Source organism: Pedobacter sp. PLR, from assembly GCF_026239675.1.
Lineage (GTDB): Bacteria > Bacteroidota > Bacteroidia > Sphingobacteriales > Sphingobacteriaceae > Pedobacter.
This window is the reverse complement of record NZ_JAPIVQ010000008.1, coordinates 173,015-230,685: the sequence shown is the minus strand read 5'-3', so window position 1 is coordinate 230,685 and position 57,671 is coordinate 173,015. Positions and strand designations below refer to the sequence as shown.

Here is a 57,671-nt window from a genome sequence, read left to right as displayed (position 1 = left end):
CCCGGGTAGAAGTACTTTTCCTATACACGCTTTCCGTAATCGGGATTCTCCTGCCATTTTTTCCTTTACGGGAGCCGGTCACCACGCTGGAGCGGATCATCGGCATATCATTACAATGAATGGAGATGAAAAGATCTGCTTTTGCATTGTTGGCAATCGATATGCGCTCATAAAGTGGTACAAAAACGTCAGTCGAACGCGTGTAAATCACTTTTACGTCTTTCATATTGGCTTCAATTGCTGCGCCAAGACGTAAGGCCGTTTTTAAAGCAACATCTTTTTCAGTCGAATAAGCCCCTCTGGTAGAGCCATCTTTCCCCCCGTGACCAGCGTCTAATACGATGGTTTTTATTTTATATTCTTGTGCAAGTCCCTGATAACTAGTGGTAGTAGCTATTATCATGGAAATAAATACGATCAAAATTGCATTTGGTCTAAGCAATGGCATATTTTTCATTAATTTTGAACGTTTTGGATTAAACATCAATGCAAAAATAACATTCACACACGAATTTGAAACTTTTAACCGACATCATTTTTACTAAACGCCTTGTTTTATTGACATTTGTTGGTATTCTGACATTTGTATCACCCGTTTTTTCCAGCCCTCAGCAAGTTACTCCGGTTAAGGGGAACTCCAAAAAGGTGCCGGTACCAGCAGATACAAAAAGTACAGCAATACCTGCCGATATCAAAAACGGCCCGATAAGTAGCGACAAAAAAAGCGCGCCGGTGAATGCTGCGCCACAGGATACGACCAAGACCAGCGATAAGCTCGAGTATTCTGCAAAAGATTCTACAAAGGTTAATAAGAAAGATGGTACCGTTTATCTATATGGCAGGGCAAGGGTAATCTACCAGGGCCTGGAACTCGATGCCGATTACATTACTTATAACGACAAGACGAAAACTATATTCGCCAGTGGCGTGAAAAACAGCAAGGGGAAGTATGTGGGCAGACCGATCTTTAAGATGCCCGGACAAGGAAACTCCATTGCCGATTCCCTGCGATACAATACGGAAACCGGTGCCGGAAAAATCTATGGTGTTTTTTCTGAACAGGAGGGTGGATTCTTCTCCGGTGGTGTTGCAAAAAAACAACCGGATGATGAGATTCACAGTAAGGGACAGATTTATAGTACCTGTAATTTACCACATCCTCACTTTGGACTCCACATTACCAAAGGTATCGTTACCGAAAAACAAATCATCACCGGACCTGTATATTTAGAAATAGAAGATATTCCTTTACCATTGGGATTACCATTTGCCTTTTTTCCAAAGCCGAATAAAAAGTCATCAGGAATCATTTTACCATCTCCGGGTGAGGATTATACCCGTGGGTTTTTCCTGAGAGAAGGGGGTTATTACATTGGCTTTAATGATTATTGGGATGCCAAATTATTAGGAACCATCTATACCCGTGGTTCTCACCAGCTCGACCTGAGTTCCAATTATACCAAAAGGTATAAGTACAATGGTAATGTCGCTTTATCATATGGGAGTAACCGTTATGGTATTGAAGGGACGCCGGAATACCAGCCTGTAAAAGATTATAGTATACGTTGGTCTCATAGCCAGAATGCCAATGCAAATCCCGGGAGTACCTTTTCTGCAAGTGTAGATATCAGAAGTCAGGGATATAACAAGAATACTGCAGTTGGGGGCTATTATGACCCGACACAGTTATCCCGGAATAATCTGGGCTCTTCCATATCCTATACCAAAATGCTGGCGGGTGGTTTGTTTAATCTTTCCATGGCAGCCAGAGTTGACCAGGATATTTCCCTGGGTGTAACCACCTTGCTGTTACCGGATGTGAATTTAGGGATGACCCGAAATCTGTATCCTTTCGCTTCTAAAAATAGCGTGGGCGATCCAAAGTGGTATGAAAAGATTTCTGTGGGTTACAGCATGCAAAGTTCTAACTCCGTTACTGCGGGCGATAGTGTATTGTTTGAAAGAAGTACCCTGAATAAATTCAGAAATGGGGTTCAGCATAATATTCCGATTGCCATGAACTTTAACGTGCTGGAGTATTTCAACTTTAATACCAGTATCAATTATACCGAACGCTGGCATTTCCAGTCGATCAGAAAAGAGTTTATGAAAGCTACCGGTGGTGGTGAGGATTTAGTGAAGATAGATACTATCCCGGGCTTTAACCGATATGGCACCTATACGGTAGGTGGTGGTGTGACTACTAAAATCTATTCTACTGCACAATTTACCAACTTAGGCAAGCTAAAAGCCATCAGACATGTGATGACGCCTAGTGTGAGTTTTGGCTATACACCAAATTTTGCAGATCCTAAATATGGAAACTATTTACCGGCATTGTATGGAGGGAATTTAGAGGATCCTGTGAGAGATAAGGAAGGTAATAAAGTATATTATGCTAAACAGGAAGGTATGTTATATGGCCCTCCGGGAACGGGAAGTTCTGCCAACATCAGTTTCGGGATCCAGAATAATGTGGAAGCAAAGGTTTTAGTGCCTAATGACACCACCGGAAAAGGGGAAAAGAAAATACCGCTGATCAATAACTTATCCATTACCTCATCGTATAACCTATTAGCAAAGAGTTTTAAACTGTCTAATTTCAATGTTTCTGGAAGTACGCCTTTTTCTGATAAGTTTCAGGTGAATTATCAGGCGGTGTTGAATCCTTATGTTGTTGGAGATACGACCATTAATGGCCTGCCCGAAAAAGTTTTGTTGGATACCTATAGCTGGCAAAGGGGGAGATTACCACGCGTAACTTCCTTTGGTTTCTCTTTTGATTACAGTTTAAACCCGGAAGCCCTAAAGCGTAGAAATGATACGGAGCAGGATCGTAAGATGGATGCCATTCAAAAAGGACTAACTCCGGAACAATCGGAAGCCCTGGCAAAAGTAAGCAGAGACCCTAACGCCTTTGTCGACTTTAACATTCCTTGGAACTTTGCTTTCAGATATAGTTTTGACTACAGTACTGATGCTGTGGGTAGAAACAGAAGAATCACCAATAGTTTGTCTTTTAACGGAGACGCGAACATCACCCCAAAATGGAAGGTGACTTTTGACTCCGGATGGAACTTTGAGACCAACAGTTTCGCGATTACCAGATTTGGTATTTACCGCGACCTGCATTGCTGGGACATGAGTTTCAGTTGGATTCCTTTCGGAACACAACAAATGTATTCTGTAGATATTAAGGTGAAAGCTTCGGTATTACAGGATCTGAAACTGAGCAAAAGAAAGAACTACTACACAAGATATTAAACCCCTTAATATGCTGGCAGAAATTATTACCATAGGCGATGAAATCCTTATCGGTCAGATTGTGGATACGAATTCCGCCTGGATGGCGAAACAGCTAAACCAGATTGGGATGAAAGTGAAACAGATCACTTCCGTTTCCGATGATGCCGACCATATCATGGAGGCACTCCGACTGGCAGAAAGCAGAGCCGATGTGATCCTGATGACCGGCGGATTAGGTCCGACGAAAGACGATATCACCAAAGTTACCCTCGCTAAATATTTCAATATGGGTTTCCGCAGAGATGAAGAAACGCTGAACCATGTGTCGGAGATCTTTGCCCGCGTTAACCGCCCAATGATTGAGCTCAACAGAAAACAGGCTGATGTTCCGGACGGTTGTACCGTGATTAAGAATAAAAACGGCACAGCGCCATGCATGTGGTTTGAGGAGCATGGAAAGATCTTTGTATCGATGCCCGGTGTTCCTTTCGAAATGATGTACCTGATGGATGATGAAATCCTGCCAAGGCTTAAAGCGGCTTTTAAACTGCCCGTTATTCACCATAAAACCATCCTGACTTCCGGCATCGGGGAATCCTTCCTCGCCATGGAAATTGAAGATATAGAAAACAGCTTACCTGATAGCATTAAACTGGCCTACCTCCCTAAACTGGGACAGGTGCGCCTGCGCTTAAGTACAACCGGCGAAGAAGAAGCTCCGCTCAAAGCAGCAGTAGATTTTTATGCACAACAGATCATCGCCAGAATAAAAACACACCTGGTTGCCGAGGAAGATATCTCGCTGGAAAAAGCCATTCTGAATTTTATGGAGCAAAGGAAACTGACGCTTTCCACCGCAGAAAGTTGTACCGGCGGCTATATTGCCCACCTGATCACCCAGCATCCCGGATGCTCTTCAGTTTATGAAGGTGGTGCGGTTACTTATTCCTACGACCTAAAAATGTCGCTTCTCGGTGTTAAAGCTGAAACCCTGGCTAAATATGGCGCGGTTAGTGAAGAAACGGTAAAAGAGATGGCTGTAGGTGCAATTAAAAATTTTAAAACAGACTACGCAGTAGCCGTGAGTGGCATCGCTGGTCCGGATGGCGGAATGCCGGATAAACCGGTTGGAACTGTCTGGATTGCAGTAGCTCATGCCAAAGGTGTGGTGTCTAAAGTTTTCAGCTTCGGCAGCAAAAGAACACAGAATATTGAGCGTTCAGCAGCAGCTGCGCTATCAATGATTTTGAATGAACTCAGGCAACATGAGGATTAAGTGTCCGAAATACTTTACTTTTGTACCTGTTACCAATTAGAAAATAAAAAATGGCTCAATACGAATTATTGTTACCTAAAATGGGGGAGAGCGTTGCAGAAGCAACCATTATCAAATGGCTTAAACAACCAGGAGATATGATAGAATTGGATGATACGATTTTAGAAATAGCTACGGATAAGGTGGATTCTGAAGTTCCATCACCAATTGCCGGTAAGTTAATTAAGCAGTTATTTAAGGAAGATGAGGTAGTTCAGGTAGGTGCGGTAATTGCAATTATTGAAACAGATGCGAATGCAGCAGCTACACCAGTAGCAGAAGCAAGCGTTGTCGAAACTGCAGTACCACAAGAACAAGCTGATGCCGTTTTAGCACAAATTCCAGGTACAGAACAGTTGGTGTCAAATGAGAACACCGGGGAAGCTGCTACAGCGAGCTCAGATCGTTTTTATTCTCCATTGGTGAAGAACATCGCCGCTCAGGAAAATATTGAACTGAGTGAGCTGGATCGCATTACAGGAACAGGAGCAGAAGGCCGCTTAACAAAAGACGATCTTTTAAACTATATACAACAAAAAACAGGTGGTACAGCGAAAGTTGCTGCTACTACTTCGGCAGCAGCCACAACACCTGCTCCGGCAACTGCAACACCAGCGGCAGCGCCGGTAAACGGGAACCAGTCAGCTACAAAATCAGCTCCTGCAGTTAGCGTTAGTGGTGGTGATGAAATCATTGAAATGGACAGGATGCGCAGACTAATTGCTGATCACATGGTGATGAGCGTGCAGACTGCACCACACGTAACTTCTTTCGTAGAAGCCGATGTAACCAATATGGTGATGTGGCGCGAAAAAGTGAAACGTAACTTTGAGAAACGTGAAAATGAAAAGATCACTTTTACGCCGATCTTCATTGAAGCGGTAACTAAAGCCATCAAGGATTTCCCGATGATCAATGTATCCATCAACGGCACACAGATCATCAAGAAAAGAGACATTAACATCGGTATGGCAGCAGCATTGCCAAGTGGCAACCTGATTGTTCCGGTGATCAGGAATGCAGACCAGATGAACCTGCTTGGTTTAACCAAATCGGTAAATGACCTTGCAGTCCGTGCACGTACGTCTAAATTGAAACCAGACGAAACACAAGGTGGTACATTCACCCTGACCAACGTAGGATCTTTTGGAAACGTAATGGGAACACCAATTATCAACCAGCCTCAGGTAGCTATTTTAGCGGTAGGTGCCATTAAAAAGAAACCAGCAGTATTGGAAACAGAATATGGTGATGTGATTGCAATCCGTCACATGATGTTCCTTTCCCTGTCTTACGACCATAGGGTAGTAGATGGTTCATTAGGTGGATCTTTTGTACGCCGCGTGGCAGATTACCTGGAAAACTGGGACGTTAACAGAGAGATCTGATTAGAAAAATTAACAGCTGGTTCTACAATATTTATTTTGGAACCAGCGCATAAAAATGTGAATCAATGAAAAAGGCCCCGAAATTTCGGGGCCTTTTTGCAATCAAAACAAAAACTAATACTAGTTAAAAAACACTTCCTCTTCGGTCACAGTCTGCACCTGTTGTTCCGTGTAAGTATACCTTCCGGTATGGGCAATAAATATGTCTTTTTGCTCTAGTAAACTGCGGTTTTCCAATAGTGTTTTCAGGCTGATGCTACCGATTACATATTTGTAATCCTGACGTGCAAAGCGCTCCACAATATTTTCTACCTTCAATTGAGCTAAAGTATCTTCATTTGAATAACGCAGGTACACTTCAATGTTCACGTTATCGGTATGGATCAAACCATTTTGCTGATGGAATTTTTTATACTCATAACGGTAATCATATCTTAATGCAGCGATGTCGGAAAGTACAGCAGCACCTGTTGGGTGACCACCAGCGCCTTTACCGAAAAAGAACTGCTTATCAGCGAAAGCTGCCTGAACAGTTACGCCATTGTATTCATTTTCTACGTTGAAAAGGAAATCATCAGATTTCACAAACTTCGGCAATACATACGTTACCACTTGTTTGGTGCTGATTTTACGTGCTGTAGGAACCAGTTTTATCTTGAAGTTTTTCTCTTTTGCATATCTGATATCATCGTCATTCAGGTTTTGAATACCAATATTCAGAATGTCTTCAGGACGGATGAACAAACCATAAGCATGTGCTGTAGCGATGGCCAGTTTGAATTTCGGATCGTAACCACCCACATCCATAATCGGATCAGTTTCTGCGAAACCAAGGTCCTGCGCCTGCTTTAAGGCCACACCATATTCCATGTTTTCATTGAAAATCTTAGAAAGAATGTAGTTAGAAGAACCGTTAAAGATTCCACTGATGCCATGTAGCAATTCATTGTTGTAGTATTCTTCCAGGTTTCTGATGATTGGAATACTTCCACATACTGCAGCTTCATAAAGTAAAGATACACCATGTTTTGCCTGCAATTCTACCAGTTCAGCAAGGTGATTGGCAATCATTTTTTTATTGGCGGAAACCACATTTTTACCGCTGATCAATGCGCGTTTGGTAATGGTATACGCTGCATCTGCATCATCAATCAATTCTACAATGGTATTGATTTCTTCGTTATTCAGGATTTCGTCGTGATCGGTAGTGAAAAGCTGCGCGTCTAAACTGCGTTTCTTTTCCGGATTTTTGATGGCGATTTTAATGATCTCCAGGTTCAGATCCTGACCACGAATGATATCGTGTAATCCCTGACCTACCACCCCAAATCCAAATAAACCAATTTTAAGTTTCTTGCTCATCTATCTAAGTACTATGCTGTTTTATGTAATTTAATTATTTTCTTGTTTGTGCTTTCTTTAAGGAAGTTCCCGATCACATTGGTCAGGACATCCGTTTCAATCAGGAAACCATCATGACCATAAGCAGATTTTACACTGAAAAATTCTGCGTCAGGAATGTGTTTGCTCAGGAACAGTTGTTCAGAAATCGGGAATAACACATCGTTTTCTATCCCGATTACTAAGGTATTGGCTTTAATAGAAGCTAATGCTTCAGTAATACTGCCTCTGTTTCTACCTACATTGTGGCTGTCCATCGCTTTGCTCAGGTACCAGTAACTATACGCGTTGAAGCGGTTACAAAGCTTTTCGCCCTGATAGTTTTGGTAAGAGGAAGCGCGGAAGGAGCCGGTTTTTTCATTTACGCTCTCCAGTTGAGTAGCAGTATAGGCATCGTAACTGCGGTAAGACAATAAAGCGATGCTACGGGCAGTTTTTAATCCTTTTAATCCGCCGTCAGGTTTATTTGCGTAAAAACTTCTGTCGGAGCTGATGGCCAAACGCTGACTTTCATTGAAAGCAATGCCCCATGGGGAATGTACTGCGTTAGTGGCTACGAGAATCAGGTTTTGTATGGCTGAGCTATCTTTAATAGCCCATTCTACGGCCTGCTGGCCACCTAATGATCCGCCAATAAGTACTTTGATCTCTTCAATACCCAGGTGTGCAGCCAGTAAACGGTGTGCAGCCACCATATCCCGGATGGTTACTTCCGGGAAGGCCAGGTAATAAGGCAATCCGGTGGTTGGGTTTACACTTAGCGGACTGGTGCTGCCATAATGGGAGCTCAGTACATTGGCGCAAATGATGAAATGTTCTTCAGGATTAAACAGGTCATTGTTTCCAAACAGACCTTTCCACCAATCCAATACGTCTGCATTGGCTGTCAATGCATGACAGGCCCAGATCACATTGTCTTTTTTGGCGTTTAATTTTCCATACGTCTGGTAAGCAAGCTCGACTTTGCGCAATTTCTTGCCGCTTTCAAGCTTGAAAACTTTTGTGTGGGTATATGTGGAGGTAGTACTCATTGTTATGCTTTGGTAGTAAGGTTATTATTTAGCGGAGATGATGGCAAATGCCTGCTCAAAATCTGCTTTGATATCGTCAATATGCTCGATGCCTACTGAAACGCGCAACAGGTTTGGTGTAACACCTGCACTGATTTGTTCTGCTTCGCTCAATTGTTGGTGTGTGGTTGCAGCAGGCTGGATGATCAGCGTTTTTGCATCACCTACATTGGCTACATGGCTCACTAATTTCAGGGAATCAACCAATGTTGTAGCCTGAGTTTTTTCTCCATGAAGTTCAAAAGAAAGTACCGCACCGAAACCATTTTGCAGGTATTTCTTCGCGTTAGCATGGTAAGGGCTGCTTTCCAAACCCGGGTAGTTCACCTTTTTCACGGCTTCATGGTTTTCTAACCAGGTGGCTAATGCCAGCGCATTGTCTACATGGCGTTGCACACGAAGGGAAAGTGTTTCTAATCCCTGGATCAACAGGAAGGAGTTGAAAGGGGAGATGGCCGGACCGAAATCCCTGAGACCTTCTACACGGGCACGGATGGCGAATTGTATGTTGCCAAATGGGCCACCGATGCCAAAAACATCGTTAAATACCAGTCCGTTGTAACCTTCCGAAGGCTCAGTAAACTGTTTAAATTTACCATTACCCCAGTTGTAATTTCCGCCGTCAACGATCACACCACCAATGCTGGTACCATGTCCGCCGATCCATTTTGTAGCCGACTGAACTACAACATGCGCTCCATGTTCCAATGGACGGAACAAATAACCTGCTGCACCGAAAGTATTGTCTACAATTAATGGCAGACCATGTTTGTTGGCAATGGCCGATATTTTTTCAAAGTCAGCAATGCTGAAAGAGGGATTACCAATACTCTCTAAATAGATTGCTTTAGTATTCGCGTCAATTTTTGCTTCGAAATCTGAGGCATCATCACCATTGGCGAATTTCACTTCAATACCTAAACGTTTGAAAGCGACTTTGAACTGGTTGTAAGAACCACCATATAAATGTGAGGAAGACACAAAGTTATCTCCGGCTTCCAGGATATTGTTTAACGCGATGAATTGTGCTGCCATTCCGGAACCTACGGCTACCGCTGCTACACCGCCTTCTAATGCCGCCACACGTTTCTCGAAAACGTCTGTGGTTGGGTTCATGATGCGGGTGTATATGTTACCGAATTCTTTTAAAGCGAACAGGTTTGCACCATGTTCAGAATTTTTGAATCCATAAGAAGTAGTCTGGTATAAAGGTACTGCTCTTGAGCCTGTTGTAGGATCAATTTCCTGGCCTGCGTGTATCTGAAGTGTTTCGAATTTATGGTTGGTTGACATGTGGCTTCTTTTTAAAAGGTTGGTAAGTAAGGTTTTAGGTTTTCCATTTCCTGAGTTTGAATTAGGATTGGATATAGGCGTATAGCGTACCTCTATGGAGGCCTTCCGGATGGATCAAGAATGCAAAAGGAAGATTTTTGAATTTATCGCATGCAACAGCACATACAAATTGTACGCTGCTTACTACAATAATTAAAATAACCTGGTGTTTTGTTAACTGTTTTCATTGTCTTAATTTATCTCTCCAGAACGCACCATGCGAACCGGTCAGGAATTGGCACCTTCTCCATTTTGGGAGGGTTGCCAGTGGGTCAAAGAGCCTGTCTCTCGCCACTTCTTTATAAATCAAAACCAGCTTTAAGGAGGTGATGACTTGAATAGCTTTCGCTAAGAATAATTCAAATGTAAAGCTAAGTCACAAAATAACCAAAATATAATTCTGATTATTTTGTAATTAGCTGATTGTTAGTGCAATAAAATGATGTTATTACACTGCTGAGGTATGGTGATTTTAGGTTTTTAACCCAAAGCCTGCTTAAAATCTTCGATTAGATCATCGATGTGTTCTAGTCCAACAGAGATCCGAATTAAATTTTGTGGGGTCCTGGTGTCCGGACCTTCTACCGAGGCGCGGTGCTCAATCAGGCTTTCTACGCCACCCAGGCTGGTTGCCTGTGCGAACAATCTGACTGTGTTCACTACCCTGCGGGCTTCTCCGGCACCGCCATGTACCAATATAGATAACATTCCACCGAAGCCGCTCATTTGTTGTTTTGCGATTTCATGTTGCGGGTGTGCAGGTAATCCGGGATAAAATACAGCTTCCACTTTAGGGTGTTTTTCCAGGTAAAGAGCCAGTGCCATGCCGTTTTCGCAATGACCCCGCATGCGGTAAGGCAGGGTTTTGATGCTTCTCAATAGTAAAAAGCAATCGAATGGGGAAGGTACTGCGCCACCAATCTGTTGTATGTTTCTAACTTTTTCCCAGAAAGGAGTCATTTTAGCGGTGATTAATGCACCACCCAGCACATCACTATGTCCGCCGATATATTTGGTAGAAGAATGCATCACGATATCTGCACCCAGTGCAATCGGGTTTTGTAAACAAGGGGAAGCAAAGGTGCTGTCGCAAGCCAGTAACAGGTTATGCTTTTTAGCAATTGCAGAAATAGCAACCAGGTCTGTGATCTTCAATAAAGGGTTAGATGGTGTTTCCACCCAGATCATCACCGTGTTTTCTTTTATATAGGCAGAAATTCCTGCAACATCCGTCAGGTCAATAAAGTCTATGGTTAAGGTATCTGCAAAGATCGATTGTAGTTGTTTTTTGAAACCCCAGTACATGTCGTCAGGAGCGATGATATGGCTGCCGGGAGCTAAGGCCTGAAAAAGGGACATCCCTGCTGTATTTCCTGAAGAAAACGCACAGGCATCTACACCATTTTCAAGATCAGTCAAAACTTTCTCTAAAGCAGAGCGGTTCGGGTTGCTGACACGGCTGTACATATGTCCGCCAGAATAGCCACCATCTTCATCTCTGAAAAAGGTTGTGGACAAATTAATAGGCGGTGTGACATCGCCGGTAGTGGATTTATACAAATTTCCGGAATGTATAGCTAAAGTTTCTGGTTTCATTTTCAGTAGGATAAATAGTTAATCAGGGATCTGAATCCCACAAAGCTAAAGGTAAAAATTATTCTGTTGAAGTTTTGGCAAGATTTATGTAATTGAAAGGTCATTGCGGAGTTATATGGTAAAAAGTACATTTTTGTCAGCTGGCTCCAAAAAGACTAAAATAAAATTAAACAAATAAAAAAACAGATTGATATGAAAAGAATATTCCTGATCGCAGCCATTTTATGCAGTTCATTAATGGTATTGCAAAGTTGCTCTCCAAAAGGAGGAGCTGGTACCGAAGTTGTTAAGAGAGGTGATGTGACTGGTACATGGGTATTGAATGATATCACGTACGAAGGTATTCCTGAGGCTTCTGTAAAAACATTATTTGGCGAAGCTGCCCCAAGCTGTTTTGTTGGCGGTACCTGGAGATTAACAAATAGCGGTAACGGAAATTACAGTATCCCTGGTGGTGGCAATTGCGCAGCAAAAGTACAGTCTATTTACTGGTCTGCAAGTGTACCTGATCAGACTTTCCAGTTTAAGAAAATATACGAAGGTGATAAAGCTAAAAACGTAACTGAAGGTTACCGTTTAGTGCTTTCTACTTCATCAAAAGAATCATTGGTGATCAAATCACCAGTTGAATATGGTAATTCAACAGCTTATATTGTGTTGCACTTCACGAAAGCAGTAAAATAAATTTTTGGTTAAATTTGGTTTAGGTTGAAGGGACTCGTGGTTGGGTCCCTTTTTTGTGCTTAAAAAACCCTAATTTTGCGGCATTAAGGGAATACTATGATGTCAGACCTGATTATACTCTGTATAGTCTCTTTTTTTGCCGGTTTTATAGATGCGATTGTTGGTGGAGGTGGATTGTTGCAAACGCCTGCAATCATGATCGTGTTGCCACAATATTCGGTGGCCACTCTTTTTGGAACCACAAAAATCCCTTCTCTTTCCGGAACTGCATTCGCGGCATGGAAGTACTCACAAAATGTAAAACTGAACTGGCCATTACTCATTTATATTGCACTGGCGGCATTTATAGGGGCGGTATTGGGCGCACACAGCATCACGCTGATCGACAATACCATCGTTAAGCCCATTGTTTTTGCTATTCTCATCATAGTTGCAGTCTATACTTATTTCAATAAAAAGTTCGGGGTTCATCAGGAAAAGGAGCATACGGTAATGCAGCAGGTGCTGATCGGGCTGTTGTTCGGTTTTATCATCGGCTTTTATGATGGTTTAATTGGTCCGGGGACAGGCACCTTTTTTATCCTTGCGTTCATCGCTTTAATGGGTTACGATTTTCTGCATGCCAGTGCCAGCGCAAAGCTGATCAATATGGCGACCAATATCGCAGCCATCTGCTATTTTGGAAGTACCGGGCATATCCTTTATGAGTTTGCCATTCCGATGGCTTTTTGTAATGTGGGCGGCTCTTTTCTGGGAACTAAACTTGCCCTGTTGAAAGGGAATAAATTTATACGCATCTTTTTTTTACTAGTGGTTTTCGGGACGATCCTGAGGTTTGCTTATGATATTTTTATCAAAGCATAATTGTTGTTTTATGGTCTTGAGGAGTGTTGTCTTTTCCAGACCCAATTGATATTGAATGAAGAAGAATAAAATATTTGTATTTGCGATTTTGATTTTTGGCTTATTGATCGCTGTTTTCGCCTTTGGCTTGTCTACTATTAAGACCGATGTTGCCGTAAGAAGGCCGGTTAATTTTCCTGCAATCGTTCAGCAAGGACCTGCTTTAACGGTAGAAGGGGTTACCCTTGGGCAAAAGTTATTTGATGATGCTTTGCTTTCAAAAAACGGAAAAGTAGCCTGTGCTTCCTGTCACAATCAAACGGACGGTTATGCCAGTAAGGGGATTAAAATCAATCCAGGGGTAAATGAAAACATCCATGGGACAAAAAATACACCTGCTTTAATGAATCTGCAATGGAAGACTTCGTTTTTCAGGGACGGCAGGGAATCGCATTTGCGCAATACGGCGATCAACGCTTTAACCAGTCCGGCAGAAATGGGGGAGACTATGGATAATGTGGTGAAAAAATTGAATAATTCGCCGATATATAAGCATTATTTTAAGTCGGTTTTAGGGGTAGATACGATTCAGGAGCGCGATGTAACAGGGGTGATCGAGCAATATTTATTGTCGCTGGTATCCGCAAATTCACGTTACGATAAGCTGGTCGTTAAACAGGAAAATACGTTTACGCCAGCAGAACTGGATGGATTGAGGCTTTTTAAGGAAAAATGTGCGACTTGTCATTCCGGAGATTTGTTTACAGACGAGTCTTTAAGAAATATCGGTACGGCTACCGCAAATGATCCGGTGAAAAAGTTTAAAGTGCCTTCTTTAAGAAATATCGCGGTAACAGCTCCTTATTTTCATGATGGCCGTTTCGGTACTCTGGAAGAGGTGATGCAACATTATGCTACCGGTGTACATTCCGAAAAGGAGTTAGATCCTTTGATGCAAACCAATGGGAAAGCAGGGATTCCGTTAACGGATCCGGAGCAGAAGAAAGTAATTGCCTTTTTGAAGACATTAACTGACGATGCTTTTATCAATAAGATGACGCTACAATAATAAGCCGAAAAATCTGTTAACGTTGGTATTTCCAATTTCTTGATTTTCCTTCGGCAATCCATTCCAAAGCTGTGGTCAATCTTTTATGTCTGGTATTTTCGCTTTTAGCTTCAGTAATCCATTCCAGGTATTCTTTTTTTTGAGAATAACTGAACTGCTCAAAATGTTTTTGTGCATCAGGTGCTGCAGCTAAGCTATTGCTGAAATATTCAGGGATATGTAATTCGGTTTTGGGGGCTAATGGTTTTTTATCCATTTTGATGCCTTCCTTGTTGAGGATGACCGCATTTTGGATGTACGTCATGAAAATGTTTTTATCAGGTAGACCGGCGATGCTGGTGATTCTTCCTAGTTGTCCCATGGCTTGTTCCTTATCTACTCTAAGGATGTTTTTGGGGTCAGGAAGTAACGTGCTTTTCCAAAAGCCGAAAGAACAATGGTTTTTGAAAGCAGCCATACTGCAGACCGTTCCTTTATAGTCGAAATGTGGGAAGCTCCATTTCATGGTTTCTGAAATCTCCGGACAAGCTTCATGGACCAATGCCCTGATGTGTTTTAAAATGGGTTGTGCGAATTCTGCAGCCTGATCAATATAAGTATCAATTCTAGGGTCGTATTTTTCCATGGCTCATTCATTAAAAGGATGATCTAAAATAATAAAAAATAAATTAGCGAAACTGTTCGCGCTGTTTTTTTAATAATGTGCTCTTTTACATAATGCTGACAGCTAAAAACTGTTTAAAAAACGGGTATATGATGATTTTATACTACTTTTGTTCATGATGAGGCCATTCTTTGTATGCGCCTGTCTTTTTACATTTGTACCATTATCTCATTATACATGGATGCTAATTCAAAGCTGGCTTTAGTGCTTAACGACAATGATTTGTCTGCCGAACTTAAAGCAATAGCAAATAAAGTACAGAATCAGGAAAGAATCACCTTCGATGAAGGCGTATATCTTTATGAACATGCCGAACTAGGTTATCTGGGTGTTTTGGCCAACTATATCAGGGAGCAAAAACACGGCGATAAAACCTATTTCAACCGCAATTTTCATATTGAGCCGACCAATGTTTGTGTGTACGACTGCAAATTTTGTTCTTATTCCCGTTTGATCAAACAACGTGAAGAAGGATGGGAAATGAGCGTAGACGGAATGATGGATGTGCTTAAGAAATATGATAATGAGCCGGTTACGGAGGTTCATGTGACTGGTGGAGTAGTTCCAAAGCAAAATCTGGAATTTTACAGCGATTTCTTTAGAAAGGCAAAAGCACACCGTCCAGACTTACATATTAAAGCATTAACTCCGGTAGAGTATTTTTATATCTTCAAAAAGGCGAAATTAACCCATTATGAAGGCATGAAGTATTTGCAGGAAGCCGGTCTGGATTCTATGCCAGGCGGTGGTGCAGAGATTTTCCATCCGGAAGTAAGAGAGAAAATTGCACACGATAAATGTAATGCAGAACAGTGGCTGGATATTCATGAGCAAGCGCATAAGCTGGGCATGAAAACCAATGCAACTATGCTTTACGGACATATAGAGAAATTCTGGCATCGGGTTGACCATATGGAACGCCTGCGTCAGCAACAAGATAAATCAGGAGGTTTCCAGGCCTTTATTCCATTGAAATTCAGAAATCAGAACAACCAGATGGACCACGTGCCTGAGGTTTCTGTGATTGAAGATTTAAGGAATTATGCCATTGCAAGGATTTACCTGGATAATTTTGACCATATCAAAGCCTACTGGGCGATGATTAGCCGTCAGACCGCACAACTTTCCCTGAACTTTGGAGTGGATGATATTGATGGAACCTTAGATGATACCACCAAAATTTACTCTATGGCAGGTGCAGAAGAGCAGCATCCGGCAATGAATACGGAAGAATTAGTGAACCTGATCAAACAGGTGAACCGTAAACCGATAGAAAGAGATACCCTTTATAATGTGGTAACAGATTATACAGACGTTGTATTTGAAGGAGAAGTGAAACCACAGTATTATAAATTGCCGGTCATCAATTAATGGAGAAAGAACTATACATCATCAGACATGGTGAAACCGATTTAAATAAACAGGGAATTGTACAGGGTAGAGGGATCAACAGTGATCTTAATGATACCGGAAGGGCACAGGCAGCGGCATTTTATGCCGTGTATAAAGACGTCCCTTTTGATAAAATCTATACTTCTTCATTAAAGCGTACGCATCAAACCGTTAAAGGTTTTATCGATGCTGGCTTGCCATGGGAACAGTTGTCTGGTTTGGATGAGCTGGCCTGGGGTATATGGGAAGGAAAAACCAATGATGAACACGCCATTGCTGCTTTTAAAGGCATGATGGAAAAGTGGCAGTCCGGTGATTTCGACAGTCATTTTGAAGGCGGTGAGAGCCCGAATCAAGTGAAAATCCGACTTGAAGAAGCGCTAGAGGTTATTCTAAAGGCTCCAAACGAGAAAAAGGTGTTGATCTGTATGCACGGAAGGGCGATGAGATTATTCCTTTGCCTGCTTACCGGCAGATCATTAAATGAGATGACAGATTTCCCGCATCAGAATACGACGCTCTATAAAGTCGACTTGAACGATGGTCAGTTTACGATCATGGAGTTCAATAATACGGATCATTTAAAATTATTTCCAATTGAGTAAGATTAAGATTTCCGCAGTTTCTTATACCAATACCAAGCCTTTTATGTATGGTATTGAGCATTCAGAGCTGATGGATAAAATAGATTTAAGTTTAGATATTCCTACGGATTGTGCCGCTAAATTAATTAACAACCAGGTGGATATTGGCCTGATTCCCGTTGCGGCAATCCCTCAGGTGCCCAATGCGAATATTGTGGCCGATTATTGTATCGGCTCTGTAGGTGCGGTGAATTCCGTATTTGTGTTTAGCAGTGTTCCTTTCTCTGAGATTAAAACGGTAAAGCTGGATAGTCATTCCCGCACGTCCAATAATCTGGCTAAGGTATTGCTGAAGTTCCATTGGAAACAAGAAGTGGATTTTACCACCGATCCGGAGGCGCAAACTGATGCCATGGTTTTAATTGGCGACCGTACTTTCGGTAAAAAATCCAATTATGCTTATGCCTATGATATGGGTGAAGAATGGATGAAATTTACGGGTTTACCTTTTGTTTACGCGGCATGGGTTGCCAATAAAACGATTCCTGAAGCATTTATCGCGGAATTCAATCAGGCACTTGCTTTTGGCCTTTCCCATCGTGGAGAGTTGCTAAAGGAGTTGCCGGAAATTGCAGATTTTGATATGGAAGATTACCTGTGTCATAAACTGGATTTTGAGTTGACCGATAAAAAACGCGAAGCATTGAACTTGTTCTTATCCTATATAGAACAATTGTAAAATTTATAGTTTTCAACAAAGCCTAAAGGTTCGCTATTCAGGTGCTATCTTTACGGTTTTGTAAATAAGATACATTTTGGCTAAAGACAAGACTAAAGAGACACCTTTAATGCAGCAGTACAATGCTATTAAAGCAAAGTACCCCGGTGCATTATTATTGTTCAGAGTAGGCGACTTCTATGAAACATTTGGTGAAGATGCCGTAAAGACCTCCCAGATTTTGGGGATTGTACTTACAAGAAGGGGAAATGGACCCGGTGGTCATATTGAACTGGCAGGATTTCCACATCATTCTTTAGACAATTACCTTTCTAAATTGGTTAGGGCCGGACAAAGGGTCGCGATTTGCGATCAGCTGGAAGATCCAAAAATGACCAAAACCATTGTGAAACGCGGGGTAACAGAATTGATTACGCCCGGCGTTGCTTATAGTGACAATATCCTGAGTCAGAAGTCTAACAACTACCTTGCTGCCGTTTATTTCGATAAAGCAGGGTTAGGGGTGTCTTTTCTGGACATTTCTACCGGAGAGTTTTATGTGGCTCAGGGCAATGAAGAATATATCGACAAGCTTTTACAAGGCTTTAAGCCCACAGAAGTTATTTTTCAGAAAAGTAAAAGGCAGGAATTCCTGGAGCTTTTCGGAGATAAGTTCTATACTTTCACTTTAGACGACTGGGCTTTTACCACTGATTATGCAACTGAAACCTTACAGAAGCATTTTGAAGTTAATTCTTTAAAAGGTTTTGGCGTAGACAAATTGTCTATCGGTATCATTGCCGCAGGGGTTATCCTTCATTATCTGAATGAAACGGAGCACAAGAATTTAAAACACATCAGTGCTATTTCCCGCTTAGAGGAAGATAAATACATGTGGCTGGATCGTTTTACGATTCGCAACCTGGAATTGGTGAGCTCTAACAATGAAAATGCAGTCACACTTTTTCAGATTTTAGACCATACTTCTACGCCAATGGGGGCGCGTTTGCTACACCGTTGGATCATCATGCCGCTTAAAGAACTGAAGCCTATTCAGGAACGTCTGGGGATGGTGGAGTATCTGGTGAAAGATGAAGAACTGGTAGAGAAGTTCTTAGACCATATCAAACAGATCGGTGATCTGGAACGCCTGATTTCTAAGGTAGGTTTATTGAAAGTTGGCCCGAGAGAATTGTGTCAGCTGAAAAAAGCTTTGTACCATATTGAGTCGGTGAAAGAGATTGCTAATGCTTCCGAAAACCCATTTTTAATGGCTCTTGCAGCGCAACTAGACCCTTGTTTATCCATCAGGGAGAAACTGGAAAGGGAATTACAGCAAGATCCTCCGGCCTTACTGATCAAAGGAAATGTGATTGCAGACGGGGTTAATGAAGAATTAGACCGCTTGCGTAAGATCTCCTTTGGTGGGAAAGATTATTTAGTAGAAATTCAAAAAAGAGAAGCTGCCATTACGGGCATTCCTTCGCTTAAAGTTGCCTTTAATAACGTTTTCGGTTATTACCTGGAGGTAACGCATACGCATAAAGATAAGGTTCCTACCGAATGGATCAGGAAACAGACACTGGTGAGTGCAGAGCGCTATATCACACCAGAGTTGAAAGAATATGAGGAGCAGATCCTGGGTGCGGAAGAGAAGATCATGCAGATCGAAATCCGCCTTTATGGAGAGTTGATGGTCCTGGTGAGTGCTTATATCAAACAAATCCAGCTGAATGCTTTTTGTATTGCACAACTGGATGTGTTGTTGTGTTTCGCGCAATTGGCGGTTAGAAATCACTATGTGAAACCGGCAATGAATAAGGGTAAAGGTTTAGATATCAAAGGAGGAAGACATCCGGTGATTGAAAAAAGACTACCTGTAGGTGAAGAATACATTACCAATGATGTTTTTCTGGACAATGTGACACAGCAGATTATCATCATAACGGGTCCCAATATGTCGGGTAAATCGGCGATTTTGAGGCAAACCGGATTGATCGTGCTGATGGCTCAAATGGGTTGTTTTGTTCCCGCTAAAGCGGCAACCATCGGCCTGGTGGATAAGATCTTTACCAGAGTTGGTGCTTCGGATAACCTTTCTTCCGGGGAAAGTACGTTCATGGTGGAGATGAATGAGACGGCAAGTATCCTGAATAATATTTCGGAAAACAGTCTGATCTTATTGGATGAAATCGGTAGAGGTACCAGTACTTACGATGGGATTTCCATTGCCTGGGCCATCGCAGAATTCCTGCATACCCATCCAACGGCAAAACCTAAAACTTTATTTGCTACGCATTATCATGAATTGAATGAGTTAGCAAACACCATGAGCAGAATCAAAAACTTTAACGTTTCCATCAAGGAAGTGGGCAATAAGGTGATTTTCCTGCGTAAGTTGGTGCCTGGTGGTAGTGAGCATAGTTTCGGTATCCATGTGGCGAAGATGGCTGGTATGCCTCCTAAGCTGATCAACAGGGCTAATGAGATTCTGAAGAAACTGGAAATCGACCGGACGGAAGGTCAGAGTATTAAGGATAGCATTAAGAAAGTGCAGAATCAGGCGTATCAATTGCACATGTTTGCGATTGATGATCCTGTTCTGGTAAAAATAAGAGATACGTTAAATAACCTGGATGTAAATGTTCTGACACCGGTAGAGGCTTTGCTGAAACTGGATGAAATTCAACGCATCATTAAACAATAAAGGATATGACCATTAATCAGACCGCTCTTAAAGGAAGATTTAAGTTGTTGATGTTGTTAATGGTATTGCTCGTTTTTTCTGCGTGTAGCAGCAGAAAAAATACCAAAGTGAATACTACTGCTTCGAGGGCATCTGTAGTGATGTCTCAATTGAAAAGTAAACCCTTGTACCGCTTTATCAACGACTGGACAGGGGTAAGGTACCGTTTAGGCGGACTGGATAAGCGGGGCGTCGATTGCTCTGGTTTCGCGCTGCTATTACAAAAGAATATTTATGGAAATGAACTTCCAAGACGTTCCAGCGACCAGGCAGGGGTGATCCGCACTAAAAGTGTCGGACAACTCAAAGAAGGCGATTTGATATTTTTCTCTTTTGGCGGCAGATCGGTAGATCATGTGGGCGTATACCTGAATGATAATTTCTTTGTCCATGCTTCTACTACCCGTGGGGTAGTGGTGGATGATTTAACTTTGCCTGCTTATCAAAGGGCAATGGTCAAAGCAGGGTCCATCAAAAATTAAGATTTTCTTTCTGAATACCGCTTATTCCTGTTTATAACGGGCTGTTAGCGTGTGGGTTTAAGAAAAAACAGGAACAAATATGGGAAACTCCTGTTGTATATTATATCAATTGAAATAATGTATGACAGAGAGACACACTTATCAAACCGGAATAGTTGGAAATTGCGCTTACCTCGCTCACGTAAATAAAAACACTAATATCGACTGGTTATGCTGGCCTAGATTTGACAGCAGCTTTGTTTTTGGTGGTTTATTAGATCAGGAAAAAGGGGGTGAATTTTCTATTCTCCCGGCCGGTGAGTACTTATCAAAACAGTATTATCTGGAAAACACCAATATCATTTGCACGGAGATTACCAATCCGGAGGGCAGTTACCGCGTGACCGATTTTGCGCCGCGTTTTCATCAGTTTGAACGCTATTTTAAGCCGCTGATGCTCATCAGGAAAATAGAGCCTTTAACAGGTAATCCAAGGATAAAAGTAACCTGTAAGCCAGTATGTGAATACGGAGGTAAAAAACAAAATGCCAGCAGGGGAAGTAACCATCTGGAATTTACCGGCGATACAGAGGATATGCAGCTGAGTACCAATATCTCTTTGAGTTATATCGAGGATGAGAAGTATTTCGCTTTGAATGAGCCGAAATACCTGATTTTAACTTATGGGAATGAACTGGATGCACCCATCATCAGCACTGCCGAACGCTTTTTAACGGAAACCATTAAGTATTGGCGAACCTGGATTAAACACTCCACGATTGTCGGCTTTTATCAGTCCTATATTATCCGTTCGGCGCTTACTTTAAAAATCCACCAATACGAAGATACAGGCGCAATTATCGCTGCAAGTACTACCAGTTTGCCGGAATCTCAAGGGAGTGGCAGAAACTGGGATTACCGCTATTGCTGGATGAGAGATACCTATTACGTTATCACCTCTTTAAACCATATCGGACATTTTGAAGAGATGGAAAGGTATTTTAATTACATCACCGATCTTTCTTTTAGAGATGAAGAACGTTATCAACCACTGTTCGGTATTGCCGGAGAAAGGGTGTTAACCGAGCATATCGTTCCCGATTTAAAAGGTTATTTAGGTAATACACCGATCAGAATCGGAAATCAGGCCTATGAGCATATTCAGAATGACATTTATGGGCAGGTCCTGATTTCTATGCTTCCTTTATATACAGATCGACGCTTTATTTATTCGGAAAGAAAAGATTCTGAGAAGTGGCTGGATTATCTGTTGAAAAAGATTGAGCGTACTATTGATGAAAAGGATGCCGGAATCTGGGAGTTCAGAAACCTTCCGAATACGCATTGTTACACCAATCTGTTTCAATGGGCAGGGGCAAAGGCCGCTTTAAAAATGGCCAAAACCATAGATAACCAGGGTTTTCAGGAGCGTGCGCAGGTTTTAATAGATAAAGCAGCGCAACATATTGAGGATTGTTATGATCCGGTACGTAAAGTATACACCCATGCGGTGGGAAGTCCTTACCTTGATTCGAGTACTTTGCAACTGATTTTAATGAACTACCTTGATCCGGATTCGCAAAGGGCGAAAGATCATTTGATCGCTTTAGAATCAGTGCTTAAGGCGGAAAATGGCTTGTTTTACAGGTATGTTCATACCGATGATTTTGGTAAGCCGAAAACGACTTTCTTAATCTGTGCATTTTGGTATGTGGAAGCCCTGGCTTGTGTAGGAAGACTTGATGATGCGATCAGAGAATTTGAATCCATCATTAAATATTCGAATCACTTGTTGCTGTTTAGCGAGGATGTAGATGAAGTTGACGGAGGCCAGTGGGGGAACTTCCCCCAGGCCTATAGTCATGTTGGTTTGATGAATGCAGCCCATCGGATTGCGATAAAGCTGGACATACCCTCATTTTTATAAATTTTATCTGGAGAACTGGTCTTTATCTGACCAGTTCTTTTAGTTTTACTGAACCAGTTCTTTTAGTAATGTTCTGACCTCTTTGAAGTCTTTAAGATAATATCGCGCTGCGGAGATATTGCTGCCAACCTTGATGGTATAAGCTTCCGGCTCCAACGCCTTAAAGATATCTTCATCGGTATGGTCGTCGCCAAGGGCAAGGATAAAATCAGGGTTTTGTCCGTAAAGCCAGTTTTGTGCTGCTTTCCCTTTGTTAACCTCAATGTTTTTGAACTCTATGACCTTGTTTCCTGGCATCATCTGCAATCCTTTATCGGCAATGACCATACGGAGGTGATTGATGATTTCGTTCGCTCTGAGCGCTCCTAAGCCTTCTTCTACCTTTCGGTAATGCCATACCAGGGAATAACTTTTCTCTTCAATGAAGGATCCCGGTGTGCGGTCCGTATAGGTATCTAAAACCACTTTTACTTCCTGTTTCCATTTGTCGGTGAGCAGGGGCAATGGTTTCCAGTCGGTATGTTTATATTTTTGCCATGCGCCATGCTCTGCAATCATGTCCAGATCTAAATGTCCAAACCATTGCTCCAGGGTCTGGTAATTCCGGCCACTGATGATGATCACCTGATTTGCAGGGTCTTTTGTTAACTGTTTTAAGATGTCATATAGTTCTTCATCAGGGGCTGCCTGATTGATATCAGCATTAAAGCCAACAAGCGTTCCGTCATAATCCAGAAAGATATACCTGTCTTTTGCATTTTTATAATCGTTGGTGATTTGATTTTTAATCGATGCCACCGCGTGTTTGGTATGTAATGATTCCTGCATCGTTTTGACTTCTTTTAATTTATCCATAAAGTTTTTCACCCAGAGGTGTATGTTGAATTTGCTGACAATGGCCCGCATACTTTTCATTCTTTCCTGTTGTTCTTCCGGCGACATATTAATAGCCTGAATCATGGCTGTGACCATATCTCCGATATTATTCGGGTTCACAATCAGGGCATCATTCAGTTCTTTTGAGGCACCGGCCATTTCGCTTAAGATCAACACACCATCTTCATTTAATCTGGAGGCAACATATTCCTTACTCACCAGGTTCATTCCATCGCGCATTGGTGTAACCAGGCAGATGTCTGCGGCACTATATATGGCGGAAAGGAATTCTATAGAAAATGAGCGGTAGAAATAATGTACGGGTAGCCAGCTGATGGTTCGGAACCTTGCATTAATATTACCCACCAATTGGTCGATCTGGTCTTTTAGCTCTTTATATTTAGGGACCGTATCTCTTGATGGCACCACAATCATATAGAGTGCTAGTTTTCCTATATATTCCGGACGTGTATCCAGTAAAAGCTCTAATGCCTGTAGCCTTTGTAAAATCCCTTTACTATAATCCAGACGGTCTATCGTCAGAATGGTTTTGATGTCTTTTAAGCTGTTTTTAATGGAAACAGTGAATTTTGCCACTTTTGGATCTCTGGTGAGTCGGTCAAATTTTTCATTGTCTATGCCCATAGGGAATGCCTCCACGACTACCTGTCTGTTTTTGTAGATGAGGATATTGTCGGAAGGGTTACTGGTAGATAACCTTGATGCTGCACTTATAAAATGTCTGGCATCATCGAAGGTGTGAAAGCCCAAAAGGTCTGCCCCAAGCATTCCTTCAATGATTTCCTCTCTCCATGGGATGAGTCTGAAGATTTCGAATGATGGAAATGGAATGTGCTGGAAGAATCCAATGGTAACCGATGGTTGTTCTTCCCGGATTAGGTTTGGTAATAGTAGCAGCTGATAATCGTGTACCCAGATTTTATCACCACTGGATAAATGCTGCGTCACCGCCTGTTTGAATTTTTCATTTACGGCCTGGTAAGCATCCCAATAGGATTGCTCAAAGTTTGCATAGGTGACGAGGTAATGAAATACCGGCCATAAAATTTCATTGGAAAATCCTTCGTAATATCCGTTAATTTCTTCAGTGCTCAGAAAGACAGGGATGAGGTTTAATTCGGCCAGTTTTTTGGTCACTTCCTCCTGTCTTTCTTCAGGTACTTCTATGCCTGGCCAGCCAATCCAAATGTTGTTTCCTTCTTTGTAGATGGAGCCGAGGCCAGTGGCTAACCCGCCTTCGCTGGGACTTAATTGATAGACGCCGTTTTCTTCTGTTATTTTTACCGGTAACCGGTTGGAGATGATGATCGTTTTACTTTCTCTTATCATTATATTAAATATTAACGGATTTTGTTGCTATTTGTTTTGTTTTTTTTAACTAATGGGTATTTGTTAAGCGGTTTTCTTAGGAATAAGCATTGTTATTATGGTGAAAACTGTTGATTTTAATGTTCTTTTTGATTAATAATAATTTCTTTAAACAATACTACGATTAATTATGTATAATTGTATTAATCAAATAAAGCACATTATGGAATCTTTAGCAGGTAGGGTAAATGGATTGGAAATAATAAATGTTGATTTACTGAAGTCTATTCAGGAATTACATGGTTTTATAGTCAAGGGCTTTGAAGACATGAATAAGAATCTGGTGCTGGTTCATCAAAGGTTGGATAGAGGGGAAGAAAGGGTGGGTAAGCTGGAAGAGGGGATGATTAAGCTGGAGGTTGGGATGAAGGTTGGTTTGGATAAGCTGGAAGATCGGGTTGATCACCTGGAGCTAGGGATGAAGGTTGGTTTGGGTAAGCTGGAAGATCGGTTTGATCACCTGGAGCTTGGGATGAAGGTTGGTTTAGGTAAGCTGGAAGATCGGTTTGATCACCTGGAGGTTGGGATGAAGGTTGGTTTGGATAAGCTGGAAGATCGGGTTGATCACCTGGAGCTTGGGATGAAGGTTGGTTTGGATAAGCTGGAAGATCGGTTTGATCACCTGGAGCTTGGGATGAAGGTTGGTTTAGGTAAGCTGGAAGAGGGGATGATTAAGCTGGAACTTGGGATGAAGGTTGGTTTAGGTAAGCTGGAAGAGGGGATGATTAAGCTGGAACTTGGGATGAAGGTTGGTTTGGACAAGCTGGAAGATCGGGTAGATCATCTGGCTCTTCGGTTGAGTAGAAGAATTGATTCCCTCGACAGTAAACTGGTCGTTTTGAAAGGAAACTCTTCTGTAAGCATGGAAAGTTTAGACCATAAGATGAACCTGATGCAAGCCAATGTATCTGTAAGTATTGAAAGTCTGGATAGCAGGCTTGACCTGATGCAGGTCAGTATATTAGGCATGGACAACAAGGTTGACCTAATGCAGGTTAACGTAACTGCAGGTATAGAAAATGTAGAAAACAAGATTAATGTGATGCAAGTCAGTGTATCTATAAGTTTGCAAAGCCTGGAAAGTAAGGCGGATCATTTAATAGCAGAAGTTTCAAAGATTAATGTGGTTACCGGCTACACGGAAATTTTCGACAATACATTAATCATAACTAAACAAACTTAGTTTGTGTTACAACAATCAGTTCATATGAAATTGATTGTTGTAACAATGTAAAGGGTTGTTTCTCTAAAAAAGGACTATAACGAACTGTTTTACAACTAAAACCTAATTGAGTGTTAGACATGAACTGGAAATTCTCCCCGAACAAGAGTGATGTAAATAAGAAAAAGAAGACTAAAAAAAGGGAATGGTTTGATGCCGTAATTTTTGCTGTAATTGCGGCAACGTTAATTAGGGTATTTTTTATTGAGGCCTATACCATTCCGAGTGGTTCAATGGAGAAATCTCTTTTGATTGGCGATTACCTTTTTGTGAGTAAGGTAAATTATGGAGCCCGAATTCCAATTACACCTATTGCTTTCCCCTTTGCCCATCACAGCATGCCTGTCACAGGAACAAAAGCTTATTGGGATGGCGTACAGTGGAAATATCGTCGCTTACCAGGCTTATCTGACGTCAAAAGAAATGATGTAGTGGTTTTTAATTTGCCCGTTGGAGATACGGTTGCATTGGAAAACCAGGAGCCATCTTATTATAATTTAGTCCGCGAATCAGGTTGGAGCGTTGTGAATAGTCAATATACCATCACCAGTAGACCTGTAGATAAAAGAGAGAATATCATCAAAAGATGTATTGGGATTTCTGGCGATGTCATCAGCATGAAAGGAGGTGTGGTCAGTGTGAATGGTAAAACAGAACCCTTAAAGAACACCGGACAAATGCCCTATAAAATTCAGTTGAAAACACCCGATGTTAATTTTGATGTATTTAAAGAGTTAGGTTTTACGGTGAATGAAATGACGCAGATAGATGCGGATACCTATATCGCCAATGCTACTCCGGAGATGACAGACAAATTGAAATCACTCGATTTCATAAAGTCTGTTGATTTATCCGTAAAGCCAGAAACAGCAGATGATGGAGATCTTTTCCCGCTTGATACTAACCGGAAATGGAATGTAGACAATTTCGGGCCTATAAAAATTCCGGCAAAGGGCTGGAGAGTTCAACTGGATAGCCATACGATGCCATTATATTATCGGGCAATAAGAACTTACGAAGGCAATAAAGTAGAAAAGAAAGGTGATGCCTGGTATATAAATGATAAACCTGCAACCACTTATACTTTTAAAATGAACTACTATTGGATGATGGGTGATAACCGGCACAATTCAATCGATTCCCGATACTGGGGTTTTGTACCCGAAGATCATATCGTGGGTAAAGCCCTTTTTATTTGGATGAGCTGGGATAAGGGCGCTTCTTTTTTTCATAAAATCAGATGGAACAGGCTGTTGAAAGGAGTTAATTAGGTTTTGAATTTTAGGTGCCCCTTGAAAACAGAAAAGCCTGAAATCTTACGATTCCAGGCTTTTTGAATGGTTTTGATGACCATGATGCGGAGAGTGGGGGATCGGTATAAACCAACTTTATACACTCTTTAGCCCATATTATATATCTTTTTTGTTCTTAGGGCACCTGATTCGGGCACCAGCAAAACAACACAAAATCCCTATTCCTTGTATGATTACAATTTACACAAATAATTGTTAGTAAGCAAAAAGAGTAAGTTGTCACAAAAACTATATCCTCTCTGTAAATGCCTTTATCGGAATTAATAGGTGCTTTGTGTAAATTTTGATCATAACTTAAGTTTTTCTACATTAGGATGCCCTTATCAGCTCTCAAATATGCACGTTGTTGATTGGCTTAAAATGTTATGAAGTTAAAATCTAATTTAAAGAAAAGGGTGTATGCAACAATTCTGGATTATGGTTTGATGTTTCTTGTATCTTTTGCATATATTCTATTTTTTGGGACGAGTGATGGAAATGGTACTATTTCAGTATATGGCATAAAGGCATTCCTTATTCCTATTGTTTGGTTTCTTTATTTTGTCGTCATTGAAGCTGAGTATGGGGCAACTCTTGGGCATCAGAGCTTTAATCTAAAAGTGATGACGATTGACAGGAAAGACGTTGAATTTACCCATGCTCTTAAGAGACATCTGCTAGATCCAATTGATATTTTTTGTTATGGAATCCCTGCAATTATAGCCGTTAAGTATTCTTTAAGACACCAGAGGCTTGGTGATATGTGGGCGCAAACTATTGTGATTGATACATCTGTGCCGAGCAACAAACCGTCATAGAAAAATAACGTCCCTAAAATGCCATTGCTTCAACGTTAGCCGTCATACAACAACACCGTAAACAAAAAACAATCCATATGAATAGAACATTTCTAACATTGATTTTATGTTTGACAATTTGCATATCAGCAATGGGACAGACAAAGACTTTTATTGACCAACCTTACATTGAAGTTGGTGGATATTCTGATACATTAGTAACGCCAAATCTGATTTATATAAAAATCATTATTGCTGAAAAAGATAGTCGAGACAAAATCTCACTTGAAGAACAAGAAAATAAAATGATAACAGCGTTTAAAAATTTGGGAATAAATACAGAAGTTGACTTGACAACAAGCGATATGTTAAGCAACTACAAATTTTACCTTTTAAAACAAAAAGACATTTTAAAGACAAAAGAATATATTTTAAAAGTTACTACTGCTGAAACAGCAAGTAAGATTTTTGTGCAACTTGAAGACCTTGGTATTTCTAACACTTCAATGCATAAGGTAGACCATTCTGATATTGAGAATTTAAAAAATATTTGTAGAACAAAGGCAATTGAAAATTCGCATAAAAAAGCAGTTGCTTTGACAAAACCAATTTCACAGACAATTGGAAATGCAATTCATATTACAGACAATGAAACAAATTTTGACAATCAACTACAAGGACGAGTTGCTGGTGTTCAAATTCGTGGTTATAGTTCAGTTGACAAAGGGAAATATGAAGCACCGAAAATTGAATTTGAGAAAATAAAAGTAAGTGCAACAGTAAGTGTAAAATACATACTGAAATAAATGCACGAACGTATGTATCCGCTCCGTACCATCTATGATCAGTAGAAATTAGCTTTTAATTTTATCGCAGACAATGAGCGGAAACTCAAAATAGCTTTCGGCTAAACAAAAAATCCTGCTAATCTTTCGATTTGCAGGATTTTAGTAGGTTTTGATACCTTAGCGGAGAGTGGGGGATTCGAATAAACCGAATTTAAACACCCTTGAACCCGTATTTTATATTTTTTTTTTCTTAGGGCACCTAAATGGGGCACCACCAAAACAACACAAAATTGCTATTCCTTGTATATTTGAAATTTACATAAATAATTGGCGGTAAGCAAATAAAGTGCATTTGATGTATTTTGTCTGTAGTGCTATTTATATGTTTATTTACTTGAAGTATGATAATTCTTAGGTTGATGGTTCGACCCTAGTATATCTTAAGTAAAAAAAAGCCTATTCTATTCCAAGACTAGGCTTTTATACTTCCAAACCTCTTATCCAATTCCAATTTTTTACTTTTACAAGATTTTTTATTAAACATGGAGCAAATGTTTTATCCAGATTTTTCTCACAACAAAGGAGGACGATGAAAAAATAGTTTGTAGGGCGAAGGATGGGCGAGAGACGAAAAATCATCCAATGTTATAATTACTGGTAAGCCAAACATTTTCAGTTTGATAGTGTCGGTCTGATTCATAAAATATTGATGAATAAGATTGAATTTACAACATAATTTTTGAGAGAATTGTAAAGGATTTCGGGGGGGGGGGCACCGAGGTGAAATCCTTTACAATTTCAGACTGCAAGTAGTATTCTGGTTGGGAATTATTTCAAGAATTTGAGAAAAAGATAGCTGCATCAATAAAACGCCAAAATAATCGATCGCCCAATATCAGCGCTCATGCTTTTCTAAATCTCAATCTGGGGTTACAAACTACATTTTAAATATTTATATCAAGAGGGGGCTTCAATCTTAAGCCGCTCTTGGTGTATGTAACCATTAAAAGCCCAAGTTAAATTGTCAGCGTTTCTTTATTTGTGATTTTTTTTAGTAATTTTTGAAAAAATTAACAAACTCAAACTATCATGAACCACTCCGCAATTTCGCGGAACCACCAGCCCAAGAAAACCACATCCTGTTTTCCGATTAGCAAACATTTCCTGGACCAGCTCTCACTCAGAAACCTTACCGGAACGATAAGGAAAAGCGAACTTATTGCATTAGCGTAAAACCAGTGTCAAAGATTTAACCACTCGCAGAATACCCGGTTGACATAACCACCTTGTGGCGTAGCATTAAATTTCACCCTTATTGCCCCATTACGGTTTACCGTAAAAAAACAGTTTTAAAGAATTTTACCTTGCCTAACAATAATTCCGGCTCATCAAGCACCGGATTAAACCAAATATCAAAAAATGTGGAACGATAAAGAAACAGACGTCGATCTCCTGGGCTACGAGAAAATCGCAGAAACTATACATGAGATCGTAAAAGACAACCACCTCAGGCCGCTTACCATTGGCGTATATGGCGACTGGGGCGTGGGCAAATCCTCAATACTCGCCCTGTTGCAGAAAAAGGTAAAAAACCTGGAGGTAGAAAAGCGTAAAAAAATCCATACTATTATGTTCAATGGCTGGCTTTTTCAGGGTTATGAGGATACTAAGTCCGCGCTAATGGAAACAATCGTTACCGATCTGGCTAGGCTACAACCAACTGTCGAAAAAATCAAAACACTCACCCAGTCACTGCTCAAAAGGATCAAGTGGCTAAAAGTCGCCAAAGTATCCGCTGGCGCACTATGGACAGGTATGACTGGTATCCCACATCCGGGCTTGCTGGGAGAGGCCGCCAAACTCGCAAAAAATGTCGGCGAAAAGATCGGCTTGGGAGAAGGCAGCAAAGGATCAGATGATGATGCCTGGCTCAGAGAAGAAGAAGCTCAGACCGTACCGAGCCAGATCCACGCCTTCAGGACAGAATTTAAAGAACTTATCGAAACCTCCAAAATCGAACAGCTCATTGTGCTGGTTGATGACCTGGACCGCTGTCTGCCAAAAGCCGTGATCGAAATCCTCGAAGCCATACGCCTGTTCCTATTTGTGGAAGGAACCGTATTCGTGATCTCGGCAGATGAGCGCATGATCGAATACGCCGTGCGCGACCACTTTCCAAATCTTCCCTCGGACTACAAAGACTATACCCGCAACTACCTTGAAAAACTGATCCAGATTCCCATCCGGATACCCCTGATGAACAAGCTGCAGACCGGCAACTACATAAAGTTTCTGATGCTGCAAAACCATCTTGGCAACGATATGGAAGAGGTGGAACGGATCTATGATGTATACGAGTCGAAGAAGAAATTACCTTACGAAAGTATCGAACTCACCTATGAGATTGTCAGGGAAGCCTTCGGCGGTGAATCAGAAGCGCTGAGAAAGACCTTACTTGTCGGAGACACCCTTTATCCGGTGCTTTCCACCGGCCTGAAAGGCAACCCCAGGAATACTAAGCGCTTCCTCAATTCCCTTTTTTTACGGATGAAAATAGGGGAGATCCACGGCCTGAAAGCCATGATCAGGCTGGACGTGCTTTCCAAACTGATGCTGCTGGAGATTTTCAATGACGAAAGATACCAGGAACTCATCAATCAGGTGTCCTCATCGGGTGATGGGCAATATGCCGAAGCGGCACTCTTCGAGGATGCCGATCCTAACGACACAGAACTCGACTCGGCCATGGTCGACTGGAACCAGTTAGAACCCTCGCTCAAAACCGAAGACCTCAGGCCTTATATCTTCATTTCCAAAGAGAAAGCCATCTCCTTCGATAAAGAGAACCTGTTGTCACAGACCGTTGTCACGATGCTCAAACGGCTTGGGACCGGATCGCTTAGCGAACGGAATGCGGCCGAAAAGGACTTGCAGCATATCAGCCAACAGGATGCCAACCTCATATTTGAAAAATTGATCGAAAATTGTAAAAAGATGGAAAAGATGACCTCGCAGCCCAATGAAGTGAAGGGCTTATACCGCGTGATCAAGGTTTTCCCAAATCTTGAAATCAGGTTTCTAGAATTCCTGGCAACAAGGCCAGCGTCAAGCTTAGGTCCGTGGGCGGTTTCAGAATCCAGTTTTGTGACCCTGCCGGCCAGGGAACGTTATAACGAATTATTGGAAATCTGGAAAGTCCAGGCAGTCGGCACACTACAGACCCTTGCTTCACAGTTACCAAGCCTAAAATAATATTATGGGAACATCAAAACAAGGAACAGGACCAAGACCTGCTACACCGCTCATTCCGGATTGGATCAATGATCAGAACAGTCCAAATCCCGAGCCTGATCAACAGGAGGCCCCGGACGCACCGCAAAAGCCAGAAGAGGCTCAGCCCGAAAAACCGGAAAACCGGTTCGCGGAAGCCCGTAACCGATTTAATTCCTACGTGAAAAACCCATCTGCTGGAAATACTGGGGCAGTGAGGGATGCCTTGCGAAGTTATGTGAGTAAAGCCAGTGGCGGCTCGGGAACCTTCTCCAAGAGGATGCGCCCGGCAGCAGCCCGTGTATCCGGTTTCGTCAACGTTATGGACAACATCCGTGGCGGCCTGGAGAATGCGCTCAAGTTTTTAAACCTCAACGATTACCTTGGCAAACCCTTACTGGATGTGCTCGGTGCACTCACCGATGTCATCTTTGATGAAAACAGCCCCTATGCCAACATCCAGGATGACAGCATCAATAAACTCGCCTATTCGCAGACCATTGTCAGAATTGCCGATGAGGAAGGAATTGACCTGGACCACCTGTCCAACGAAAACGTTGAAGTGATGACCGCTATCTTTATCGAGGAGACCATCGCGACCAGGGTGATCTGCGACATTGGCTTGTCTCTTTTCAAAAAAGACAAACCCAGCTCCGAGATCATTGATATCGAAGAAAGCATCTATCAGATCGTCAGCGGTTTGGTCCGGATACAGATTATGCCGGAAATTATTGCCACCCACCGCGGTGACCAGGCGGCACTGGAACAAAAAATAGAAAACATTTACCGGATTGCCTTTGACTGCATCTCCGGAACTTTAGAAGATTAAGATATGGCAAGATTTGCATTGATCACCAAACTTGGAAATGCCGATACCGGCGTTGCCTTAACTGCTGCTGAGTACACCCAGACAGCAGACCTCAAGATCCTGGGCAGCGGTAACAGAGATGAGGTCAAACTTAATAAACTCTTTCTGGGTATGAAACACCTCAAGCTCCAGCCAGGTGAGCTGGCAATGGACATGCTCATCATTGCCTGCTCGATGTACAGCGCCGATACCCGGATCGACCGCCTTAAAACATCGGACGATAGCTGGACCAGACAGATCGATCTGTTCATCCCGGTCAGTGATGTGGAAAAATGGAATGCACAGGTACCGCTGCTGAAAAAAATATTTGGTTTCCTCACCGGCGACCTCTGGAACATCACCTTCCGCGACAGGACCGGTATGTCACAAATTGCACCGGTCACAAAACTCAAAAAGTTTGGCATGAAATACCATACCGATACCGTCTGTCTTTTTTCAGGCGGTATGGATAGTTTTATTGGCGCCATTGACCTGTTGTCAAAAGGCGTGCAGCCCCTGTTTTTAGGCCATGCCAAATCCTCAGATGTTTCGCCCAACCAGAAACTCTGCGAACAGGCTTTAATCACCGCATTCCCCAAAACCGTATTTAACCGCCTATATGCCTTTGTACGTGTTCCAAAGAAAGATCTTTTCGCTCAGGAAGAGAAAACCGAACGGGGAAGATCCTTTTTGTTTCTGACCCTGGGTTCGATCTGTGCCTCAGCGCTTCATCCGGGAGCAGACTCCAGGCTGATCATCCCCGAAAACGGACTCATTAGTCTCAACCTTCCTCTGACACCCATGCGCACCGGATCGCACAGTACGCGGACAACACATCCGCATTATCTGGAAATGATGCAACAACTCTTAGATGCACTGGATTTGAAGGTAAAACTTGAAAACCCCTATCAGTTCAAAACCAAAGGGGAGATGCTCGCCGAATGTGCAGCGGCTTCACTGGTTGAAAAAACAAGCACCATGTCCTGCAGCCACCCTTCGGGCAGGTTTCAGGGGCTCGGTAACGGCCACTGCGGAACCTGCGTTCCGTGCATCATCCGTCTAGCGTCATTCAAATACGCTGGCAAGACCGAAAAAAAAGACTATCGTACTGACATTTTCGATCCCGCCCAATTGGATACCCCAACAAAAAAGGATAATATTGTAGCCTTTAAATACATGATCGAAAAAAGCAGTCAAAATCCCGAATATATCAAAGGTCTGATCAGAACAACCGGCCCTTTGGGGAACAATGTCGACGACTTCATCTCCACCTATAAAAGAGGACTCAAGGAGGTGGAGGAATTGTTGAATGGTGTAAACATATGAGCAATATCCCTTTTATCGATACCCATTGCCATCTTGATCTGATCAGTGGCATTCAAAACCTCGCCGCGCAGGAGGATGCAATGGGTATAAAAACCATCACAGTGACCAATAGCCCAATGTTCTACCTACCCAATGTAAACCTTTTTAGGGGGAGCAAAAATATCAGAGTTGCGCTGGGCATGCATCCCGAGCTCTCTTTACAGGGGAAACCAAATATTACGATGATGTCGGACCTCATTGCTGATGCAAGATTTATCGGAGAGATCGGTCTGGACGGGTCCACTGATTTTTCGGGCGGATATACTACCCAGGTCTCCAATTTAAAATTGATTCTCACAGCGGTAGCCAAAAGCGAGGCTAAAATCCTCACCGTACATACGCGTAACGCGGCAAAGGAGACCATAGATCTCCTGCACCATCATCTCTCTGCAAATGAATCCAGGGTAATCCTGCACTGGTATTCCGGCAGTTTGCCTGAGTTAACCAGAGCACTGGAATACGGTTATTACTTCTCGGTCAATCACCGTATGCTTAAGAGCAAAAAATCAATAGAGCTAGTCAAAAGAATACCAATCGAGCGAATACTAACAGAAACCGATGCACCATTTACTTTTGATGCTGCAATTGACAACAGACTAAAGTCACTGAGCTTAACCCTAACTGGTCTTGCGGAGATTTTTGGGTTAACTGAAGCACAAATGAAATTGTCGGTCTATCAAAATTTCAAGCGACTGCTGGAGTGATCATTTTAAGGCTAAGCCTTAGAATCGCCAGGGTTTGATGATTATGTGGATAAACCACGCCAAGCTGATCCCCCTTCGCCAATTTTGCATTGACCCCCATTGGCAGTAATGATCAGGATATTAAATGCTGTTTTGAAAATGGTGGAGAGGGGTCAATTAAAATGGTTTGTCCACTCAACTAAAGACCGAGTGAAAATTGACAAATACATTAAAGAATTTGAAAGACTAAAAAATGAACTTGCATAATCAAACAGCCACAACTAAGATTTTGCATGATTTTGATATGGTTTGTAAATAAAAAAAACCTGCTAATCTTTCGATTTGCAGGTTTTTAGTAGGTTTTGATACCTTAGCGGAGAGTGGGGGATTCGAACCCGCGGACCCTTTGACAAGTCAACAGTTTTCAAGACTGCCGCAATCGACCACTCTGCCAACTCTCCGCGACAAAAGTACAAACTCCGGTTGATTCTGCAAATTAAGAATTAGATAATTTAACGAAAACTTGATAAGCCCTTAAAAATGAGATAGAATAATTTTCTATCTTGTCGTCTGATCAGGCGTAGGACCCTGTTTTTTGAATAAATTGTAGCTGGGACGCAGGATTTTCACACTTCTTTTCGATAAGTCTACACTCGCATTTAGCTCAAAACCGACTAAAAGTATCAAAGAATTCAAATAAAGCCAGATCATCAACACAATTAACGTACTGATAGAACCATAGATTTTATTGTAAGAGCTAAAATTATCAATGTAAAAGGAAAACCCCCAAATTGTAAGAAAGGCAAGTATCGTTGCCAGACAAGAGCCGGGACTAAAGAATTTCCACTTCTTAACATGCGAAGGGCCGTATTTATACAGAATGGAAATGGTGACAAAATATAGCACCCCTAATAACGCCCATCTGGTTAACTGAATCAGATAAACCGTAAAGCTCCCTTTGATATTCAGTTTATTTAACATGATCACACCGATAGTCATGGCCACGATGCAGATGATGACGGACAAGGCAATGGTAATGGTTAACAGTACCGCAATCAGGCGCTGCTTTAACCAGCTCCTGTCTTCGATGATTAACGACGACTTATTGAAGGCCATCATCAGGCTGTGCACCCCATTTGTAGCGAAAAACAACGACAGAAAGAATCCAAAGGATAACAATCCTCCGTTCTGCTGGTTTACAATCTCATTTAAGGTGGCTTCAAAGGCTTTATAGGCGTCGGCTGGCAATATGAGCACGATCAGCTCCATCAGTTGCTTCTGGAAGCCGATACGCTTAGGAATAAAGGGAATCAGTGTAAATAAAAAGATGATCGCCGGAAATAGGGCCAGCATAAAATTATAGGCAAGGGAAGAAGCCTTATTGACTAAAGAATCCTTCCCGATCTCTGTAAAGAAAAATGTGGCAACCGTATAGAGGGGCAGCGGACTGAAACCAGGAAGTATGCATACTTTGGTCCAATCGATAAACAAAGCGTAAATCCTGATTTTTAGTAGTTGCTTATGAACCCACTCCATCTATCAAATTTAATTAAAAAATACCTTTAACTTCTCCATGAAATTTTCAGGAGGGGAGCAAGGCTTGTTTTTTGCCATATCGACAAATACAAGGGTAGTTTTGCCGATGTTAATCAGCTCATCTGCCTCATTAAAAAGTTCGTAGACAAAATGTATACGAACACCAGGTAACTCGTGTATAGTCGTTTTGATGGTAATCTCCTGGTCGTAAAGCGCAGGTTTAATATACTTGCAATTCAGCTCTAAAACCGGCATCATCACGCCGCTGCTTTCCATACCCGCATAATCCATACCCAGGCTTCTTAACATTTCCACCCTCGCCACTTCATAATACTCCGCATAGTTTCCGTAATATACGTAACCCATCTGATCCGTTTCCCCGTATCGTACCCTTACTTTCGTGCTATGTGTAAACATTCTATTTGAAAATGTTGCGTTTGTTTAAAGCCTCTCTGTATTTTTTCGCATTGATCTCATGTTCCTGAACAGTAACAGCAAAATTATGGAAACCAGAGAAATCCTCCTTAGCACACATATAGATGTAATTGTTATCGTCTTTATTCAATACGGCATCAATTGCATTGATACTTGGCATCATGATTGGCCCCGGAGGCAAACCTGCATACTTGTAAGTATTGTACTTAGAAGGAACCTGTAACAGCTTGTTTGTTACTCTTTTTACCGTGAAATCGTCATTTGCAAAGATTACAGTTGGATCTGCCTGAAGTAAAATGCCTTTTTTCAACCTGTTTAAGTATAATCCAGCGATGATTGGCATCTCTTTGTCGTATAAAGCCTCTGCATCTACGATAGAAGCCAGTATGGAAACCTGAATAGGACTTAGATTTAAAGCAGCAGCCTTACGTTTGCGCTCATCATTCCAGAATTTTGAATATTCTTTCTGCATTTTCTCGAAAAACTCCATCGGAGCTATGTTCCAGTACACTTCGTAAGTGTTCGGAATAAACATTGTATAAATGTTGTCTTTATTGAAACCGTATTTCTCAATTAATGAGGTAGAATCCAGTACAGTAATGAACGTTAAAGAATCAGCTTCCAGGTTTTTCGCAAGGTATCCTGCAAAGTCCTCTTTCTTCCTGATGTTCTGGAATTTTAATTTAACAGGATCCTGGTTGCCAGCTTTCAGCATGTTGATCAACGTTCTGTTGTTCATGCCTTTGCTCACTTTGTATCGACCTGGTTTCAGGTTTTGTGCAAGATCCATTTTCGCAGCTGCCTGACTAAAGGACCCGATATCTGTCAGGATATCTTTCTTGCGTATTTCTTCAAATAGATCGTCTAAATGGCTTCCGGTTCTTACATAGACATATTTTTCGTTACCGGTGATGTTAGGGGCAAAGAAGACTTTGTAGAATTTCAACCCGAAGTAACCACCAACTACCAATACGACCAGCAATGCGGCCAATATTACTTTAGTACTTTTTTTAAAGCTTTTCTCGTTTTCGTTTGACATATAATGATGGTAATATTTATTTTTTATTGGACAAGGTAATGTTTACTGGTGTACCGATTTTAACTTTCGATACGGAATCCGTTAAGAAAGGATCCTGTCTTACGATAACCGCATTGGCAGTATCTGTAATTTCTCCTTCGTAGGTCACGTTTCCTAAGGACAGCATGGCGCCGTTTTTTAAGGCAAACATAGCTTCATCTTTCGTTAAACCAATTAAATCCGGAATATCTACTTGTTCGTTTCCTTTTCCATCACCTAAAACCAGATCAATTCTCGATCCTTTAGGCATAGATTCTCCTGCTTTAATCGGTTGTCCGCCAAATAAAGCTTCCAATACCACGTCTCTGGCTTCATCGGATTTATAAGTAGTATCTCCTAGTTTTAGTCCGAAACTCTCAATCAAAGCCTGTGCTTGTCTCAACGGTTTGAACTCGATATCAGGAAATTTAACGTTGGGAGCCATAGCCACATTAACCGTTAAATAGATGGTCCTGTTGTCTTTTACAAAAGTACTGGCTTCAGGATCCTGATCGATCACAATGCCCGGAGGCGAATCCATTACAAACACAGAATCGACTTCATAACGAAGTCCTAATGCCTCTAACTTGCTTACCGCCTGTGTGAAAGACAGCCCTTTTACTGCCGGAACATTTAAGCCCTGACCGTGTTTGGTGTAATATCTTAAACTAAAGAAAGCCGCCAGGATGATGACCACTACCGTAACTATCGCGGCAATGATGTTGGTTCTAAAGGATTTAGTCTTTAGGTAAGATATGAATTTGCTCATAGGAATTTTCTATTCATTAAGGTATATCGCCCAAATTTAGGCTAAAAAAATATTTTATTGGAATTAAAATGACATCTGGGTCAACTAATTTATATTTGTGCTTACAATTGACTTATTACTTTGAATAGGTTTTAACACGCTTAAAAATGAAGAAAACATTAGCATTACTAACCGGTGGGACCACAGGTGAGTGGGTCATCTCAGTTAAAAGTGCAGCCACTATCGCCCAAAATCTGGATGCCGACAAGTTTGATGTTTATAAAATAATGCTAACCCAACAAGGTTGGTTTTATGAACCGGCAGACTCTGTGAAAATTGAAGTAGACAGAAATGACTTCTCCCTGAATATTAAAGGTAGAAAAGTCACTTTTGATGGCGTTTTTATTGCCATTCACGGTTCTCCGGGTGAAGATGGTAAATTACAAGGTTATTTCGATATGCTAAACCTGCCTTATACCACCTGTGATGCGCTAACTTCTGCCATCACGATGAATAAAGGCTATACTAAAGCTATTGTTCAGGGCATAGAAAATCTGCATGTAGCCAAGTCTGCACAGATCTTCAAAGACGTTGCTTACAGTGTGGAGCAAATCAAAAGAGACCTTAAAATACCTTACTTCGTAAAACCTAATAATGGTGGTAGCAGTATTGGAATGAGCAAGGTAAAGCATGGTGCCGATTTAGAAAAAGCGATAGAAAAAGCTTTTAAAGAAGATAGTCAGTTGCTGATTGAAGAGTTTATTTCCGGTAGGGAATTCACAGTAGGTGTAGTAAAACTGGATGGCAAAGTCGTTGTACTTCCGGTAACAGAAGTGGAAACGGCAAAAGAGTTTTTTGATTTTGAAGCTAAATACACACCTGGGGTAGCCACAGAAACCACGCCTGCACACATCAGAGCGGAAACTAAAGCCAGAGTAGAGCAGATTGCCAAAGATGTATATGCGAAGTTAAATTGTAGTGGGGTAGTCCGTATAGATTTTATCCTGACGGAAGATGAAGGTGATTTTTACTTTATTGAGGTCAATACCATTCCCGGACAAACAGCAACAAGCTTTATTCCACAGCAGGTTGCCGCAATGGGTATGAAACTGAATGATTTTTACACCAAACTGGTTAAAGAAACGATAGGCTAAGAAGGTGTTGGCTAAATAAAAGATTAGCTAAAGCCCGATAGGCAAAAGCATAAGGTTATAAATACAAAAAAGGGTCTGTTGAATAATTTATCAACAGACCCTTTTTTGTAAACTTGTTTTTCTAACCCTGGTCTGCTTAGAACCTGTATCCAATACTAATTCCTGATCTCATTCCTGCCCATGGGCCGTTGAAATCAATTTTAGCACCTTCGGCATCTACCGTAGATTTTACTTTAACCAATGGAAGGTCTTCCAGGTCAGTCAAGGCGTCTCTTAACGCTTGTTGCTCCTCAGGACCTAAGTTCTTCTTTCCTGAAATCGTACCGGAATTAGATCCGTAATTAGGACCTAAAATCCACCAGTCCAGATAAACCGCTTTGCTCAGTTTCCATTGTGCACCAAAAAGCACACCACCGGTAATGGTGTTCAGGCTGCCTTTCATGTCTATTTTGTCTTTTACCGTAGTCGTACCATCAGTAGCTTCAAAATTGTATGGAAGGCTAACATCATATTTTGCATACCTTACAAATGGAGCGATGTAAAAACCGCGGAACACACTTTGACCAAGATAAAATCTAACCTCTGGTGTGATTGCGAAATTCCCGGTTTTGAAATCTTTAATACTTTCCCAGGTTTCGTCGTCATCAATCAGACTTTTAAAAGTCGAACTGAAAGGAACATGAGATTTTGGCATCAATCTGAATCCCATAGCTACGGAAATCTTTTTGCCAACAGCACGTTCATACTGGAAAGAATAGGTCTTTAAAGCTACAGCAGCCACATTCCATTTGACCAGGTTTTTAGCATCACCATTTTCATCTCCCTGATTCGCCTGTTGGGCAAAGCTATTGGTAGCTGAAAGCGTAAGTGCCATCACACCGCACATTAACATTGTTTTAGTAAAGGTTTTTTTCATATAAATACAATTTGTTTTGAGCGGGCTAAAATATGTATTTTGTGGTGTTAAACCTGAATAGTTTTCCATCTTCCTTTTTTAAATAAGATGTATCCCGCAATGGCGATACCGATCTCTGCAACGGGAATCGCAATAAATACACCCGTAGGGCCCATTTCAAAGTGTTTCGCCAGCAAATAAGCCAGTGGGATTTGAAATAGCCAGAAGCCGAAAAAGTTAACCCAGGTAGGTGTCCAGGTATCCCCGGCGCCGTTAAAAGTGCTCACCAATACCATTCCAATGCCATAGAAGATATAGCCCAGGCTCATGATTTGCAAGGCACGAAGCGCGACCTCCTGAACTATTTTATCATTAGTGAAAAAGGAAATGAAATAATAGCCGCCTATAAAAGTAAATGCCATCACCAATACCATATAAACGACGATATATTTTGCAGTTTTCATCACAGAATCTGTGGCACGTTGCAGGTGTCTGGCACCCAGATTTTGTCCAACTAAGGTTGCGGCAGCATTGCTCATTCCCCAGGCAGGCAGCATAAAAAACATCATCAATCTTAATGCCGTCTGATAACCCGCAGAGCCATGGTCTCCACCGGTTTTCGCAACCAGTTGCGCCAGGAAAATCCAGCTGCAGGAAGCGATAATGAACTGAAATATACCGGGAGTAGCAATCTTTAACAAAGCTTTCATCTGCTCAAAATGAGGCTTGAAATAGGAGAGCTGTACTTTCAAAAGACCTCTGCCATTTACAAGGTGCCAGACCTGATAGGCTACACCCATACTTCTTCCGATCGTGGTGGCAATTGCAGCACCTGTTAAGCCAAAAGCAGGGATTGGCCCAAGTCCATTGATCAGAACCGGACATAAAATGATGTTGGCAATATTGGCGATCCATAGACTTTTCATCGCTATAGCAGCGTTCCCGGCACCCCTGAAAATCCCATTGATCAGGAACAGCAAGACAATGATGACACTGCCACCCATCATTATCTGAGTAAAAGTAGTCCCATGAGCAGCGGTTTCTGCAGAGGCCCCCATCAATAACAGGATGTCCGAAGCGTAAATGACGCCCATAACGCTAATGATCAGGTTAAATGCAACCGCAATAATAATCGCCTGAACACCTGCCTTTGCTGCGGCCTCAGGGTTTTTCTCCCCGATTCTTCTCGCTACTACTGCCGTGGCGGCCATGCTCATTCCTATGGCCAGGGAGTAAATAATGGTCAACACAGACTCGGTTAACCCTACCGTTTGTATCGCATGACTACTATTTGGAAGGTGACCTACAAAATATAAATCTACCAGTGCAAATACAGATTCCATCGCCATTTCCAACATCATCGGAATGGCCAGTAATAGCACCCCTTTACGGATGCTTCCCTGAGTAAAGTCAAGGTCTTCGCCTTTTAAGGCTTGTTTTAAAAGTGATATAATTCGGGATAGCTTGCCCTTTGAAGCTGTTTGTTGTGCAGACATATAAAAAGAAAAATTAGGGAATAAACCAGAAATCAGCATCGAAATGCCGAAATTTTAATAGAAAGAAAGGGGAGATCCCCGGGTGTTAAAACCTTAAAGGAAAGAAATAACTATCATCGTATTGCGGTTTAGTTAGATTCAAATATAGTTTTTTTAGCATTAAATCCTGAAAAAAGTACCGGTATTATAAATCATAAAAATCCTTGCAGGCTTAATTGAGCCAGGGTATATAGAGAATCCAGATCACTGGATGGATATCACCGTTATATTTTTAGCCAATGGGATGTTGATTCCAGCCGGGAAACTCAGCGGAATTAATGAAGTGTTCAGTCAGATTGAAAAACTGAGCACAAAATAGATTGACAAGAAGCCCGAAAGGAGCTGCAAAGCAGAAACAGGTTGTTTTAAAAGGTATGAACCTTAACAAAACAACCTGTTTCATGATCAAGTTATCATTTGATGACCCAGTAACCAAATGCCAGCCATAACAGGCCTTTGATCAGGAAGAATAAAAATCCCCAGACTCCAAACTTCTTTACCCATTTTAAAATGGCGGCCTTTTTTTCTGATGTGGGTTTATTTGTCATAATTAAAGTGATTCTTTCAGGACTTCACGCCAGCTCTCTAATTCAGGAATTCCAGGCTTACGTTTACCAAAAAATTGAACAATCATTTCTCCGTTTTTGTCAAACAATTCGATAGAGTTGACATCGCCATCGGTAGAGGGTTTTACCACCTGCCATACGCTGCGAACTTCATCCTCGCGAAGGTGCAAATTAAATTCTGGATCTAAAACATTAAACCATGGACCCATATCTACCAATTTGGTGATATTCCCACTGTGAATCTGGATACAACCCGAATTTCCGGTGAAAACCATCACTGGAACCTGTTTTTCTGAGCAGGCCGTCATCGCTTTTCTAAATCCTTCAACAGTAGTTTCTTTTGCTCTACCTTCCGGTGCAAGACGCAATGCTTGTGTCCTGGTAACCTTGAACTTTCTCAGTAACATGAAAAACTCATGACTATCGCCCATCTTGTTCCATGCTTCCCTGAAACCAGTTACATCAATCTCTGAATCTGGAAGTTCTGCTTGCGGAGTAACTTCCGGTGCTGGTTCAATCCCGATTGCCTCCTGTTCAGCTTTGCGGAAGTTGGCAACTAAAGCTTCGTAAGCTTCCACATTGCTACGGTCTGTCAGGTAAATTTTATGTAAAGCATTGCCATGAGCATCAAAAAACTGTAAACTCTGACGGTCATTTTCAGACACGGCAAAGCCATGTTTCCACTGACGTAAGAATAAACGCAGGTCAATGTCTGCACCTAAAACAAGACCGGCATGTGGGGTAAAGGAAATGTTTTCATACACACCTTTTCTTTCGTTCACACAATATTCATTGCGGGTTAATGCCATCACATAACCCAATGAGGTTACAGATTCCAGTATTTTTTCAAAGTCAGATTCCAGAAAAGTAACCGTAGTACCTAATCCGGTCATTAATAACACGGCTTCACTAACTTCTAGCTCTTGTGCCGCTTCTCTGATGCGTTTCTTTGGATTGGCAATTTTATAGGCTTCGTATTTTTCTTTAAGGGTGTTGGTTGCGGTAATCATATCAGGATAAGGTGTTGGGTTAAAATAAATTGATTTGTACGCTCGTATTTTTAAGGCTCTGTACCTGCTATTTCGAAAAAGGTTGAAAAAAATCCCTCCTGCGTTGCTAACATATTGGTAAATGTAAGCATATTTGTCTACTATTTAGAATGATTAAAAATAATACTAAGTGTAAATGGTCTTTTTTAACGCTGGAAAGAATTACTTATTACCCTGGAAATCTTCCGGGCCAATGGAAAACAGGACTTCAAAGAAGAATAAAGAGGAATTTAAATTATAAAATAGCATGTGTAAAACGAGAGTATTAAGTACCAAAGGAGATACGGTGATCAGCAGTTGTATGGGATGCAAAATGTATTACCTCTGGCATAATAATTTGTTGCTGAATTTCAGTATGGACGGTTTTGAAGCGTTTAGAGGTGTCGTATTTAGCCTTCCGTTTCAAAAAAACAGCCTGCCATTTCCAGATGAAGTGGAGCGGATTATTTTGCATACCCCGAATGACGACATCTGTTTTGCCTTCTGTTACGAGGAGTTTGAAAGTTTTAAGCTCGCGATTGACGAGTCAATCTATATGAACGAAGTATACCAGCTCATGGCTAAGTAACAAATGGCAACGGAATCCAGGCTTGCAACAGAGAACCGGAAGCTTCCCTCAGCCTGGCGAAACAAAGAATTTTTGGTAACAGAACAATCAAAGTTTTGCTGCAATGTATAATTATAGATGGAAACTAGCCGGTTAATGCTCAATTCCGTTATATTTGTCTATCTAATACATCGAAAATCAAGTTTTAAACATTGCCTATAAATGAGTACGAATACAGCAGTTTCTCCATCAGAATTTGAATTGGTATCTGGTTTAGAAATCCACGTACAGCTAAATACAAAATCAAAAATCTTCTCCTCAGACAGTGCTTCTTTCGGGGCTAAACCCAATGAACACATCTCAGCAGTCTCGCTTGCCTTACCCGGTGCGCTACCAAAACTCAATAAAGAGGTGGTCGCAAAAGCCGTTAGAATGGGGCTGGCCTTGAATTGCAGCATTAATGAACTGAATTATTTTGACCGGAAGAATTATTTCTATGCGGATCTTCCGAAAGGATACCAGATCACGCAAGACAATAAGCCGATCTGTCACAATGGCTTCCTGAATGTGACTTTGCCAAATGGCGAGGAGAAAAGAATAGGAATCAACAGGATCCACCTGGAAGAGGATGCAGGAAAAAGCATACACGATCAGCACGACCGTTACTCTTTTGTAGACCTGAACAGGGCAGGAGTTCCACTTATAGAAATTGTGACAGAGCCTGATATCCGTTCTGCGGAAGAAGCTTCGGCATTATTATTAGAAATCAGGAAACTGGTGCGTCACCTGGATGTAAGCGATGGAAATATGGAGGAAGGTAGTTTGCGTTGCGATGCAAACATTTCTATCCGTAAATTCGGAACTACGGAATTCGGAACGCGCTGCGAAGTGAAAAACCTGAACTCCATTCGTAATGTGCGAAGAGCGATGGAATTTGAATTCAACCGTCAGCAGGAAGTAATTTCTGAGGGGGGAAGAATCATCCAGAGTACCTTAACTTTCGACGCAGATCAGGGTACAACTGCCCCGATGAGAACCAAGGAAGAGGCCAATGATTACCGTTATTTCCCTGATCCTGACCTTCCACCGATACATATCTCTGCCGAATGGCTGGCGCAAATCAAGTTTGATATGCCCGCATTACCAGCAGAAATCTCTAAACAATTAGTTGCCGATTTTGGCGTTAATGCTTCTGAGGCTGCTATGCTTTCTGAAGATCGCGATTTGCTGGCCTATTTTAACAGCGCTTTACCTGGCGTAGACAACAAGAAAAGTCTGGTAAACTGGCTTACCGGTTCTGTCAGAGCTTTGTTAAGTGAGCAGGAGATCAGCATTGCTGATTTTAAACTGGCTCCCGCACAACTGGCCGGACTAATCAACCTCGTAGACCATAAAAAGATTACGCAGCAAATTGCTTTGCAACAGTTGCTTCCTGAGCTGATTAAAAACCCTGAAAAAGAAGTGATGGCAATGGCTGCTTCCCTAAATCTATTGATTGTAGAGAACAGTGATGAGCTATCTGGCTTTGTAGAGGAAGTACTGGCGAAATTTGATGCCCAGGTACAAGCCTATAAAAAAGGTAAAAAGGGCGTGTTGGGATTATTTGTAGGAGAAGTGATGAAGCTGGCCAAAGGAAAAGCCGACGCACAGAAAATAAACGAATTGCTACAAGAAAAATTAAAGTAAAAGAATACAAATGAACCATCATCAGCTGGCAAGCTTTATGAATGTGCTGATGATAGCTTCATAACCGTTAAAAGACAAATATATACAAATGAAAAAACTCGGATATCTATTATTGATCTGTTTTGCATTTACTGCATGTAAGGACAAAAGTAAGTTTACCATCAGCGGAGAATTTAAAAATGCAACACCTCAAAGTAAAGTGTACTTATACGGATTGCAAAAAGACAATGTACTTCCTTTGGATTCTACCGTGTTTTCTGAAAAAGGAGAGTTTAAATTCTCACACAGCACACCAGGTGTAGATTTTTTTAGAATTTCTGCCGGACAGAGTGAATACATGATCATCGCAAAGAATGGTGACGACATTAAAATCGCTGCCGATTTATCAGATAAGAACTTAGGGTATACCGTGTCAGGTGCAATGGAAGCCGATAAATTACAGGAACTGAATACAGTCAAAAACCAGTATATGGCTAAACTAGCAAAAATTCAGGCAGAATTTGAAGAAGCAGTAGCTGCACAGCCTGATAAAAGAGAGGCGATTATGGAGCAAATCAGACCTAAATACACCGAAGAAATCAACGGATTAAATAAAGCAGTATTGAAATTTGCACAGGAAAACAGCAGTTCTTTAGCTGGTTTTTATGCGATCAACTTATTGAACCCTGCTGAATTCGAGAAAGAAATGGTGGAATACTCAGATAAAATCAAAAGTAGTTTCAATGACAATCCTTCGGTAACGGAGTTTTTAACGAAAATGGCTAAGCTTAAATCTTTATCAGTAGGACAACAGGCACCAGACTTTACCATTGCCGGTTTAGACGGTAAACCAGTGAATTTATCAGATTTTAAAGGTAAATATGTACTGATTGATTTCTGGGCTTCCTGGTGTATGCCTTGTCGCCAGGAGAATCCAAACCTGGTAAAAGCTTACAATACTTACAAGGATAAGAACTTTACCATCCTTGGAATTTCATTGGATAAAGATGCAACAGCATGGAAAAATGCCATTACAGCAGATCACTTAACATGGACTCATGCCGGAGAATTGAAAGATTTTGACGGTCCTGTAGTGAGAAAGTATGAGATCGAAGCGATCCCAAGTTCCTTTTTATTAGACCCTAACGGAAAGATCATAGCTAAGAACCTACGTGGTGAAGCGCTGGATGCTTTCTTAAATAAAACCTTAAAATAATCCTAAATCCGTGTTAACACACTGGAGTTACTTAACAATTTGTTAACTTGGGTTTAACGGTATATTATAATTGATTACTTAATTTCGTAACAAATATTTAAAGCTATGAGCACCGTAAAACAAAAGATACTGATTGTGGATGATGAACCTGATATCCTTGAATTGATCGAGTACAACTTGAAAAAAGAAGGATATCAGGTTTTTTTGGCTAGTAATGGTCAGGAAGGAATTACGGTAGCAAAGAAAGTTCACCCTGATTTGATCATCCTTGATATCATGATGCCTAAAATGGATGGGATAGAAGCTTGCAGGTTAATGCGTGCCATTCCAGAGTTTAAAAATACCTTCATGGTATTCCTGACTGCCAGAAGTGAAGAGTACTCAGAGATTGCCGGATTTAATGTAGGCGCGGATGATTATATCGCCAAACCGATTAAACCACGTGCATTGGTGAGTAGAATTAATGCCATATTAAGAAGAAATTCAAGCGCAGATGAAGTTTCTGATAATAAAGTAGAAATCGGAGATCTGGTAATTGACAGAGAAGCTTACCTGGTATTTCAAGGCGGACAAAAAGTAGTCTTAGCCAAAAAAGAATTCGAATTATTGTACTTACTAGCCTCTAAACCGGGAAAAGTATACACCAGAGAATCTATTCTTAAAAATATTTGGGAAGACTCAGTGGTAGTCACCAACCGTACAATTGATGTGCATATCCGCAAACTTCGTGAGAAATTAGGCGAGACTTATGTAGCAACTGTAAAGGGTGTAGGCTATAAATTCGAACTTTCTTAGTATTTTTGTACAGTATTAAATCCACTGTATTGAAATATCCTTCTTTTAAAGATCTTATCCTATTCGAAAACGATGATTATATCGTCGTAAATAAACCTCCATTTGTAGCCTCGCTGGATGAGCGTGGCGGATCAGGCGAGGTCAATATATTACGTTTGGCAAAGCAGTATTCTGCTGATGCACAGGTATGTCATCGTTTAGACAAAGAAACTTCAGGCGCGATTATCATCGCGAAAACTCCTGATGCCTATCGCAACGTTGCGATCCAATTTGAAAAGCGTAAAGTAAACAAAGTTTACCATGCTGTGGTAGACGGACAGTTTACTTTTAACGACCTGTTTATCGACCTTCCCATCCTTAACGACGGGAATAAGAGCGTTACCATCGACAGAAAAGAGGGTAAACGTGCAGAAACCATTTTTAATTCCATAAAAAATTACCGTCATTATACCCTGGTAGAATGTAAGCCGATTACCGGCCGTATGCACCAGATCAGGATCCATTTGGCTACACAACGTGCCGCAATTGCCGGTGATGATATGTACCGTGGAAAACCAGTGTTCTTATCGACCATGAAAAAAGGTTACCGCATTGCAAAAGATGATGAAGAACTTCCGATCATGAAACGCTTTGCTTTACATGCCAGACATTTGGTGTTTAAAGGATTGGACGGTAATGATATCGTAATCGACGCACCATATCCTAAGGATTTTGCAACCCTGATTAAACTACTTGATAAATTTGACGCTTAAACGGTAAGATATGTATGTACGGATGGTAAATTATGTAGACAGAATTAACCAATACCGGAAGACTAAAATCTCAAACAGGAACTTTTTGGTAATCGCCGCTTTGATTGTTGGGGTCCTTGCCGGACTTGCAGCATCCTTGCTAAAAACCATCACGCACCATATCGAGGATTTCCTGCAAACAGGGTTTCACTGGGAGTACAAATATTACCTCTTCTTCTTTTTTCCCTTTATCGGGATCTTGTTGTCGGTCATGTATGTCCGGCGTTTCATTAGAAGAGGGAAGTTTGAAACCGGATTGACCCCTTTGCTGTACACCATCTCCAGAAAATCAAGTAAGGTAGAACCGCATAATATTTACTCCCAAATCATCACTGCCGCCTTAACGGTAGGCTTTGGTGGTTCTACAGGTCTGGAAGCGCCCATTGTAACCAGTGGTGCCGGTATCGGATCTGTAGTTGGCCGTTTCCTGGGCCTGTCCTATAAGGAAACGACCATGCTTTTGGCTTGTGGAGCCGCTGCGGGAATCGCAGGTGCCTTTAACAGTCCGATTGCAGGGATTGTGTTCGCCGTAGAAATTCTGCTCCCTGAATTCAGTATTCCGGCCTTTATCCCTTTGTTGCTGGCTTCGGCTACGGCAGCGGTAGTGGCAAGGTTGTTTTACAATGAACAGCTGTTCTTCCTGGTGACTGAAGGTTGGAAAATGGAAGCCTTGATTTACTATGTGATCCTTGCTGTGTTCATCGGTTTCTTCTCCATCTATTTCACCAAAGTAAGTGCTTTTATAAAAAGCTCATTCTACAAGGTTCAACACCCTTATAAAAAGGTGGTTTTAGGTGGATTAATGTTAGGTTTACTGGTGTTTCTATTCCCTACTTTATACGGAGAGGGATACATTACGATCAAAAACCTGTTGGGTGGAAACTATTCTGTAGTCGTTAGCAACAGTATCTTCTCTGAATACAGCCACCTGCCATGGTTGGTGTTGATCTTTACTTTGGCCACACTTTTTGCTAAATCTGCGGCAACGCTGATTACCTTAAGTGCCGGTGGAAACGGAGGAATCTTTGCGCCCAGCTTAATTATGGGTGGATTGATGGGCTTTATGCTTGCTTTTACGGTGAATACCCTGGGTATTGCACAGCTCAATGTGGCCAACTTTATTGTAGCCGGAATGGCAGGTTCTTTAAGCGCCATCATGCATGCGCCGCTGACCGGAATCTTCCTGATCGCTGAAATTACCGGTGGTTATGTGTTAATGGTGCCGCTGATGATTGTTTCAGCCATTTCTTACCTGATCAACCGCAGTAAAAATAAATACTCAATCTATACCAAACCGCTCGCTGAAAAAGGAGAGTTGCTTTCTTATGAAGACAAAGACTCCACAGTATTGAATATGATGAAATTGAGGTACCTGGTGGAAAAAGATTACCTGGTTTTAATTCAGGATGATTTGATTGCTGACCGCCTAACAGAGATTCTGCAATCTAAAAGGAGTGTTTTTCCAGTGGTTGCCGAAGAAGACCATAGCTTTAAAGGCATCATCTATTTAGAAGAACTGCTGAAAAAAGGAATTAACCATGTGGATCACCTGGAAGCAACCGCCAACGATTTAATCGTGGAAGCTCCTGATACCGTCCATATCAATGATCCGATGAGAATTGTGATGCAGAAGATGGAGAAAGAGAATGTCTGGGCATTGCCTGTATTGACAGAAGAAGGCAGGTATCTTGGCTTCGTTTCTAAAACCACCATCTTTAATAAATACCGGAAATTATTAGCCCGACAGGCTGATTACATGGAATAACAAAAAGCCAGCTTCCTATAACAGGAGCTGGCTTTTTACTTAACACGAATGCTTATATTGCTTTTTAAGGCTTATTCTGCAGTTCTCTTTAATCCGAATTTCTCAATTTTGCTGTAAAGGTGACTACGCTGAATATCGATGTCGTCGGCTGTCTTCGACACGTTCCAGTTGTTTTTCTCTAGTTTGAACTTGATAAATTCCTTTTCAGCATGATCTTTATAATCCTGGAAGTTACTAAAGCTGTCATAGTTCTGACTTACCGTACGTGCGGCCTGCTGACCAGCAGAAGTGGCATGTGCAGCACCGATATTTGTTCCCCCACCAGGGTTTGCAAAAGCGGCTACGTCTTGTTCTGTAATGGCTTTATCACTCAGGATAATTAAACGCTCGATCATATTGTGTAACTCACGCACGTTTCCGGTCCATGGTAAAGCCTGTAAGGCTGCCATAGCCGCATCACCGATCTTTTTAACCGGCATGCCGTACTCTTTGCAGATTTCTTCAAGGAAGTGCTGTGCGATCTCCGGAATGTCTTCAATACGCTCAGTTAAATGAGGTACATGGATATTGATCACGTTTAAGCGGTGGTATAAATCCATACGGAAATTACCATCTTCAATTTCTTTTAAAAGATCTTTATTGGTTGCTGCAAGTACTCTTACGTTCACTTCCAGTTCTTTTTCACCACCCACACGACTGATTTTGTGCTCTTGTAAAGCACGCAATACTTTAGCCTGAGCAGAAAGGCTCATGTCGCCAATCTCATCCAGAAATAAAGTTCCGCCATTGGCCAGCTCAAATTTACCAATACGCTGTTTTACAGCAGAAGTAAAAGATCCTTTCTCATGTCCAAAAAGTTCACTCTCGATCAGTTCGGAAGGGATAGCTGCACAGTTGACCTCTATTAAAGGGTTGTCCGCACGGTTAGATTTTTCATGTAACCAGCGTGCAACAAGTTCTTTACCACTACCATTGGCACCAGTAATTAATACACGGGCATCAGTAGGGGCAACGCGCTCAATAGTTTCTTTGATTTTTCCAATGCTATCAGAACTACCAAGTATATCTCTTGTTTTGCTGGCTTTTCTCTTTAATACTTTAGTTTCTGTTACTAAAGTTCCTCTGTCCAGCGCATTTCTTACAGTGATTAATAATCTGTTTAAATCTGGTGGTTTAGAGATAAAGTCAAAGGCTCCTTTTTTACTGGCTTCAATCGCAGTCTCCACTGTTCCGTGGCCAGAGATCATGATAAAAGGAAGATCCGGACTGTAGGCCTGTGCTTGTTCCAGCACTTCCATTCCGTCCATTTTATTCATCTTAATGTCGCATAAAACCAGATCAAATTTCTTTTTCTTAATCAGATCTAAACCGTCAACACCATTATCAATATCTTCTACTTCGTAATTTTCATACTCGAGGATCTCACGAAGTGTGCTCCTTATTGCGCGTTCATCATCAATTATTAATAATTTTGCCATAGGTATTGCTCATCAATTTTAATAGGAATACGAATATATTATTTTCATTTGAATAAAATTACTTTTTACGCTGATGATACAGCGGTTCCGTAATTTATTCGGCAGGATAAAACTTTTTTGAGATTAACAAAAAAATGCAAGCCTGTAAGCCGGGTTCTGTAAACTGATTGCTCAGAGTTTCTACCATTAATCCACTATAAATGTCGCCATTTATCTCTAACGACCTACCCGCTAACATCGGACGAGCAGCCCTACATGCGTTAGCCTATTTGGTCTTTCAACTCCCGGGGTTTACCAGCAATCCGGTTGCCCGGAATACTCGTGAGCTCTTACCTCACGTTTTCAACCTTACCTGTGCTTAAAAAGCCATCGGCGGTATGTTTTCTGCGGCACTTTCCATAACTCAGGTATTCACCCCTAAGCCTCTTCCCGTTAGGAAGCGGGATGCTCTGTGTTGCCCGGACTTTCCTCTCCGATAAATCGCAGCGATAGAACAGCTTGCATTTTTTGTGCGACAAAGATATAAAAAAACGGCGTTTATTTGGTATAAGGGAAGTCTTTTAGAATTTTTGAGATCAGATCATCACTGAGTGCATAAGAATTTGCACCATAAGTTTTTTATCATATAGGTTGTTCTATTGCCGGAGTACCACCGGAGGTTGCTGAGGAAATCTGTTCTTCGGCAATCTACACCCGGTGTTTTAGCCAGCTCAGCTTTAGTGAATTCCCGTCCAACTTTTCGTATGTTTAATTAGGAAATAAAAGAAGTATCTGTAGAAATAGTCGTTTCCTTGTTGAATTGACTTTTTTTTAGAAAAAAAGGAGGATAGTGTAGGAATCTGTTTTTATAAACAGAGAATCCTCACAGATTAATACCCTGATTTGCTCCTATTTCGACCGTAATAAAACCATGTAGAATCCGCTATCTGTTTTGCTCTTGTTTTGCTCTTGTTTTGCTTTCCTTTTGCTCTTGTTTTACCTGAGCAAAAGAAGAGCAAAAGGAAAGCAAGTGTATAGCAAGGAAATTCAGCGAAACAATACGGGGTGTTTGTAGGTTAATTAAAAGTTAACCGCTTCGGTTTCTGATCAGTATTTGATTATACCAGGAAGACAGACAGCTGCTGAGATTCGGCTCAAAAAGAAAATGGCTGAGCTTCTGAATAAAAATCAGAAGTTCAGCCATTTAAAAATAAGAGAGACTGGAATTACGCCCGGAGGCCTAAATACCTATTTACATTTTTTGAGGTCTTCGGCAGCTTGCTCTGCGGTATACATGCCTTGTTTATTTCCAAAAGAATTGGTGATGTATACCACAATCCTTGCAATGTCTATATTGGCCAGTGTCTGAAAATCGGGCATTTTCTCTTCATACTTCTTTCCATGAATAGTTATGGCTTCGCTCATTCCGTTTTTAATGTAACAAGCAAGCTTATTTCTATTTTCTTTTAGAAATACAGTATCTGTAAGCGGTGGAGCAAGGGCACCTAAGCCTTCGCCTTTAGCCCCATGGCAGTTTTGACAATATTTAATATAGTAATCTCTTCCGTTGGTATAATACATGTCTTGTTTTACCTGATCTGCACTTTGGCAGGAGTAAATCATCATGATGAACGTGAGGAGTACAGGAATTGCGATGATGAGTTTGCGCATGGTTATTTTTTATCTTCAGCAAGTAAAATGGCCACATCTTTCATCAGCTGTGCTACCTGTTTGTCGTCAGTACCATCATAAGCACCACGCAAACGTTTATTCTTGTCGATTAACATCAACCATCCCTGGTGAATATAACCATCTCTGTTGGTGCTGTCTTCCATTACGGCTACCAGATAATCCTTTTCAGCGATTTTATAGACGCTATCTTTTGATCCGTATGCAAATTGCCATTTCGGGCCATCAACACCTAACTTTTGTGCGTATTTTTTTAATACTGAAGGGGTATCATATTTAAAGTCGATCGTATGGGAAAGGAACATCACTTCCGGATTTTCTTTATACTGCTCAAAAATAGTTTTCATATTCCTGTGCATCGTCGGACAAATTGTAGTACATGAGGTAAAGAAGAAATCAGCGATATAAATTTTGTCTTTGAACGTATCGTTCGTGATCAAAATGCTATCCTGATTCAGGAAACTAAAAGCAGGAATGCTCTTGTAAACCGTATCCACACCCATTGAACCATCCGGATTTTTAACAGTCACCGCTTCTCTGGGGCCTAAAATGGGTAGTTTTTTACTGTCCTGACAGGAAGAAACGAAGAGAGCGAGCGCAAATAGAAACGAAGTGGGAAGGGAAAAGTTTAGCTTCATAATTTTTTAACTATTGAATTTCGGTAAAGGTAACTAAAATGAAATTAACCCTTTCATTTTGGTAAGGTCTACTATTGCCACAACAACGTCATGAAATTAATATTCCCGTCTTAATCAACGCTAAAAGCCGCTTTCGTTGATTTTTCCTGCTTAGGCATCCCATTTGAACAGGGCTCTGGTAAAATTAGAATACTAATGGAAAATCCAATGATCTTTGTGCGTATTGCTACCATAAATGATATAAAATACGTAGATGAAATAATTCAGGAAACAGAATCCTCTGCTATTGCCCGTGGATCGGGTATCTCAAAAAGAACGCCGGAATCGCTGGCGCAGAAAATGAGGGACGAAAAAGCCGTGATTGCGGTCACCAGTAACGGAGACTGGGTCGGTTTTGCTTATTTTGAAACCTGGGAAAATGACCAGTTTATTGCTAACTCCGGATTGATTGTTTCCCCGAAATTCAGAAAGTCCGGCGTAGCCAGAGCCATTAAGGAGCGGATTTTCAGGATTTCCAGAAGAAGGTTCCCTCAGGCAAAAGTATTCAGTATTACCTCTGGCATGGCCATCATGAAGATGAACACACAACTGGGGTTCGAACCGGTCACTTTTGCAGAGATTACCCATGACCCCAACTTTTGGGAAGGCTGTAAAAGCTGTGTCAATTACAAAGTTCTGGAGGGTAAGAAAAAATGCAACTGCTTGTGTACCGCCATGCTGTTTGATCCGGAAAAGGTAAAACAAGAACAGCAATTACAGTTATCACCAGAATCTTATCAACGATATTTTTCGAGCACAAAACATTCCTAGCTATGAATACCCATTCAGAAAACAAATCAGGCCAGATGCCAGACCTCTATACTTTAAGCGAAGACCCGCTTCAACTGTTAAAAAAACTAATTGCCACACCTTCTTTTAGTGGCGAAGAAAATGATACTGCCGATCTGATTGAATCTTTCCTGCACCATCATGATGTTTTCACTTTTCGCAAGCGCAATAATATCTGGTGCTATAACAAGAACTTTGATCCCGCAAAACCTACCTTGCTATTAAATTCGCACCACGATACGGTACGGCCAACGAAAGCCTATAATTTCAATCCTTTTCTTCCTTTTATCCAGGAAGGAAAACTTTATGGTTTGGGAAGTAACGATGCCGGTGGCTGCCTGGTCTCCCTGATCGCTACCTTCCTGCATTTTCATGAATTTGAAAACCTGCCTTACAACCTCTGTCTGGCGGCAACAGCCGAAGAAGAGACTTCCGGAGAGCATGGATTGAAAAGCATCCTTCCCGAGCTTCATAATATCGGTTTTGCCATCGTAGGAGAACCTACACAAATGGAAATGGCAGTGGCAGAAAAAGGATCGATGGTATTGGATTGTACCAGCTTCGGAAAACCGGGCCATGCCGCAAGGGAAGAGGGCGACAATGCCATTTATAAGGCCCTGGTGGATATCCAGTGGTTCTCAGATTTTATTTTCCCTATCGAAGGTGATTTGCTAAGCCCGGTTAAGATGACGGTAACGGAAGTACATGCCGGTTTGCAGCATAACATTGTGCCCGGAGAGTGTGACTTTACCGTAGATATTCGTTTTACCCACAGCTATACGCCAAAAGAAATATTAACCACCATTCAAAACCATACGACCTGCCAGATAAAAGTCAGGCCCAACATCATGAAACCTTCTTTTATTGATGGCAATCATCCATTAGTGAGGGCAGGTAGAGAAATTGGAAAAACAACTTATTGCTCTCCAACAAGTTCCGATCAGGGCTGGCTGGATGTTCCCTCCTTAAAAATGGGTCCTGGGGACTCCGCCAGGTCCCATACGGCCGATGAATTCATCTATGTAGAAGAAATCAGAGCCGGAATTGTAACTTACATCTGGATGCTGGAGAAATTATTTAGCAACCATGACCGGAAGAAAAACTTACTTGTGTCAGATAATTATTATAATTGTTGAAATTAACGATATGCAAGACACCGTCCTAATCATAGATGACGAGAAAAAAATCTGTAGCCTTCTGGCAAGGATTATAGAGCTGGAAGGATTTAAAGTGTTTCAGGCAAACACCGGAAAGGAAGGATTGAAAACCCTCGCCATGCAGGATGTGAATGTCGTAATCAGCGATGTGAAACTACCGGATATCAACGGTGTTGAACTGGTAAAAGAGATCAAAAAGATCAAGCCCTATGTAGAAGTCATTAACCTTACCGCACATGGAACCATTTCTGATGGCGTCATGGCCATGAGGAACGGTGCTTTTGATTACATCACCAAAGGTGATGACAATGATAAGATCATTCCATTGGTCTATAAAGCCATGGATAAAGTGAAGCTTCAAAGAAGGGTGTATGAGCTGGAAAATAAAATCAGCAAAAAATATAGCTTTAGTACCATTCTCGGGCAGTCAAAAGCCATGAAAGAAGCGCTGGACCTGGCTCAAAAAGTAGCGGGTACAGATACAACCGTACTTTTACTCGGCGAAACAGGTACCGGAAAGGAAGTATTTGCACAAGCAATTCATTACGAAAGCCCCAGAAAAAACAAACCTTTTGTCGCGCTCAACTGTAGCGGATTTAATCCGGAACTGCTGGAAAGCGAACTGTTTGGTTATAAACAAGGTGCATTTACCGGAGCCAACAAAGATAAAAGAGGTTTGCTGGAAGAAGCCCATGAAGGTACCTTATTCTTAGATGAAATCGGAGAGATGAATCTGGATTTACAGGCCAAACTTTTGAGGGTGCTGGAAAATCAAACCTTTATCAAATTGGGGGATACGCAGACGAGCAAAGTGAATGTCAGAATTATTGCTGCCACCAACAGGAGTCTTAAGGAAGAAGCCGATGCGGGTAGGTTTAGATTAGACCTTTATTACCGGCTTTCCGTGTTTTCTATTGAATTGCCAAATCTCGCGCAGCGGAAAACGGATATCATGATGATCGCTAAGCATTACTTAAAGGAATTCTCCGCAAAAGTGAATAAACCCGATTTTACGATGGACGATAGTTTTTCCGATCTGCTGATGAAGCATGTCTGGAAGGGGAATATCCGGGAATTAAAAAACGTGATGGAAAGGGTAGTCATACTCGCGGATGGAAACATCGCTACGGCCAACCTGTTGCCTTATGAGTTTCATGCGGAAGCCCAGGAAGAGGATTCTATG

The 57,671-nt window shown here is 41.5% G+C and carries 48 protein-coding genes, 1 tRNA gene, 1 other RNA gene and 1 riboswitch (2 of these 51 running past the window's edge); of the genes, 30 read left to right on the top strand and 20 right to left on the bottom strand.

Annotated features, from left to right (window positions below):
• A protein-coding gene (locus tag OQX61_RS20215) for an N-acetylmuramoyl-L-alanine amidase (RefSeq protein ID WP_265843621.1) crosses the window boundary here: on the bottom strand, nt 1-484 show its 5' portion. 422 nt of this gene lie to the left of the window's left edge; the window shows 484 of its 906 coding nt (coding positions 1-484); the start codon lies at nt 482-484; its stop codon lies beyond the left edge, outside the window.
• Between the two features lie 29 nt (nt 485-513).
• On the opposite strand from OQX61_RS20215, the gene OQX61_RS20210 reads away from it, so the two are divergent.
• From OQX61_RS20210 to OQX61_RS20200, 3 genes are read left to right on the top strand one after another with little or no spacing between them, the layout of a single operon-like run.
• The gene (locus OQX61_RS20210; RefSeq protein WP_265843620.1) at nt 514-3,264 is read left to right on the top strand and encodes a putative LPS assembly protein LptD; all 2,751 of its coding nucleotides are present in this window, start codon (nt 514-516) and stop codon (nt 3,262-3,264) included.
• A gap of 10 nt (nt 3,265-3,274) precedes the next feature.
• A complete protein-coding gene (locus OQX61_RS20205; RefSeq protein ID WP_265843619.1) occupies nt 3,275-4,522 on the top strand; it encodes a competence/damage-inducible protein A in 1,248 nt (415 codons plus the stop codon).
• A gap of 50 nt (nt 4,523-4,572) precedes the next feature.
• Complete coding sequence (locus OQX61_RS20200; protein ID WP_265843618.1) at nt 4,573-5,949, top strand: dihydrolipoamide acetyltransferase family protein; 1,377 nt, start codon at nt 4,573-4,575, stop codon at nt 5,947-5,949.
• A gap of 120 nt (nt 5,950-6,069) precedes the next feature.
• On the opposite strand, the gene OQX61_RS20195 is transcribed toward OQX61_RS20200, so the two are convergent.
• From OQX61_RS20195 to OQX61_RS20180, 4 genes are all read right to left on the bottom strand, one after another.
• A complete protein-coding gene (locus OQX61_RS20195) occupies nt 6,070-7,311 on the bottom strand; it encodes a homoserine dehydrogenase (protein ID WP_265843617.1) in 1,242 nt (413 codons plus the stop codon).
• Between the two features lie 11 nt (nt 7,312-7,322).
• Nucleotides 7,323-8,381 carry a homoserine O-acetyltransferase gene (metX, locus tag OQX61_RS20190; protein ID WP_265843616.1) on the bottom strand — a complete coding sequence of 353 codons (1,059 nt, stop codon included), beginning with the start codon at nt 8,379-8,381 and terminating at the stop codon, nt 7,323-7,325.
• 24 nt (nt 8,382-8,405) lie between these two features.
• Nucleotides 8,406-9,713, bottom strand: coding sequence for an O-acetylhomoserine aminocarboxypropyltransferase/cysteine synthase (locus OQX61_RS20185; RefSeq protein WP_265843615.1), 1,308 nt, complete (start codon nt 9,711-9,713; stop codon nt 8,406-8,408).
• Between the two features lie 233 nt (nt 9,714-9,946).
• Nucleotides 9,947-10,060, bottom strand: a riboswitch (SAM riboswitch).
• 172 nt (nt 10,061-10,232) lie between these two features.
• Nucleotides 10,233-11,348, bottom strand: coding sequence for an aminotransferase class I/II-fold pyridoxal phosphate-dependent enzyme (locus OQX61_RS20180; RefSeq protein ID WP_265843614.1), 1,116 nt, complete (start codon nt 11,346-11,348; stop codon nt 10,233-10,235).
• A 192-nt stretch (nt 11,349-11,540) separates the two neighbouring features.
• On the opposite strand from OQX61_RS20180, the gene OQX61_RS20175 reads away from it, so the two are divergent.
• The 3 genes from OQX61_RS20175 to OQX61_RS20165 all read left to right on the top strand — a co-directional run bounded on the left by OQX61_RS20175 (nt 11,541) and on the right by OQX61_RS20165 (nt 13,944).
• Nucleotides 11,541-12,032 (top strand): lipocalin family protein, encoded by a 492-nt coding sequence (locus OQX61_RS20175; RefSeq protein WP_265843613.1) that lies wholly within the window; start codon nt 11,541-11,543, stop codon nt 12,030-12,032.
• A gap of 96 nt (nt 12,033-12,128) precedes the next feature.
• Nucleotides 12,129-12,896, top strand: a complete 768-nt coding sequence (locus OQX61_RS20170; RefSeq protein ID WP_265843612.1) for a TSUP family transporter — start codon at nt 12,129-12,131, stop codon at nt 12,894-12,896.
• A 55-nt stretch (nt 12,897-12,951) separates the two neighbouring features.
• Nucleotides 12,952-13,944, top strand: a complete 993-nt coding sequence (locus OQX61_RS20165) for a cytochrome c peroxidase (RefSeq protein WP_265843611.1) — start codon at nt 12,952-12,954, stop codon at nt 13,942-13,944.
• A gap of 16 nt (nt 13,945-13,960) precedes the next feature.
• Here OQX61_RS20165 and OQX61_RS20160 read toward each other — a convergent pair whose 3' ends face one another.
• Complete coding sequence (locus OQX61_RS20160) at nt 13,961-14,569, bottom strand: YdeI/OmpD-associated family protein (RefSeq protein WP_265843610.1); 609 nt, start codon at nt 14,567-14,569, stop codon at nt 13,961-13,963.
• 216 nt (nt 14,570-14,785) lie between these two features.
• Here OQX61_RS20160 and mqnE point away from each other — a divergent pair, with 216 nt between their 5' ends.
• The 6 genes from mqnE (at nt 14,786) to OQX61_RS20130 (ending at nt 22,436) form a co-directional block, all read left to right on the top strand.
• Entirely contained in the window at nt 14,786-15,979 is a 1,194-nt protein-coding gene (mqnE, locus tag OQX61_RS20155) for an aminofutalosine synthase MqnE (RefSeq protein ID WP_265843609.1), read from the top strand.
• Complete coding sequence (locus OQX61_RS20150; protein WP_265843608.1) at nt 15,979-16,605, top strand: histidine phosphatase family protein; 627 nt, start codon at nt 15,979-15,981, stop codon at nt 16,603-16,605. The genes mqnE and OQX61_RS20150 overlap by 1 nt, the downstream gene beginning before the upstream one ends.
• Nucleotides 16,598-17,323, top strand: a complete 726-nt coding sequence (locus OQX61_RS20145; protein WP_265843607.1) for a menaquinone biosynthesis protein — start codon at nt 16,598-16,600, stop codon at nt 17,321-17,323. Before OQX61_RS20150 ends, OQX61_RS20145 begins: the two co-directional genes overlap by 8 nt.
• Before the next feature lie 76 nt (nt 17,324-17,399).
• Nucleotides 17,400-20,009, top strand: coding sequence for a DNA mismatch repair protein MutS (gene mutS / locus OQX61_RS20140; protein ID WP_265843606.1), 2,610 nt, complete (start codon nt 17,400-17,402; stop codon nt 20,007-20,009).
• A gap of 5 nt (nt 20,010-20,014) precedes the next feature.
• Nucleotides 20,015-20,530, top strand: coding sequence for an NlpC/P60 family protein (locus tag OQX61_RS20135; RefSeq protein WP_265843605.1), 516 nt, complete (start codon nt 20,015-20,017; stop codon nt 20,528-20,530).
• A gap of 121 nt (nt 20,531-20,651) precedes the next feature.
• Entirely contained in the window at nt 20,652-22,436 is a 1,785-nt protein-coding gene (locus OQX61_RS20130) for a glycoside hydrolase family 15 protein (protein WP_265843604.1), read from the top strand.
• Nucleotides 22,437-22,481: 45 nt separating this feature from the next.
• On the opposite strand, the gene OQX61_RS20125 is transcribed toward OQX61_RS20130, so the two are convergent.
• Nucleotides 22,482-24,662, bottom strand: coding sequence for a bifunctional alpha,alpha-trehalose-phosphate synthase (UDP-forming)/trehalose-phosphatase (locus OQX61_RS20125; protein ID WP_265843603.1), 2,181 nt, complete (start codon nt 24,660-24,662; stop codon nt 22,482-22,484).
• Between the two features lie 202 nt (nt 24,663-24,864).
• Here OQX61_RS20125 and OQX61_RS20120 point away from each other — a divergent pair, with 202 nt between their 5' ends.
• From OQX61_RS20120 to qatD, 8 genes are all read left to right on the top strand, one after another.
• Nucleotides 24,865-25,884: a hypothetical protein gene (locus OQX61_RS20120; RefSeq protein WP_265843602.1), complete on the top strand. Its 1,020-nt coding sequence runs from the start codon at nt 24,865-24,867 to the stop codon at nt 25,882-25,884.
• 119 nt (nt 25,885-26,003) lie between these two features.
• Nucleotides 26,004-27,194: a signal peptidase I gene (lepB, locus tag OQX61_RS20115; RefSeq protein WP_265843601.1), complete on the top strand. Its 1,191-nt coding sequence runs from the start codon at nt 26,004-26,006 to the stop codon at nt 27,192-27,194.
• A gap of 407 nt (nt 27,195-27,601) precedes the next feature.
• Nucleotides 27,602-28,033 carry an RDD family protein gene (locus OQX61_RS20110; protein ID WP_265843600.1) on the top strand — a complete coding sequence of 144 codons (432 nt, stop codon included), beginning with the start codon at nt 27,602-27,604 and terminating at the stop codon, nt 28,031-28,033.
• Between the two features lie 77 nt (nt 28,034-28,110).
• Entirely contained in the window at nt 28,111-28,818 is a 708-nt protein-coding gene (locus tag OQX61_RS20105; protein ID WP_265843599.1) for an SIMPL domain-containing protein, read from the top strand.
• A gap of 1,401 nt (nt 28,819-30,219) precedes the next feature.
• A complete protein-coding gene (locus OQX61_RS20100; RefSeq protein WP_265843598.1) occupies nt 30,220-32,052 on the top strand; it encodes a P-loop NTPase fold protein in 1,833 nt (610 codons plus the stop codon).
• A 4-nt stretch (nt 32,053-32,056) separates the two neighbouring features.
• Complete coding sequence (qatB, locus tag OQX61_RS20095; protein WP_265843597.1) at nt 32,057-32,899, top strand: Qat anti-phage system associated protein QatB; 843 nt, start codon at nt 32,057-32,059, stop codon at nt 32,897-32,899.
• A 3-nt stretch (nt 32,900-32,902) separates the two neighbouring features.
• Nucleotides 32,903-34,243 carry a Qat anti-phage system QueC-like protein QatC gene (qatC, locus tag OQX61_RS20090; protein ID WP_265843596.1) on the top strand — a complete coding sequence of 447 codons (1,341 nt, stop codon included), beginning with the start codon at nt 32,903-32,905 and terminating at the stop codon, nt 34,241-34,243.
• Nucleotides 34,240-34,986 (top strand): Qat anti-phage system TatD family nuclease QatD, encoded by a 747-nt coding sequence (gene qatD, locus OQX61_RS20085; RefSeq protein ID WP_265843594.1) that lies wholly within the window; start codon nt 34,240-34,242, stop codon nt 34,984-34,986. Before qatC ends, qatD begins: the two co-directional genes overlap by 4 nt.
• A 353-nt stretch (nt 34,987-35,339) precedes the next feature.
• Here qatD and OQX61_RS20080 read toward each other — a convergent pair.
• The 5 genes from OQX61_RS20080 to OQX61_RS20060 form a co-directional block, all read right to left on the bottom strand.
• A tRNA-Ser gene (locus tag OQX61_RS20080) sits at nt 35,340-35,426 on the bottom strand.
• A 97-nt stretch (nt 35,427-35,523) separates the two neighbouring features.
• The gene (locus tag OQX61_RS20075; RefSeq protein ID WP_265843593.1) at nt 35,524-36,501 is read right to left on the bottom strand and encodes a YihY/virulence factor BrkB family protein; all 978 of its coding nucleotides are present in this window, start codon (nt 36,499-36,501) and stop codon (nt 35,524-35,526) included.
• 9 nt (nt 36,502-36,510) lie between these two features.
• Nucleotides 36,511-36,918 (bottom strand): thioesterase family protein, encoded by a 408-nt coding sequence (locus OQX61_RS20070; RefSeq protein ID WP_265843591.1) that lies wholly within the window; start codon nt 36,916-36,918, stop codon nt 36,511-36,513.
• Nucleotide 36,919: 1 nt separating this feature from the next.
• Nucleotides 36,920-37,975, bottom strand: coding sequence for an endolytic transglycosylase MltG (mltG, locus tag OQX61_RS20065; RefSeq protein ID WP_265843590.1), 1,056 nt, complete (start codon nt 37,973-37,975; stop codon nt 36,920-36,922).
• 16 nt (nt 37,976-37,991) lie between these two features.
• Nucleotides 37,992-38,762, bottom strand: coding sequence for a PASTA domain-containing protein (locus tag OQX61_RS20060; protein ID WP_265843589.1), 771 nt, complete (start codon nt 38,760-38,762; stop codon nt 37,992-37,994).
• Between the two features lie 146 nt (nt 38,763-38,908).
• On the opposite strand from OQX61_RS20060, the gene OQX61_RS20055 reads away from it, so the two are divergent.
• Entirely contained in the window at nt 38,909-39,895 is a 987-nt protein-coding gene (locus tag OQX61_RS20055) for a D-alanine--D-alanine ligase (RefSeq protein WP_265843588.1), read from the top strand.
• A gap of 136 nt (nt 39,896-40,031) precedes the next feature.
• Here OQX61_RS20055 and OQX61_RS20050 read toward each other — a convergent pair whose 3' ends face one another.
• The 4 genes from OQX61_RS20050 to OQX61_RS20035 all read right to left on the bottom strand — a co-directional run bounded on the left by OQX61_RS20050 (nt 40,032) and on the right by OQX61_RS20035 (nt 43,901).
• Nucleotides 40,032-40,811, bottom strand: coding sequence for a DUF3575 domain-containing protein (locus OQX61_RS20050; RefSeq protein WP_265843587.1), 780 nt, complete (start codon nt 40,809-40,811; stop codon nt 40,032-40,034).
• Nucleotides 40,812-40,858: 47 nt separating this feature from the next.
• Nucleotides 40,859-42,286: an MATE family efflux transporter gene (locus OQX61_RS20045; protein WP_265843586.1), complete on the bottom strand. Its 1,428-nt coding sequence runs from the start codon at nt 42,284-42,286 to the stop codon at nt 40,859-40,861.
• 452 nt (nt 42,287-42,738) lie between these two features.
• Nucleotides 42,739-42,873, bottom strand: a complete 135-nt coding sequence (locus tag OQX61_RS20040; RefSeq protein ID WP_265843585.1) for an alanyl-tRNA synthetase — start codon at nt 42,871-42,873, stop codon at nt 42,739-42,741.
• 2 nt (nt 42,874-42,875) lie between these two features.
• Nucleotides 42,876-43,901, bottom strand: a complete 1,026-nt coding sequence (locus OQX61_RS20035; RefSeq protein WP_265843584.1) for a ChuX/HutX family heme-like substrate-binding protein — start codon at nt 43,899-43,901, stop codon at nt 42,876-42,878.
• A gap of 286 nt (nt 43,902-44,187) precedes the next feature.
• Here OQX61_RS20035 and OQX61_RS20030 point away from each other — a divergent pair, with 286 nt between their 5' ends.
• The 6 genes from OQX61_RS20030 to OQX61_RS20005 all read left to right on the top strand — a co-directional run bounded on the left by OQX61_RS20030 (nt 44,188) and on the right by OQX61_RS20005 (nt 50,719).
• On the top strand, nt 44,188-44,508 hold the full coding sequence (locus tag OQX61_RS20030; protein WP_265843583.1) for a DUF6686 family protein: 321 nt from the start codon (nt 44,188-44,190) through the stop codon (nt 44,506-44,508).
• Between the two features lie 201 nt (nt 44,509-44,709).
• Nucleotides 44,710-46,173 carry an Asp-tRNA(Asn)/Glu-tRNA(Gln) amidotransferase subunit GatB gene (gene gatB, locus OQX61_RS20025; protein WP_265843582.1) on the top strand — a complete coding sequence of 488 codons (1,464 nt, stop codon included), beginning with the start codon at nt 44,710-44,712 and terminating at the stop codon, nt 46,171-46,173.
• 88 nt (nt 46,174-46,261) lie between these two features.
• Nucleotides 46,262-47,368 carry an AhpC/TSA family protein gene (locus OQX61_RS20020; protein ID WP_265843581.1) on the top strand — a complete coding sequence of 369 codons (1,107 nt, stop codon included), beginning with the start codon at nt 46,262-46,264 and terminating at the stop codon, nt 47,366-47,368.
• A 105-nt stretch (nt 47,369-47,473) separates the two neighbouring features.
• On the top strand, nt 47,474-48,163 hold the full coding sequence (locus tag OQX61_RS20015) for a response regulator transcription factor (protein ID WP_062549537.1): 690 nt from the start codon (nt 47,474-47,476) through the stop codon (nt 48,161-48,163).
• A gap of 29 nt (nt 48,164-48,192) precedes the next feature.
• Nucleotides 48,193-48,915: an RluA family pseudouridine synthase gene (locus OQX61_RS20010; protein WP_265843580.1), complete on the top strand. Its 723-nt coding sequence runs from the start codon at nt 48,193-48,195 to the stop codon at nt 48,913-48,915.
• A gap of 10 nt (nt 48,916-48,925) precedes the next feature.
• Entirely contained in the window at nt 48,926-50,719 is a 1,794-nt protein-coding gene (locus OQX61_RS20005) for a chloride channel protein (RefSeq protein WP_265843579.1), read from the top strand.
• Nucleotides 50,720-50,790: 71 nt separating this feature from the next.
• On the opposite strand, the gene OQX61_RS20000 is transcribed toward OQX61_RS20005, so the two are convergent.
• The 4 genes from OQX61_RS20000 to OQX61_RS19985 form a co-directional block, all read right to left on the bottom strand.
• Nucleotides 50,791-52,197: a sigma-54 dependent transcriptional regulator gene (locus OQX61_RS20000; RefSeq protein ID WP_265843578.1), complete on the bottom strand. Its 1,407-nt coding sequence runs from the start codon at nt 52,195-52,197 to the stop codon at nt 50,791-50,793.
• Nucleotides 52,198-52,326: 129 nt separating this feature from the next.
• An RNA gene (gene rnpB, locus OQX61_RS19995) (RNase P RNA component class A) lies at nt 52,327-52,702 on the bottom strand.
• Between the two features lie 722 nt (nt 52,703-53,424).
• On the bottom strand, nt 53,425-53,847 hold the full coding sequence (locus tag OQX61_RS19990; RefSeq protein WP_265843577.1) for a cytochrome c: 423 nt from the start codon (nt 53,845-53,847) through the stop codon (nt 53,425-53,427).
• 2 nt (nt 53,848-53,849) lie between these two features.
• A complete protein-coding gene (locus OQX61_RS19985) occupies nt 53,850-54,503 on the bottom strand; it encodes an SCO family protein (protein ID WP_265843576.1) in 654 nt (217 codons plus the stop codon).
• 195 nt (nt 54,504-54,698) lie between these two features.
• Between OQX61_RS19985 and OQX61_RS19980 the strand changes: the two genes are divergently transcribed.
• The 3 genes in view from OQX61_RS19980 to OQX61_RS19970 are tightly spaced (at most 10 nt apart) and all read left to right on the top strand, a layout consistent with a single transcriptional unit that may run on beyond the window.
• On the top strand, nt 54,699-55,313 hold the full coding sequence (locus OQX61_RS19980; RefSeq protein ID WP_265843575.1) for a GNAT family N-acetyltransferase: 615 nt from the start codon (nt 54,699-54,701) through the stop codon (nt 55,311-55,313).
• Between the two features lie 2 nt (nt 55,314-55,315).
• Nucleotides 55,316-56,467: a M20 family metallo-hydrolase gene (locus OQX61_RS19975; RefSeq protein ID WP_265843574.1), complete on the top strand. Its 1,152-nt coding sequence runs from the start codon at nt 55,316-55,318 to the stop codon at nt 56,465-56,467.
• A gap of 10 nt (nt 56,468-56,477) precedes the next feature.
• Nucleotides 56,478-57,671: the 5' portion of a sigma-54 dependent transcriptional regulator gene (locus tag OQX61_RS19970; RefSeq protein WP_265843573.1), read on the top strand. 138 nt of this gene lie beyond the right edge of the window; 1,194 of the gene's 1,332 nt are visible here — the first part of the coding sequence; it begins with the start codon at nt 56,478-56,480; its stop codon lies off the right edge, out of view.

Excerpts from the sequence above, each read along its gene's own strand:
- OQX61_RS20030 (WP_265843583.1), top strand. The coding sequence starts at position 44,188 with ATGTGTAAAACGAGAGTATTAAGTACCAAAGGAGATACGGTGATCAGC.
- OQX61_RS20045 (WP_265843586.1), bottom strand. The coding sequence starts at position 42,286 with ATGTCTGCACAACAAACAGCTTCAAAGGGCAAGCTATCCCGAATTATA.
- OQX61_RS20170 (WP_265843612.1), top strand. The coding sequence starts at position 12,129 with ATGATGTCAGACCTGATTATACTCTGTATAGTCTCTTTTTTTGCCGGT.
- OQX61_RS20020 (WP_265843581.1), top strand. The coding sequence starts at position 46,262 with ATGAAAAAACTCGGATATCTATTATTGATCTGTTTTGCATTTACTGCA.
- OQX61_RS20055 (WP_265843588.1), top strand. The coding sequence starts at position 38,909 with ATGAAGAAAACATTAGCATTACTAACCGGTGGGACCACAGGTGAGTGG.
- qatB (WP_265843597.1), top strand. The coding sequence starts at position 32,057 with ATGGGAACATCAAAACAAGGAACAGGACCAAGACCTGCTACACCGCTC.
- qatD (WP_265843594.1), top strand. The coding sequence starts at position 34,240 with ATGAGCAATATCCCTTTTATCGATACCCATTGCCATCTTGATCTGATC.
- OQX61_RS20075 (WP_265843593.1), bottom strand. The coding sequence starts at position 36,501 with ATGGAGTGGGTTCATAAGCAACTACTAAAAATCAGGATTTACGCTTTG.
- OQX61_RS20015 (WP_062549537.1), top strand. The coding sequence starts at position 47,474 with ATGAGCACCGTAAAACAAAAGATACTGATTGTGGATGATGAACCTGAT.
- gatB (WP_265843582.1), top strand. The coding sequence starts at position 44,710 with ATGAGTACGAATACAGCAGTTTCTCCATCAGAATTTGAATTGGTATCT.
- OQX61_RS20000 (WP_265843578.1), bottom strand. The coding sequence starts at position 52,197 with ATGGCAAAATTATTAATAATTGATGATGAACGCGCAATAAGGAGCACA.
- OQX61_RS20050 (WP_265843587.1), bottom strand. The coding sequence starts at position 40,811 with ATGAAAAAAACCTTTACTAAAACAATGTTAATGTGCGGTGTGATGGCA.
- OQX61_RS20195 (WP_265843617.1), bottom strand. The coding sequence starts at position 7,311 with ATGAGCAAGAAACTTAAAATTGGTTTATTTGGATTTGGGGTGGTAGGT.
- OQX61_RS20160 (WP_265843610.1), bottom strand. The coding sequence starts at position 14,569 with ATGGAAAAATACGACCCTAGAATTGATACTTATATTGATCAGGCTGCA.
- lepB (WP_265843601.1), top strand. The coding sequence starts at position 26,004 with ATGAACTGGAAATTCTCCCCGAACAAGAGTGATGTAAATAAGAAAAAG.
- OQX61_RS20150 (WP_265843608.1), top strand. The coding sequence starts at position 15,979 with ATGGAGAAAGAACTATACATCATCAGACATGGTGAAACCGATTTAAAT.
- OQX61_RS20100 (WP_265843598.1), top strand. The coding sequence starts at position 30,220 with ATGTGGAACGATAAAGAAACAGACGTCGATCTCCTGGGCTACGAGAAA.
- mltG (WP_265843590.1), bottom strand. The coding sequence starts at position 37,975 with ATGTCAAACGAAAACGAGAAAAGCTTTAAAAAAAGTACTAAAGTAATA.
- OQX61_RS19975 (WP_265843574.1), top strand. The coding sequence starts at position 55,316 with ATGAATACCCATTCAGAAAACAAATCAGGCCAGATGCCAGACCTCTAT.
- OQX61_RS20130 (WP_265843604.1), top strand. The coding sequence starts at position 20,652 with ATGACAGAGAGACACACTTATCAAACCGGAATAGTTGGAAATTGCGCT.
- qatC (WP_265843596.1), top strand. The coding sequence starts at position 32,903 with ATGGCAAGATTTGCATTGATCACCAAACTTGGAAATGCCGATACCGGC.
- OQX61_RS20120 (WP_265843602.1), top strand. The coding sequence starts at position 24,865 with ATGGAATCTTTAGCAGGTAGGGTAAATGGATTGGAAATAATAAATGTT.
- OQX61_RS20105 (WP_265843599.1), top strand. The coding sequence starts at position 28,111 with ATGAATAGAACATTTCTAACATTGATTTTATGTTTGACAATTTGCATA.
- OQX61_RS20125 (WP_265843603.1), bottom strand. The coding sequence starts at position 24,662 with ATGATAAGAGAAAGTAAAACGATCATCATCTCCAACCGGTTACCGGTA.
- OQX61_RS20035 (WP_265843584.1), bottom strand. The coding sequence starts at position 43,901 with ATGATTACCGCAACCAACACCCTTAAAGAAAAATACGAAGCCTATAAA.
- OQX61_RS20070 (WP_265843591.1), bottom strand. The coding sequence starts at position 36,918 with ATGTTTACACATAGCACGAAAGTAAGGGTACGATACGGGGAAACGGAT.
- OQX61_RS20040 (WP_265843585.1), bottom strand. The coding sequence starts at position 42,873 with ATGACAAATAAACCCACATCAGAAAAAAAGGCCGCCATTTTAAAATGG.
- OQX61_RS20180 (WP_265843614.1), bottom strand. The coding sequence starts at position 11,348 with ATGAAACCAGAAACTTTAGCTATACATTCCGGAAATTTGTATAAATCC.
- OQX61_RS20005 (WP_265843579.1), top strand. The coding sequence starts at position 48,926 with ATGTATGTACGGATGGTAAATTATGTAGACAGAATTAACCAATACCGG.
- OQX61_RS20185 (WP_265843615.1), bottom strand. The coding sequence starts at position 9,713 with ATGTCAACCAACCATAAATTCGAAACACTTCAGATACACGCAGGCCAG.
- OQX61_RS19990 (WP_265843577.1), bottom strand. The coding sequence starts at position 53,847 with ATGCGCAAACTCATCATCGCAATTCCTGTACTCCTCACGTTCATCATG.
- OQX61_RS20175 (WP_265843613.1), top strand. The coding sequence starts at position 11,541 with ATGAAAAGAATATTCCTGATCGCAGCCATTTTATGCAGTTCATTAATG.
- OQX61_RS20205 (WP_265843619.1), top strand. The coding sequence starts at position 3,275 with ATGCTGGCAGAAATTATTACCATAGGCGATGAAATCCTTATCGGTCAG.
- OQX61_RS20110 (WP_265843600.1), top strand. The coding sequence starts at position 27,602 with ATGAAGTTAAAATCTAATTTAAAGAAAAGGGTGTATGCAACAATTCTG.
- mqnE (WP_265843609.1), top strand. The coding sequence starts at position 14,786 with ATGGATGCTAATTCAAAGCTGGCTTTAGTGCTTAACGACAATGATTTG.
- OQX61_RS19985 (WP_265843576.1), bottom strand. The coding sequence starts at position 54,503 with ATGAAGCTAAACTTTTCCCTTCCCACTTCGTTTCTATTTGCGCTCGCT.
- OQX61_RS20165 (WP_265843611.1), top strand. The coding sequence starts at position 12,952 with ATGAAGAAGAATAAAATATTTGTATTTGCGATTTTGATTTTTGGCTTA.
- OQX61_RS20135 (WP_265843605.1), top strand. The coding sequence starts at position 20,015 with ATGACCATTAATCAGACCGCTCTTAAAGGAAGATTTAAGTTGTTGATG.
- OQX61_RS20200 (WP_265843618.1), top strand. The coding sequence starts at position 4,573 with ATGGCTCAATACGAATTATTGTTACCTAAAATGGGGGAGAGCGTTGCA.
- OQX61_RS20060 (WP_265843589.1), bottom strand. The coding sequence starts at position 38,762 with ATGAGCAAATTCATATCTTACCTAAAGACTAAATCCTTTAGAACCAAC.
- metX (WP_265843616.1), bottom strand. The coding sequence starts at position 8,381 with ATGAGTACTACCTCCACATATACCCACACAAAAGTTTTCAAGCTTGAA.
- OQX61_RS19980 (WP_265843575.1), top strand. The coding sequence starts at position 54,699 with ATGGAAAATCCAATGATCTTTGTGCGTATTGCTACCATAAATGATATA.